42 protein-coding genes and 1 pseudogene are annotated in these 57,671 nt (G+C 71.7%); 26 read left to right on the top strand and 17 right to left on the bottom strand.

The features are described from left to right. Window positions 1-283 precede the first annotated feature (283 nt). From ACZ4IF_RS08600 to ACZ4IF_RS08615, 4 genes are all read left to right on the top strand, one after another. Window positions 284-556: a hypothetical protein gene (locus tag ACZ4IF_RS08600; RefSeq protein ID WP_028801797.1), complete on the top strand. Its 273-nt coding sequence runs from the start codon at window positions 284-286 to the stop codon at window positions 554-556. Then, complete coding sequence (locus ACZ4IF_RS08605; protein ID WP_467560806.1) at window positions 553-1,302, top strand: collagen-like domain-containing protein; 750 nt, start codon at window positions 553-555, stop codon at window positions 1,300-1,302. The genes ACZ4IF_RS08600 and ACZ4IF_RS08605 overlap by 4 nt, the downstream gene beginning before the upstream one ends. Window positions 1,303-1,426: 124 nt before the next feature. After that, window positions 1,427-3,316: an exo-alpha-sialidase gene (locus ACZ4IF_RS08610; RefSeq protein WP_467560808.1), complete on the top strand. Its 1,890-nt coding sequence runs from the start codon at window positions 1,427-1,429 to the stop codon at window positions 3,314-3,316. A gap of 10 nt (window positions 3,317-3,326) precedes the next feature. After that, on the top strand, window positions 3,327-4,565 hold the full coding sequence (locus tag ACZ4IF_RS08615) for a DUF4185 domain-containing protein (protein WP_467560810.1): 1,239 nt from the start codon (window positions 3,327-3,329) through the stop codon (window positions 4,563-4,565). Here ACZ4IF_RS08615 and ACZ4IF_RS08620 read toward each other — a convergent pair. Beyond that, on the bottom strand, window positions 4,498-5,538 hold the full coding sequence (locus ACZ4IF_RS08620) for a bile acid:sodium symporter family protein (RefSeq protein WP_467560812.1): 1,041 nt from the start codon (window positions 5,536-5,538) through the stop codon (window positions 4,498-4,500). The genes ACZ4IF_RS08615 and ACZ4IF_RS08620 overlap by 68 nt on opposite strands. A 145-nt stretch (window positions 5,539-5,683) precedes the next feature. On the opposite strand from ACZ4IF_RS08620, the gene ACZ4IF_RS08625 reads away from it, so the two are divergent. Continuing rightward, on the top strand, window positions 5,684-6,556 hold the full coding sequence (locus ACZ4IF_RS08625) for a LysR substrate-binding domain-containing protein (protein ID WP_467560814.1): 873 nt from the start codon (window positions 5,684-5,686) through the stop codon (window positions 6,554-6,556). A gap of 19 nt (window positions 6,557-6,575) precedes the next feature. Here ACZ4IF_RS08625 and ACZ4IF_RS08630 read toward each other — a convergent pair whose 3' ends face one another. Beyond that, the gene (locus ACZ4IF_RS08630; RefSeq protein WP_467560815.1) at window positions 6,576-7,556 is read right to left on the bottom strand and encodes an Lrp/AsnC family transcriptional regulator; all 981 of its coding nucleotides are present in this window, start codon (window positions 7,554-7,556) and stop codon (window positions 6,576-6,578) included. A gap of 118 nt (window positions 7,557-7,674) precedes the next feature. Between ACZ4IF_RS08630 and ACZ4IF_RS08635 the strand changes: the two genes are divergently transcribed. The 5 genes from ACZ4IF_RS08635 to ACZ4IF_RS08655 all read left to right on the top strand — a co-directional run bounded on the left by ACZ4IF_RS08635 (window position 7,675) and on the right by ACZ4IF_RS08655 (window position 16,700). Next, window positions 7,675-9,159, top strand: a complete 1,485-nt coding sequence (locus tag ACZ4IF_RS08635; RefSeq protein WP_467560816.1) for an MFS transporter — start codon at window positions 7,675-7,677, stop codon at window positions 9,157-9,159. Window positions 9,160-9,816: 657 nt separating this feature from the next. Next, window positions 9,817-11,643, top strand: a complete 1,827-nt coding sequence (locus ACZ4IF_RS08640; RefSeq protein ID WP_467560817.1) for an AMP-dependent synthetase/ligase — start codon at window positions 9,817-9,819, stop codon at window positions 11,641-11,643. Between the two features lie 251 nt (window positions 11,644-11,894). Further along, window positions 11,895-13,148 carry an ABC transporter substrate-binding protein gene (locus tag ACZ4IF_RS08645; protein WP_467560819.1) on the top strand — a complete coding sequence of 418 codons (1,254 nt, stop codon included), beginning with the start codon at window positions 11,895-11,897 and terminating at the stop codon, window positions 13,146-13,148. A gap of 22 nt (window positions 13,149-13,170) precedes the next feature. Then, window positions 13,171-15,867, top strand: a complete 2,697-nt coding sequence (locus ACZ4IF_RS08650) for an ABC transporter permease subunit (protein WP_467560821.1) — start codon at window positions 13,171-13,173, stop codon at window positions 15,865-15,867. Next, window positions 15,864-16,700, top strand: coding sequence for an ABC transporter ATP-binding protein (locus tag ACZ4IF_RS08655; RefSeq protein WP_467560823.1), 837 nt, complete (start codon window positions 15,864-15,866; stop codon window positions 16,698-16,700). Before ACZ4IF_RS08650 ends, ACZ4IF_RS08655 begins: the two co-directional genes overlap by 4 nt. A gap of 75 nt (window positions 16,701-16,775) precedes the next feature. Here ACZ4IF_RS08655 and ACZ4IF_RS08660 read toward each other — a convergent pair whose 3' ends face one another. Next, window positions 16,776-17,561: a Tat pathway signal sequence domain protein gene (locus ACZ4IF_RS08660; protein WP_467560825.1), complete on the bottom strand. Its 786-nt coding sequence runs from the start codon at window positions 17,559-17,561 to the stop codon at window positions 16,776-16,778. 354 nt (window positions 17,562-17,915) lie between these two features. On the opposite strand from ACZ4IF_RS08660, the gene ACZ4IF_RS08665 reads away from it, so the two are divergent. Next, entirely contained in the window at window positions 17,916-18,707 is a 792-nt protein-coding gene (locus tag ACZ4IF_RS08665) for an aldo/keto reductase (RefSeq protein ID WP_095937699.1), read from the top strand. A gap of 205 nt (window positions 18,708-18,912) precedes the next feature. Then, on the top strand, window positions 18,913-19,608 hold the full coding sequence (locus tag ACZ4IF_RS08670) for a glycoside hydrolase family 75 protein (protein ID WP_467560827.1): 696 nt from the start codon (window positions 18,913-18,915) through the stop codon (window positions 19,606-19,608). Window positions 19,609-19,689: 81 nt separating this feature from the next. Here ACZ4IF_RS08670 and ACZ4IF_RS08675 read toward each other — a convergent pair whose 3' ends face one another. Next, window positions 19,690-20,391 (bottom strand): SDR family oxidoreductase, encoded by a 702-nt coding sequence (locus tag ACZ4IF_RS08675; RefSeq protein WP_467560829.1) that lies wholly within the window; start codon window positions 20,389-20,391, stop codon window positions 19,690-19,692. 532 nt (window positions 20,392-20,923) lie between these two features. On the opposite strand from ACZ4IF_RS08675, the pseudogene ACZ4IF_RS08680 reads away from it, so the two are divergent. Continuing rightward, window positions 20,924-21,214 (top strand): annotated as a pseudogene (locus tag ACZ4IF_RS08680) (glycosyltransferase family 39 protein); the annotation flags it as partial. Between the two features lie 927 nt (window positions 21,215-22,141). Here the strand turns inward: ACZ4IF_RS08680 and ACZ4IF_RS08685 are convergent. The 3 genes from ACZ4IF_RS08685 to ACZ4IF_RS08695 all read right to left on the bottom strand — a co-directional run bounded on the left by ACZ4IF_RS08685 (window position 22,142) and on the right by ACZ4IF_RS08695 (window position 26,515). Beyond that, window positions 22,142-23,050, bottom strand: coding sequence for a class I SAM-dependent methyltransferase (locus ACZ4IF_RS08685; RefSeq protein ID WP_467561126.1), 909 nt, complete (start codon window positions 23,048-23,050; stop codon window positions 22,142-22,144). Between the two features lie 236 nt (window positions 23,051-23,286). Next, window positions 23,287-25,002: a glycoside hydrolase family 6 protein gene (locus ACZ4IF_RS08690; RefSeq protein WP_467560831.1), complete on the bottom strand. Its 1,716-nt coding sequence runs from the start codon at window positions 25,000-25,002 to the stop codon at window positions 23,287-23,289. Between the two features lie 34 nt (window positions 25,003-25,036). Next, window positions 25,037-26,515: a cellulose binding domain-containing protein gene (locus tag ACZ4IF_RS08695; protein ID WP_467560833.1), complete on the bottom strand. Its 1,479-nt coding sequence runs from the start codon at window positions 26,513-26,515 to the stop codon at window positions 25,037-25,039. A 252-nt stretch (window positions 26,516-26,767) separates the two neighbouring features. Here ACZ4IF_RS08695 and ACZ4IF_RS08700 point away from each other — a divergent pair, with 252 nt between their 5' ends. Together ACZ4IF_RS08700 and ACZ4IF_RS08705 are read left to right on the top strand one after the other, a co-directional pair. Further along, on the top strand, window positions 26,768-29,683 hold the full coding sequence (locus tag ACZ4IF_RS08700; protein ID WP_467560835.1) for a glycoside hydrolase family 48 protein: 2,916 nt from the start codon (window positions 26,768-26,770) through the stop codon (window positions 29,681-29,683). Window positions 29,684-29,818: 135 nt separating this feature from the next. Beyond that, window positions 29,819-32,500, top strand: coding sequence for a cellulose binding domain-containing protein (locus ACZ4IF_RS08705; RefSeq protein ID WP_467560837.1), 2,682 nt, complete (start codon window positions 29,819-29,821; stop codon window positions 32,498-32,500). 91 nt (window positions 32,501-32,591) lie between these two features. On the opposite strand, the gene ACZ4IF_RS08710 is transcribed toward ACZ4IF_RS08705, so the two are convergent. Next, window positions 32,592-34,466: a rhamnogalacturonan lyase gene (locus ACZ4IF_RS08710; RefSeq protein WP_467560839.1), complete on the bottom strand. Its 1,875-nt coding sequence runs from the start codon at window positions 34,464-34,466 to the stop codon at window positions 32,592-32,594. Window positions 34,467-34,554: 88 nt separating this feature from the next. Continuing rightward, on the bottom strand, window positions 34,555-35,499 hold the full coding sequence (locus ACZ4IF_RS08715) for a helix-turn-helix transcriptional regulator (protein ID WP_467560841.1): 945 nt from the start codon (window positions 35,497-35,499) through the stop codon (window positions 34,555-34,557). A gap of 198 nt (window positions 35,500-35,697) precedes the next feature. Here ACZ4IF_RS08715 and ACZ4IF_RS08720 point away from each other — a divergent pair, with 198 nt between their 5' ends. After that, the gene (locus ACZ4IF_RS08720) at window positions 35,698-36,150 is read left to right on the top strand and encodes a hypothetical protein (RefSeq protein ID WP_467561128.1); all 453 of its coding nucleotides are present in this window, start codon (window positions 35,698-35,700) and stop codon (window positions 36,148-36,150) included. Continuing rightward, window positions 36,147-36,617 (top strand): hypothetical protein, encoded by a 471-nt coding sequence (locus ACZ4IF_RS08725; protein ID WP_467560843.1) that lies wholly within the window; start codon window positions 36,147-36,149, stop codon window positions 36,615-36,617. The genes ACZ4IF_RS08720 and ACZ4IF_RS08725 overlap by 4 nt, the downstream gene beginning before the upstream one ends. A 4-nt stretch (window positions 36,618-36,621) precedes the next feature. Here ACZ4IF_RS08725 and ACZ4IF_RS08730 read toward each other — a convergent pair whose 3' ends face one another. The 3 genes from ACZ4IF_RS08730 to ACZ4IF_RS08740 form a co-directional block, all read right to left on the bottom strand. Further along, window positions 36,622-37,338 (bottom strand): class I SAM-dependent methyltransferase, encoded by a 717-nt coding sequence (locus ACZ4IF_RS08730; protein ID WP_467560845.1) that lies wholly within the window; start codon window positions 37,336-37,338, stop codon window positions 36,622-36,624. Window positions 37,339-37,343: 5 nt separating this feature from the next. Next, window positions 37,344-37,649 (bottom strand): 4a-hydroxytetrahydrobiopterin dehydratase, encoded by a 306-nt coding sequence (locus ACZ4IF_RS08735; RefSeq protein WP_467560847.1) that lies wholly within the window; start codon window positions 37,647-37,649, stop codon window positions 37,344-37,346. Window positions 37,650-38,274: 625 nt separating this feature from the next. Beyond that, window positions 38,275-39,393 carry an ADP-ribosylglycohydrolase family protein gene (locus tag ACZ4IF_RS08740; RefSeq protein WP_467560849.1) on the bottom strand — a complete coding sequence of 373 codons (1,119 nt, stop codon included), beginning with the start codon at window positions 39,391-39,393 and terminating at the stop codon, window positions 38,275-38,277. A gap of 140 nt (window positions 39,394-39,533) precedes the next feature. Here ACZ4IF_RS08740 and ACZ4IF_RS08745 point away from each other — a divergent pair, with 140 nt between their 5' ends. Beyond that, window positions 39,534-40,406 (top strand): helix-turn-helix domain-containing protein, encoded by an 873-nt coding sequence (locus tag ACZ4IF_RS08745; RefSeq protein WP_467560851.1) that lies wholly within the window; start codon window positions 39,534-39,536, stop codon window positions 40,404-40,406. A gap of 12 nt (window positions 40,407-40,418) precedes the next feature. On the opposite strand, the gene ACZ4IF_RS08750 is transcribed toward ACZ4IF_RS08745, so the two are convergent. Further along, window positions 40,419-40,835, bottom strand: coding sequence for a hypothetical protein (locus tag ACZ4IF_RS08750; protein WP_467560853.1), 417 nt, complete (start codon window positions 40,833-40,835; stop codon window positions 40,419-40,421). 496 nt (window positions 40,836-41,331) lie between these two features. On the opposite strand from ACZ4IF_RS08750, the gene ACZ4IF_RS08755 reads away from it, so the two are divergent. The 8 genes from ACZ4IF_RS08755 to narI all read left to right on the top strand — a co-directional run bounded on the left by ACZ4IF_RS08755 (window position 41,332) and on the right by narI (window position 51,863). Then, the gene (locus ACZ4IF_RS08755) at window positions 41,332-42,945 is read left to right on the top strand and encodes a choice-of-anchor P family protein (protein ID WP_467560855.1); all 1,614 of its coding nucleotides are present in this window, start codon (window positions 41,332-41,334) and stop codon (window positions 42,943-42,945) included. Then, on the top strand, window positions 42,938-43,276 hold the full coding sequence (locus tag ACZ4IF_RS08760) for a hypothetical protein (protein WP_467560857.1): 339 nt from the start codon (window positions 42,938-42,940) through the stop codon (window positions 43,274-43,276). The genes ACZ4IF_RS08755 and ACZ4IF_RS08760 overlap by 8 nt, the downstream gene beginning before the upstream one ends. A 135-nt stretch (window positions 43,277-43,411) precedes the next feature. Continuing rightward, on the top strand, window positions 43,412-44,275 hold the full coding sequence (locus ACZ4IF_RS08765) for a helix-turn-helix domain-containing protein (protein WP_467560859.1): 864 nt from the start codon (window positions 43,412-43,414) through the stop codon (window positions 44,273-44,275). 40 nt (window positions 44,276-44,315) lie between these two features. Further along, complete coding sequence (locus tag ACZ4IF_RS08770; protein WP_467560861.1) at window positions 44,316-45,128, top strand: SAM-dependent methyltransferase; 813 nt, start codon at window positions 44,316-44,318, stop codon at window positions 45,126-45,128. Window positions 45,129-45,206: 78 nt separating this feature from the next. After that, window positions 45,207-48,905 (top strand): nitrate reductase subunit alpha, encoded by a 3,699-nt coding sequence (locus ACZ4IF_RS08775; RefSeq protein ID WP_467560863.1) that lies wholly within the window; start codon window positions 45,207-45,209, stop codon window positions 48,903-48,905. Then, window positions 48,905-50,497: a nitrate reductase subunit beta gene (gene narH, locus ACZ4IF_RS08780; protein WP_359495271.1), complete on the top strand. Its 1,593-nt coding sequence runs from the start codon at window positions 48,905-48,907 to the stop codon at window positions 50,495-50,497. The genes ACZ4IF_RS08775 and narH overlap by 1 nt, the downstream gene beginning before the upstream one ends. Next, a complete protein-coding gene (gene narJ / locus ACZ4IF_RS08785; protein WP_467560866.1) occupies window positions 50,494-51,144 on the top strand; it encodes a nitrate reductase molybdenum cofactor assembly chaperone in 651 nt (216 codons plus the stop codon). The genes narH and narJ overlap by 4 nt, the downstream gene beginning before the upstream one ends. After that, window positions 51,141-51,863: a respiratory nitrate reductase subunit gamma gene (gene narI / locus ACZ4IF_RS08790; RefSeq protein ID WP_467560868.1), complete on the top strand. Its 723-nt coding sequence runs from the start codon at window positions 51,141-51,143 to the stop codon at window positions 51,861-51,863. Before narJ ends, narI begins: the two co-directional genes overlap by 4 nt. A gap of 61 nt (window positions 51,864-51,924) precedes the next feature. Here the strand turns inward: narI and dnaK are convergent, their stop codons facing one another. The 4 genes from dnaK to ACZ4IF_RS08810 all read right to left on the bottom strand — a co-directional run bounded on the left by dnaK (window position 51,925) and on the right by ACZ4IF_RS08810 (window position 57,553). Further along, a complete protein-coding gene (gene dnaK, locus ACZ4IF_RS08795) occupies window positions 51,925-53,799 on the bottom strand; it encodes a molecular chaperone DnaK (RefSeq protein ID WP_467560870.1) in 1,875 nt (624 codons plus the stop codon). A 197-nt stretch (window positions 53,800-53,996) separates the two neighbouring features. Continuing rightward, complete coding sequence (locus tag ACZ4IF_RS08800; RefSeq protein ID WP_359495259.1) at window positions 53,997-54,422, bottom strand: OsmC family protein; 426 nt, start codon at window positions 54,420-54,422, stop codon at window positions 53,997-53,999. Between the two features lie 267 nt (window positions 54,423-54,689). After that, window positions 54,690-56,426 carry a vWA domain-containing protein gene (locus ACZ4IF_RS08805; RefSeq protein ID WP_467561130.1) on the bottom strand — a complete coding sequence of 579 codons (1,737 nt, stop codon included), beginning with the start codon at window positions 56,424-56,426 and terminating at the stop codon, window positions 54,690-54,692. Between the two features lie 65 nt (window positions 56,427-56,491). After that, complete coding sequence (locus ACZ4IF_RS08810; protein ID WP_467560872.1) at window positions 56,492-57,553, bottom strand: ATP-binding protein; 1,062 nt, start codon at window positions 57,551-57,553, stop codon at window positions 56,492-56,494. Between the last annotated feature and the right edge of the window lie 118 nt (window positions 57,554-57,671).

The following is a 57,671-nucleotide window of genomic DNA, read 5'->3' on the forward strand; positions in this document are numbered from 1 at the left end:
CGCGGCGGCGCTCAACCCCTGGCGTGGGGGGGGGGCGGGGGGCCCGCCCCCCCCCCCCCCCCCCCGGGGGGCCCCCGGGGGGGGGCCCCCCCCCCCCCCGGGGGGGGGGGGGGGCCCCCCCCCGCCCCCACGGCGGCACGGACGGCTCCGGTGACGTTCCGTCACCACCCGTCCGAGGTATCGGACTCCGTACGCACATCCTCGTACGCCCGTGCTCGTTACTCCTGGCGAATTCCATCGGGCCCCGTCCGCGCGGCCCGTCGTCCAGGTAGGAGGCGTTTACTTGGATGCCGGCACCACCCTGTTCGGCTCGCTGCTCGCCTGCGCGGGCGCGCTGGGCGCGGCGCTCGTGGCGTATCTGGGAAAACGGGGCGAGAACGCCCTGAGCGGCTACTCCAGCCTGACCGAGCGGCTGCAGTCCGAGCGCGACCGTCTGGAGCGCCAGGTCGCCGAGCGCGACTCGCGCATCGACGAACTGGCCACCCTCCGCGCGGCGGACCAGACGGAGATCGCGCGGCTGCGCCTCGACATCCATCGCCTGGGAGGGGCACCGTGACCCGATTCCAGCAGGTGCTAGCCGTGCGGTGGCGCACCGTCTTCCTCGTCTGCGTCCTGGTCGCGCTGGCCGGCGTCGCGGTGGTCCTCTGGGCACGCATCGACGCCGGGGACCGCAAGGCGGACGCGCTGCGCTCGGAGGCGGACCGGCGCGGCAAGGCACTGTCGACCCTGGCACAGGACGTGCGCGATCTGCGCGCCCAGGTCGAGGCGGGCGGCGGCACGCCCGCGGCGCCGGACCCCGCCGAGGCGATCGACGGCCTGATGGACCGGGTACGTGTGCCCGCCGGAGCGCCCGGCGCGCCCGGCGAGCCAGGCGCCAAGGGCGAGCGGGGCGCGGGCGGGAAGCCGGGCGCCGCCGGGCGGCGCGGCGAGCCCGGCACGCCCGGCGCCGCGGGCACGGACGGCGAGCCGGGCCCCTCGGGCCCGCCCGGCGCGGACGGTTCACCGGGGCCGGCGGGACCGCCCGGCCCGCAGGGCGATCAGGGCTATCAGGGACTGCCCGGCGCCGCTGGGAACTCGGGCACGAAGGGCGACAAGGGCGACAAGGGGGACCGGGGCGAGCTGGGGCCGCCCGGCCCCAAGGGCGACCCCGGACCGGTGTGCCCCGACGGGTACACGCTCCAGGCGCCGGCCGACGACCCGGACGCACTCGTCTGCCGCAGGAGTGCTCCCGAGCCGACTCCGCAGTCGGCGGCCGTACTTCCGCTCGTCCCCCTGCCACGGCGGCGGCGCAAGCGGACGTGAACATGACCGGTGCACGCTTCTTGTGGGGTGCTTGAGGGCCCAAGTAGCGTCTGTGCCGCGAACGTTGGACGTGGGATGTCCAGAGAATCCGGATTGCCCGGACGGATGAAGGGCAGGTCGCACCATGCCGTCACATCTCCGCGCACGCCTCAGATCCACCGTCGGAGCCACCCTCACGGCCGCGCTCACCGCGGCCGCGGTCCTCGCGCTGCCGGCCCCCGCCGACGCCGAACAGACAGCCACGAGAGCCGAGTTCGAACAGCAGGTGCTGTTCAAGGCCTCCCAGGACCCGGGTTACGCCTGTTTCCGCATCCCCGCCGTCGTACGGACGACCGAGGGGACCCTGCTGGCGTTCGCCGAGGGCCGCGTCCTCAACTGCGGTGACGCCGCCGACATAGACATCGTCGTCAAGCGCTCCACCGACGGCGGGCGCACCTGGGGTCCCCTCCAGGTGGTCAACGACGGCGGCGGCGACACCCATGGCAACCCGGCACCCGTCGTGGACCGGGAGACGGGCCGCATCCTCCTCGCCGAGACCTACAACACGGGCCGTGCGGACAGCGCGAGCTGCTCCGTGCCCTGCGACCGCACACCGCACCTCCAGTACAGCGACGACGACGGCCTGACCTGGTCGCCGCCGCGCGACCTGAGCGACGAGATCCTCCCGCCACAGTGGAACTCCTGGTACGCCACCGGCCCCGTGCACGGCATCCAGCTGACGCGCGGAAAGCACGCGGGACGGCTCGTCTTCGGCGTCAACACCGAGACGTGGAACGGAAGTCGGGTCACCGCCAACCACGCTGCCCTCATCACCAGCGACGACGGCGGAGACAACTGGGACGTCGGGGCGACGGACTCGTGGCCGATCGCCGACGACGGCACCTTCCGGCAGAAGCCGTCCGAGATGACCCTCGCCGAACGCGCCGACGGTTCGGTCCTGGTGAGCGGCCGGGAACAGGACGGCACCGACCTCGGCCACCGCACCCAGGCCGTCAGCCGCGACGGCGGCGACAGCTTCGTGGCGCCCTTCCGCGACCTTCCGGACCTCTACGCCCCGCAGGTGCAGTGCTCGTCCCTGCCCGTCGGCAAGCGGCTGCTGCTGGCCTGCCCCGGCGACCCGGACCGCCGTCGCACCATGATGATCCGCTCCTCGTACGACGGCGGGCGCACCTGGGACAGCGTGGACCGCGGCACCGTCGTCACCACCGACTGGTCCGGCTACTCGGACCTGGTGCGCGCCGACGCCGGCACCGTGGGACTGCTGTACGAGGGCGGCGCGGTCGACGCCCGCGACGAGATCCGCTTCGCCCGCTTCACCGAGGCCTGGCTCACCCCGCGGCGCGGCGCGGACCCGACGACGGCCGACCTCGCCCCGCACGCCCGGCGCGCCGCGGTCCTCGGCGGAGCCCAGGAGACCGACGGCGTGTTCGGCAAAGCCCTCGCCTTCGACGGCAGGGACGACGCCGTCCGGCTGCCGTACCAGGACCGGCTGCCGCTCGGGACGAAGGACTTCACCGCCACGCTGTGGTTCCGCTACACCGCCACCACCGGCGAGCAACCGCTGTTGTGGATGGGCGGCATCGGTACGACGCAGCCGCAGGTGTGGCTGCGCGGTGAACCCGCCTCCGACCGGATCACCGGGCTGATCACCACCCGCAACGGCGCGTCGGCCCCCACCACGGCCTCCGTCCGCACGACGAGCGCCCACAACGACGGCCAGTGGCACCTCCTGGCGCTGCGCCGCGGGCAGGGGCAGCTGACGCTGTTCGTCGACGGGACCGCCGTCAGCACGGCGGACGTGCCCGGATCGGTCAGCCGCAACTCGCCGTTCGGTGTGCACATCGGCCAACGGATGGACAGCCGCGCGTACTTCACCGGCGCCATCGACGACGTCCGCGTCCACGACCGGGCGTTGAGCGACGCCGAGCTGGCCGGGCTGCGCACCCACCAGGAAGCCGTGACCCCGGACACCGTCCTGTGGCTGCCCATGGACCATGTGAGCGGAGCCCACTAACGTCCCGTCCGTGCCCGACGACGTACGAGCACGACGGCGGAACGCGACCGGGGCCGGCCTCCTGCTGGCCCTGGTCTGCACGGCCGTGCTGCTCACCGCCCTCCCGGACCGCGACCGGGAGGGCGGCGGCACGTGCGCGCCCCGCACACCGCGGTCCTGGAGCGCGGACGCCGCGCTCACGGGCGAGTTCGCCCGGTACGGGGACGACCCGACGCGCACCGACGACTGGACCGGCGGCGACGGCACCCATTCGGTGCGACTGCCCGACGGGCGGGTGCTGTGGCTCTTCTCGGACACCTACCTCGGCCAGGTGCACGGACCGCCGAACCCCGTCGGCGAGTCGTACGCCTGGCGCGACACGAACACTCCGCTCGTCCGCAACTCCGCCGTCGTGATGTCCCGCGGCGGACGGCTGCGGACGACCCTGCCTGCCCCGGTCTTCCCCGACCCGGCGCCGCAACAGTGGCGCTGGCCGGTCGCCGCCCGTGTGGAGCCCCGCTCCCCCGGCTCCACGGACCAGGTCGTCCGCGTCCTGCTGTGGACCCGCACGGCCGGTCAGGCGCCCTGGATCTACGGCGTGCCGACCGCCACGGAGGTCGCCACGCTCTCGCTGCCGGATCTGCGCCTCGAAGGCATCACCACCGTCCTGGACCAGCGTGCCGTCGCCGACGCGTCCCGGCGGGTGCTGTTCGGCACCTCGGCGGTCGACGCGGGCGAGTGGACGTACGTCTTCGGCGGCGACGACGGGCAGGCCGCCGCACGCCCGGTGTCACGGGCCTACGTCGCGCGGGTGCCGCACGGCCGGCTCGCGGAACCGGGCGCCTGGGAGTACTGGGACGGGTCGGCCTGGACGGTACGCGGACGCCCGGCGCCGGTCCTCGGGGACGGGCGGCGCACAGGGGTGGGCAGCGCGTTCACGGTGCTGCGCGACGGCGGCACGTACGTCCTGTTCACCATGGCGGCCGGCACCGCGGGGCTGACGACGATCACGTCGTACTGGGCGTGTTCGCCGACCGGCCCCTGGCACGGGCCCGTCCGGGGCTTCAGCCCCGCGCTCCCCCGCGGCGACGTGGCCGCGTACAACCCGCAGGTCCATCCGGAGCTGGGCGACGGCGACCGGATCGTGCTCAGCTACGACGTGAACTGGCTGACCTCGGCGGGCGCCACCGCGCAGGCCAACATCAGCCGGAACGTGTCCCTGTACCGACCGCGATTCGTGACGCTCCGGCTGACCGGCGCGGGGGCGTAGCGGCCTCGGGGTCGCGCGCCCGGCGTTTGGCGATCACCGCGCACACCATGAGCTGCATCTGGTGGAAGAGCATCAGCGGGAGCACGGCCAGCGAGGCGTGCGCGCCGAACAGCACACCGGCCATGGGGAGTCCCGAGGCGAGCGACTTCTTCGACCCGGCGAACTGGATCGCGATCCGGTCCTCCCGGCCGAAGCGGAGCGCCTTCGTGCCGTACCAGGTGAGCGTGAGCATCACGGCGAGCAGCACGGCCTCGACGAGCAGCAGTCCCGCCAGCCGCACGGGGCTCACCTGGTGCCAGATCCCCCGCACCATGCCCTCGCTGAACGCGGTGTAGACGACGAGCAGGATCGATCCGCGGTCGACGTATCCGAGCACCTTCTTGTGCCGGGTGATGAAGCCGCCGATCCAGCGGCGCAGCACCTGGCCCGCGAGGAACGGCACCAGCAGTTGCAGCACGATCTTGACGAGCGAGTCGGTGGAGAACCCGCCGCCGCTGTTGCCGAGCAGGGCCGCGGCGAGCAGCGGGGTGATGACGATGCCCGCCAGCGAGGAGAAGGATCCCGCGCAGATCGCGGCGGGCACGTTGCCGCGCGCGATGGAGGTGAACGCGATCGACGACTGGATGGTCGACGGCACCAGAGTGAGGAAGAGCAGTCCCGTGTAGAGGTCGTGCGTCAGGAACACCGGTTCCAGCCCCCGGGCGGCCAGGCCGAGCAGCGGGAAGACGACGAAGGTGCAGGCCAGGACCGTGCCGTGGAGCCGCCAGTGCTTGAACCCCTCCAGCGCCTCACGGGTCGACAGACGCGCCCCGTACAGGAAGAAGAGGAAGGCGATGGCGGCCGTGGACGCGCCCGACGCGACGTCGGCGGCCGTACCCCGCGCGGGGAAGAGGGCCGCGAGGCCCACCGTCCCCAGCAACAGCAGGATGTACGGGTCGATCGGCAGCCGGCTCGGCCACTTCAGGCGTTTCACGGTGCTCCACTGCTCGGTTCTGTACGTAGGTCGTGTCGGTCGCACGAGGTCGGGTCGTGCCCTCTCCATCGTCCTCTCCCGGACCGCGATCGGGAATCCGTCATACCGTTCTGACTGTCATCACGATTCGCGATAACGTGGCCCCGTGTACGACCCCTCGCAGCTGCGTACCTTCCTGGCGGTGGCCCAGACGCTCAGCTTCACGCAGGCCGCCCGCCGGCTCGGGCTGCGGCAGTCCACGGTCAGCCAGCACGTACGCCGCCTGGAGGACGCCGCCGGACGCCAGCTGTTCTCCCGCGACACGCACTCCGTGGAGCTCACGGAGGACGGCGAGGCGATGCTCGGCTTCGCCCGCCGGATCCTGGCCGTGCACGAGCAGGCCACCGCGTTCTTCACCGGGACGCGGCTGCGTGGCAGGCTGCGGTTCGGCGCCTCCGAGGACTTCGTCCTCACCCGGCTCCCGGAGATCCTGGAGGGCTTCCGGTACGACCACCCCGAGGTGGACCTGGAGCTGACGGTCGAACTGTCGGGCACGCTCCACGAGCAGCTCGCCGCGGGCAAGCTCGACCTGGTGCTGGCGAAGCGGCGGCCCGAGGACCCGCGCGGCGAACTCGTCTGGCACGACGGACTGGTGTGGATCGGTGCGGAGCGGCTGCGCCTCGACCCCGACCGGCCCGTCCCCCTGATCGTCTACCCGCCGCCGGGCATCACCCGCGCGCTCGCCCTGGAGGCCCTGGAGCGCCAGGGCCGCCCCTGGCGCATCGCCTGCACCAGCGGCAGCCTCAACGGCCTGATCGCGGCGGCCCGCGCGGGCCTCGGCGTGATGGCGCACTCCCGGGGGCTGATCCCGCCGGGCCTGGTCCGCGTACCGGAACGGGCGGGGCTGCCGGAGCTCGGCGAGGTCGACTTCGTGCTGGTGCACGGGCGGCGGCACACGTCCGCGCAGGGCGCCGCGGACGCGCTGGCGGCGGCGATCCTGGCCGGCGGCGACCGGCTGCACCGCGGGCGGCGTGTGTGACACCGCCGCCGGGCCGCGGTCAGGGCGCCTTCGCGTAGGTGAGTTGCTTGACCCGGCGCAGGAACGGCGTCGTCTCGACGTACTGGACGCCTTCGAGACGGCCGATGCCCTCGCTGAGATAGCCGTAGAGGCCGGCCGTGTCGCGGGTGACGGCGGTGACGACGATGTTGGAGGGGCCCGCGGTCGCGGAGGCGAAGGCGACCTCGTCATGGGTGGCGAGGGCCTCTCCGACGGATTGCAGGGACGCGGGGGCCGCCGTGATCCACAGGCAGGCGGCGAGGGGGTGGCCGAGCAGCTCGGAGTGGTACTCGATGTCGATGTACACGGCGCCGGAGGCGAGCAGTCCGGCCAGGCGGCGTTTGACCGCGGACTCCGAGCGGCCGGTGGCCCGCTGGAGTTCGGGGTAGGTCGCGCGCCCGTCCTGCTCCAGGGCGGCGACCAGCGGCTCGTCCTCAGGGTCGATCACGACGGTGCCGGCCGTGCGGTCGGCCTCGGGCACGTCGCGGCGCAGCGCGGCGATCTGGTCGTCCGTCAGTACGGCGAACTTGCCGAGCCAGCCGTTCGGGCCGCCGAAGAAGCGGTGGAGCAGTTGGTGGGCGCGGATCTCCATGATGCTCGGGGTGCGCGGCAGCTTCCCGAGCAGTAGGTCGTCGTGGTCACCGGGGCTGCGCGGACGCGTCATGCAGACGACCTCGGTGCCGCCCGAGGCGAGCCCGATCCATGCCGTGTCGGGGCGCTTGGCCAGCGCGTCGGCGATGGCGTGCGCGCTGTCGGGGGCGCAGCGCAGCCGCAGCATCCAGTGGTCCTGGCCGAGCCGCTGGGCGTCGCGGACGGCGACGACGCGCAACCCGCCCTCCGCGCACAGCCTGCGGTAGCGCCGTGCGACGGTCTGGTCGGAGACGCCGAGCACCTCGGCGATGCGGCTGAACGGCGCCCGGCCGTTGACCTCCAACGCGGCGAGCAGCCGCAGGTCGAGCTCGTCGCCGGCGTGGGATTCCATCTCCGTGAGACCTTCCTCTGTCGGATTCCGTCGATCCGATGTCCGCGGCGACCGCGATCATCCGTCCGGAGCTCATCGTACGGAGGCATACGCATCCGTGGCACGAGGAGTTGAGGACATGCGTACATGGGGGCCGCTCACGGCGATATGCCTGGGCACGTTCATGTTGCTGCTGGACGTGACGATCGCCGTCGTCGCGCTGCCGGACATGGCGCGGGCGCTGGACGCGTCGCTGAGCGATCTGCAATGGGTGATCGACGGGTACGCGCTCGCGCTCGCCGCACTGTTGCTGGGGGTCGGGGCGGCGGCCGACATCCTCGGAAGGCGCCGTGTGCACGTGGCGGGCGTCGTGCTGTTCGCGGTGGCGTCGCTGCTGTGCGGGCTGGCGCCGGGGCCGGGGATGCTGGTGGCCGCGCGCGGTCTGCAGGGTGTGGGCGCGGCGGCGATGTTCGCGACGACACTGCCGCTGCTCGGCTCCGTCTACCAGGGGCGGCAGCGGTCGGCGGCACTCGGTGTGTGGGGCGCGGTCAGCGGCGGCGCCGCGGCGGTCGGGCCGGTGCTGGGCGGTCTGCTCACCGAGGGGCCCGGCTGGCGCTGGATCTTCTTCGTGAACCTGCCGGTCAGCGTGGCGTCGGTGTGGCTGACGCTGCGCGTGGTGCCGGAGTCGCGCGGTCCGCGCGGGATGCGCATCGACTGGGCGGGCACGGCGGCGTTCGCGTGCTTCGCCGGAGCGACGACGTACGGGGTGGTGCGGGCAGGTTCCGACGGCTGGACGTCGGCGGTCACCACGGGTTCGTTCGCCGTCGCGGCGCTGGCCGCCGTCGGGTTCGTCCTCGTCGAGCGGCGAGTGGCCCACCCGCTGCTCGACCTGTCGCTGCTGCGCAGGCCCTCGTTCGTGGGGGTGATGGCCGGCGCGCTCGCCTTCAACGGGGTGGCGTTCGGGGTCGTCCCGTACCTGTCGATCTGGATGCAGACGGTGCTGGACATGAGTCCGGTGCGCGGCGGGCTCACGCTGCTGCCCATGACGGGCGCGTCCGTGGTGGTCGCGATCCTCGCGGGCAGACTGCTGCACGGGGTTCCGGCCCGGCTGACGATCGGCGGCGGGCTGCTGCTGATCGGCTCCGGCGCGATCTGCCAGGCCGTCCTGGACGCGGGCAGCGGGTGGACGGCACTGGTGCCGGGTCTGGTGCTGGTGGGCACCGGTACCGGCTTCGTCTCCCCCGCGATCGCGGGCGCGGCGCTCGCGGCGGTGCCGCCCGAGCGGGCGGGCATGGCGGGCGGCGCGGTCAACACGGTCCGACAGCTCGGTTACGCCCTCGGTGTCGCGGTCTTTGGCACGGTCCTGACGTCCCGGATGCGGGACACGCTGCCGCACGACGCGGCGCACACGCTCGCGGGCGGCGGCGCGGGAGCCCTGCGCGGCGCGTTCCCCGAGCCCGCGCTGCGGGCGGCCTTCGCCTCCGGACTCGACACGGCGTCGGTGGCCGCAGGAGTGACGGGAATGGCCGCCGGAGCGCTGGTACTGGTGCTGGTGCGGACACCGCGCCCCGTGGCGATCCCGGTCGAGGCACCGGGTGAGATGGTGGCGGCACCGCGCGGGTGACACGGGCGGTGCGGTGACGGCGCCGCGCCGTGTCGCCCGGCCGGGACGGGGGCGGTTTCCGGGGCGGTCGCCTCGGGAACCGCCCCCGTCCGACAGCCGACGACCACCCCTGCCCCACGACGCGCACAGCCCGCAGCCCGCAGCCCGCAGCCCGCAGCCCGCAGCCCGCAGCCCGCACGGCAACGACGGGGTCCGCCCGGACGTACGCGGCAGGAACCGGCCCGGACGCACAGCCGCACGAGCCGATCCGCCTCCGCGCGGCCGCACGACCCGGGCGGCTCCGCTCGCACGCACGTCGGCACGAACAGCCGGTCCAGGGCCGCACTGAAGGAGAGGCAGGTCACACGGGGCGGAGGCATGGATTCCGGATCTTCTGACACGGGATCCGTCGAGGCTTCGCCTCTGCGGAATCGGATGCTCCACATCCGGTTTACAAGACGCCGTCCACCGTAACCGGGTCGTACAGATTCCGTGGAGATTACGGGCCAGAAACTTACGGAACCGTAAGGGATTCTGTCCGGCCCTTCCCCTTGTGAGGGCATTTCCTCGGCTGACCTGTGCATTCGCCGGGCCGCCCGGTGGTTCGAGCCCCCTCCCGCCCGGCGGCCGGGTGGGGTAGCTTTCACGGCGCTGTGCGGAGCGCCACAAGGAGCGGGATTGCGCGAGTTCACCAACCCCCCATTGGCGTCGGCGCCGCCGGTGGGCGGCCTGGCTGACGTCGTCTTCGACCATGCCCAGGAGGACCCTCTCCACGTCGCACTCGGACGCAAGGACGACCAGGGTCAGTGGCGCGACGTCACGTCCGCCGAGTTCCGTGACGAGGTGCTCGCGCTCGCCAAGGGCCTGCTGGCCCACGGCATCCGCTTCGGCGACCGGGTCGCGATCATGTGCCGCACCCGGTACGAGTGGACACTGTTCGACTTCGCGCTGTGGACGATCGGCGCCCAGGTCGTGCCCGTCTACCCCACCTCCTCCGCCGAGCAGGTCTTCTGGATGCTGCACGACGCCCAGGTGTCGGCGATCATGGTGGAGCACGAGGACCACGCGATGACCATCGCCACGGTCGTCGACCGGCTCCCGCAGCTGCACCAGCTCTGGCAGCTCGACGTGGGCGCGGTGCAGGAGCTGTACGAGGCGGGCGCGCACATCGACGACGAGGTGGTCCACCGGCACCGCCGGGCGGTCACGCCGGAGTCGATCGCGACGATCATCTACACCTCGGGCACCACCGGGCGCCCCAAGGGCTGCGTCCTGTCCCACTCGAACTTCATGTTCGAGGCGGACACGGTCATCGAACGCTGGGAGCCCGTCTTCCACTCCAAGCGCGGCGACCAGGCCGCCACCCTGCTGTTCCTGCCGCTCGCGCACGTCTTCGGGCGCATGGTGCAGGTCGCCGCGTTCCGCGGAAAGGTCAAGTTCGGCCACCAGCCGCAGCTGAACGCGGCCGCCCTGCTGCCCGACCTGGCCGCCTTCCGGCCGACGTTCTTCCTCGCCGTCCCGTACATCTTCGAGAAGGTCTTCAACGCCGCCCGCCGCAAGGCCGAGAAGGAAGGCAAGTCGGGGCCGTTCGAGAAGGCCGTCGAGGTCGCCGTGCGCTACGCCGACGCGATGGAGGCGAAGGCGTGGGGCATCGGCCCCGGCCCGTCCGCGAGCCTGCGGATGCAGCACCAGCTCTTCGACAAGCTCGTCTACTCCAAGGTACGGGCCGCGATGGGCGGGCGGGTCAAGCACGCCATGTCGGGCGGTTCCGCCATGGACCGGCGGCTCGGACTGTTCTTCGCGGGCGCCGGCGTGTTCATCTACGAGGGGTACGGGCTCACCGAGTCCACGGCCGCCGCGACGGCCAACCCGCCCGAGCGCACCCGGTTCGGCACCGTCGGGCAGGCGATCCCCGGCACGACGGTGCACATCGCCGACGACGGCGAGATCTGGCTGCACGGCGGCAACGTCTTCCAGGGGTACCTCAACGACCCCAAGGCCACCGACGCCACCCTGCACGACGGCTGGCTCGCCACCGGCGACCTGGGCTCGCTCGACGAGGACGGCTACCTCACCATCACCGGGCGCAAGAAGGAGATCCTGGTGACCTCCGGCGGCAAGAGCGTCTCGCCGGGGATCCTGGAGGAGCGGGTGCGCGACCACCCGCTGGTCGCGCAGTGCATCGTCGTCGGAAACGACAAGCCGTACATCGCCGCGCTGGTCACCCTCGACTCGGAGGCCGTCGAGCACTGGCTCGGGATGCGCGGAAAGCCGCAGTTGTCGCCCGCCGAGCTGGTGCGCGATCCCGACCTGGAGACCGAGGTCCGGCGCGCGGTGGTCGCCGCGAACACACTGGTGTCCCAGGCGGAGTCCATCCGGACGTTCCGGATACTGGCCCACCAGTTCACCGAGGAGCACGGGCTGCTGACGCCGTCGCTGAAGCTGAAGCGGAAGGCGATCGAGAAGGCGTACTCGACCGAGGTCGAGGCTCTGTACCAGGCGTAGACCGGTCGCCCCGGCGGGCGGCGACCCCGTGCCGGCGAGGCCTGGGCCCTTGCGCGCCCGCCCCGCCCCCGCGCCCGCCCCACCCCCGCGCCCGCGCCCGCGCCCGCGCCCGCGCCCGCGCCCGCGCCCAGGAGGGTGCCTGGCGTCCACACTTTCCTTTCTGATGGTTCGTCATTTATCGATGCGTCAGATATTGACGCCCCGTCAGATTCCACCGACACTTTCGGTCATTCTCAGGAGGGGGACCGACCGTGTCGCGACCGATCCGCACCATGACCGCCGCCGTGGCCGCACTGCTGCTCGCCACCGCCTGCAACTCGGCCGCCGGCGGCGGGAGCTCGGACAAGGCGGGCGGCACCGTCCGCGGGGTGACCGCGGACTCCGTCAAGGTCGGCGGGATCGTCTCGATGACGACCGCCACCGGGTACTCGAAGAAGGACACCGATCTCGGGGCCAAGGCCCGCTTCGACCGCGCGAACGCCGAGGGCGGAGTCAACGGCCGCACCATCGACTACCTCGGGGCCGAGGACGACGGGCAGGACCCGGCCAAGAACCTCGCCGCGGCACGCAAACTCGTCCAGCAGGACAAGGTGTTCGCCATCGCCCCCATGAGTTCGACGACCTTCTCCGGAGCGGACTTCCTCCAGAAGGAGAAGGTCCCCACCTTCGGCTGGGGCACCCTGCCCTCCTTCTGCGGGCCGACCTACATCTACGGCTTCGGCGGCTGCATGGTGCCGATGCCCGGCGGCACCATCTCGCAGACCTGGCCGGAGGGGCTCAAGCAGGTCACGGGCGGCGCGCGGGGCAAGTCGGTGGCGATCCTGGCCAACGACAGCGACGCCGGCACCTTCGCCATCCGCACCTACCGGCAGAGTTTCGCGTCGGCCGGCTACGAGGTCACCTTCGCCAAGTCGTCCGTACCCGCCGGAGCCGTGCCTAGCGACTGGTCGGCGTACACGAAGGAGATCCTGCGCAGCAACGGCGGCAAGGCCCCCGACGCGGTGGTGTCCGTGATGCAGACCCCGTACAACATCGGTCTGTTCACGGCTCTCAAACGGACCGGGTACGACGGGGTGCTCACCGATCCGACGGACTACGACCCCTCCCTGCTCGCCAAGAACGCCACGAAGAAGGCGCTCGACGGGGTGCACATCCTGCTGTCCTTCCAGCCGTTCGAACAGGACACCCCGGCGATGGCCCGGTTCAAGGAGGACATCAGGAAGGCGGCGGGCAAGGATGTCCCGCTCAACATGCACATGATGACCGGCTACATGTCGGCCGACCTCTTCCTGGCCATCGCGGAGAAGGCGGGCAGGAACCTGACGGTGGCCTCCTTCCAGAAGGCCGCGAACTCCTTCTCGGACACCGGCACCATGGTCGGCGACCGGGCCGAACCCAGGGGGCGCAAGGAGTCGTTCGGCTGCGGGGCCCTGGTCCAGCTGAAGGAAGGCCGGTACGTCGTATCGGCGCCCTTCAAGTGCTACACACCCATCCCCTTCAAGTAGCCGGCACAGAAGGGGGTTGGGAATGTCGGACCTGCTGGGGTTCGTCCTGAGCGGGCTGGTCTCCGGCGCGCTCTACGCACTGCTGGCCACCGGACTCGTCCTGTCGTACTCGGCTTCGGGGCTGTTCAACTTCGCGCACGGCGCCACCGCGTACCTGTGCGCGCTCACCTTCCACGAACTGCACTCCGGCCTCGGCTGGCCGGCCGTGCCCACGGCCCTGCTGCTGGTGTGTGTCCTCGCCCCCGCACTGGGCTGGGGCCTGGACCGGCTGATGTTCCGCAAGCTGGCCCGGGTCGGCGAGACCGCCCAGATCGTCGCCACCATCGGACTGTTGGTGGCTCTGCCCGCCCTCGGTCTGTGGATCGTCGAACTCCTGGCGGACGCGGGCGTGTCCGTCGCCCCTGCGGAGAACCAGTTCGGGCTTCCCGGAGTCGGCCCCAGCCCCGCGAAGTCCTGGCAGCCGGTCGACGGAGTCGGCGTCGACTCCGATCAGTTGATCACCTGGGTGACGACCGCGGTGGTCGCCGTCGGCCTGTGGGTCCTCATGCGGCACACCCCGCTCGGCCTCCGGCTCCGCGCGACGGTGGACAACCGCTCGCTCGTCGAGCTGCGCGGCATGAGCGCCGACCGGTTGTCGTCGGTCGCGTGGATGCTGTCCTCGGCGCTCGCCGGGCTCGCCGGCGTCCTCGCCACCCCTCTTCTCGGCCTGTCCGCCCACGACTTCACCCTCTTCCTCTTCGTCTCGGCGACCGCCGCGGTCCTCGGCCGTTTCGCCTCCGTGCCGCTGGCCTTCGCGGGCGGCCTGGGACTCGGCGTCCTGCAGAACCTGGTCGCCGGATACGCGTCCTTCGCCGACGGCATCACGGGATTCCGTACGGCCGTCCCGTTCCTGATCCTCTTCGCCGGGCTGCTGGTGCTGACCCGCCGGCAGCGGACGGCGGGCACCGCCGCCGTCGACGCGCCGCCCGCCGACTATCTCGCGGGCCGCTCGTGGGCGCGGCGCTGGGGCCCGTGGACCGTCGCCGGGATCCTGCTCGCCGTCTCCTTCTACACGGTCACCACCCCGTTCTGGAGCGGCCTCCTCGCCCAGGGCCTCGCCCTCTCCCTGGTGTTCGTGTCCTTCACTGTGGTGACCGGGCTCGGTGCGATGGTGTCTCTGGCGCAGGCCACGTTCGTGACCGGGGCGGCGCTCGTGGCGGGCCTGCTGATGAGCCACGGCTGGCCGTTCGCGGCGGCCCTCGCCGCGGGGACCTGTGCCGCCGCCGTCCTCGGCGCCCTGGTGGCCCTGCCCGCGCTGCGCCTCGGCGGACGTGCGCTCGCCCTCGCGACGCTGGCGCTGGCCTTCCTCGCCGACCAGGTCCTCTTCCAGACCGGCCTGCTGCGCAACGGCGACACGGGGTGGGCGGTTCCCCGCCCGGTCGTCGGCCCCGTGGACCTCGGCGACGACCGGGCGATGGGTGTGGCGATGACCGTGCTCGTCGCCCTGGCCGTCGCCGGGCTCAGCGCGCTGCGGCACTCGCCGTCGGGGCGCGCGATGCTGGCCGTGCGCTCGGCGCCCGCGGCGGCCATGGCCTCGGGCGTGTCGGTGATCCGCACCAAGCTCCTGCTGTTCACCCTGTCGGCCGGGATCGCCGGGTTCGGCGGAGTGCTGTACGCGTCGTACAGCACCCGCGTCACGGCGACCGACTTCACCGCGATGACCGGGCTGATCTGGCTCGCGGTCGTCGTGGCGGCGGGCGTCCGGCGCCCCCAGTTCGCCGTCGTCGCCGGGCTCGTCTACGTCGTCGTACCGCATCTGCTGGCGGACCACGTCACCGAGTCGGCCCAGCTGCCGGTGGTCCTGTTCGGTCTGGCGGGTCTGGCGCTCGCCAACGACCCGGACGGGTACGCGGCGGCCGTGTCCACCCGTCTCCACCGCAGGCGCACGGCGAAGGCGCCGCCCGCCCCGGCCGCGCCCGCCTCTCCCCCGTCGCCCGGCGCCGTGCTCGAACTGCGCGACGTACGGGCCGGATACGACGGCGCCGCCGTCCTGCACGGCGTCGACCTCGCGGTGCGCCCCGGCGAGATCCTCGTCCTGCTCGGCCCCAACGGCGCCGGGAAGAGCACCACGTGCGGCGTAGCAGCCGGACTGCTGACACCGTTCACCGGCCGGGTGTACGTGGCCGGGGTCGACGTGACACGGGAACGGGCCCTCGGACGGTCGCGGGCCGGGGTGCTGCTGGCGCCCGAGGGACGCGGGATCTTCCCGTCGCTCACGGTCGAGGAGAACCTCACGCTGCACCTGACGGCGAAGGAGGCCCGCGAGGCCGTGTACACGCGCTTCCCCGCCCTCGCCGCGCGCCGCGGTGTCGGTGCCGGTTCCCTCTCCGGCGGTGAGCAGCAACTGCTCGCCCTCGCACCGCTGCTGCAGAATCCGCCGCGGGTGCTGGTCGCGGACGAGCCCTCGCTGGGACTCGCACCGCGCCTGGTCGCCGAGGTGTTCCGGCTGCTGACCGAACTGAAGGAGCGGGGCACCGCTGTCCTGCTGGTCGAGGAGAAGGCCACCGAGGTCCTCGACGTCGCCGACACGGTCGCCCATCTGAGCCAGGGGCGGGTGACCTGGTGCGGTCCGCGCGACCAGGTGCGGGCCGACCGGCTCACCGAGGCCTACCTCGGGACCGCCGCACCGGGGGCCGGCAGGACGCCCCGGCCCGACGCCGAGGAGGTGCCCCGGTCATGAACGCCCCGGTGCTCGAAGCGGTCGGCGTCGGTGTCCGTTACGGCGGTGTCCGCGCGGTCGACGACGTCGGCCTCACCCTGCGGCCCGGCGAGATCTGCGGGCTCATCGGGCCCAACGGCGCCGGGAAGACCACGCTCTTCGACGCGTTGTCCGGGATCCGCCGCCCCGACGCGGGGCGCATCCTGCTCGACGGCGCGGACATCACACGCCGGTCGCCCGTCTGGCGGGCCCGTCACGGCGTGCGCCGGACCTTCCAGCGACAGCAGCTCTTCGGCCGGCTCACCGTGACCGACAATCTCCTGGTGGCGCAGGAGTGGCGCGGCGGGGGCGGCGGTCCGGCGGCCGATCTGCTGGCGGCGCCGACGCGCCGCAGACACGAGAAGGACCGCCGGGAGCGTGCGGCGGCCGTCCTGCACGAGTGCGGGCTCGACGACGTCGGCGCGGTGTACGCGGGCACTCTCCCGGTGGGCCGGGCCCGGATGGTCGAGCTGGCGCGTGCGATCGTGGAGCCGCCCCGGGTGCTGCTGCTGGACGAGCCCACCAGCGGGATGACCGCCGGTGGGGAGGACCAGCCGCCGGACGGCGGGCGTCCGGCGGACGGCACCGCGCGGCCGGTGTCGGACGTGCGGCTTCTAGCGTCGGTGGTCCGCCGGCTCGCGGACGAGGGCGCGGCCGTCCTCCTCGTCGAGCACGACGTCGGCTTCGTCATGGAACTCTGCTCCCGCGTCGTCGTGCTCGACCTCGGGCGAGTGCTCGCCGAGGGTACGGCCGCCGAGGTGCGCGCCGACCCGAAGGTCCGGGACGCATACCTCGGCACCGCGATCACGCACTGACTGCCCGTCACTGAGTGTTCCCCGTGTGCAGATTCCCGGCGGACGGGCGCCTCGCGCGTCCAAGTGGTGCGACTCTCACACCAGTTGGTAGCCACGCAGGTTCGTGAGCAGCAGGTGGCAGTCCTGGAGGGATCCGGAGGTGTCGCCGAGGGAGCGGTAGATGCCCCACTTGGGCCGCACCCGGTCGGCGAGGAAGGTGTCGACGCCCGTCCTCGACGCGTCGACGATCGTGGTCGCGCCGTTCTTGAGGATCCAGCGCACGGAACCCGCCGAGCCGTTGCCGACCTTGATCTGGAAGTCGACGTCGATCCACCGGTTCTGCAGCGGCTCCAGGTCGGTCCGGCCGACGAGGACGTCGGCGACGGCCAGTTTGAGCTCGACGGTCTGCACGCCGTTCACGCGTCGCAGGGACTGGACGACGATGGGCGAGGTCCCGTTGCCGGGCTGCTTCATCTGCATGATGTGGGTGAAGGTGGTCGTCGCCTTGAGCGAGCTCGGGATGTACATCGAGTACGTGACCCGCCAGGTCTGGCCCTCCAGCCACTTGAGGTAGCTGCTGCCGCTCGTGCGCAGTCCGGTGACCTCCTGGCGCTGCCGGTCCGTGGCGGTGTCGCGGTCCACGGTGTGCATGGTGAACCGCCAACTGTCGCCGCTCGTCCGGATGTGCGGCCGGCCCGCCGGGTGCGAGTCGGCGCGGTCGTCCTCGACGGTCTCGAAGGCGCCCAGGCCGTCGGCGCTCGCCGACGGGGACCACTTCAGCTGCCAGGAGGCGGCGTGGGCGGTGCCGGCGGGCAGACCGGCCGCGGCCGCCGCCGTGGTGCCGAGCGCCGCGCCCAGCAGGGCTCTTCTGGATGTGCTCATGACTGACTCACCTCGTCCTGGGTGGGGGGTGTGCGCGTCGGGCCGGGCCCGGCACACGCGAGGGTCGTTCACATGCATGCACGTTGTTCGCTGACATGATCAGCGATGCGTACAGAGTCGCGGGATGACGGGTTCCGGTCAATGGTCCGGACCGAGGGACCCGGTCCCTTTCCGGCCGACCTCCGTCGCCGCGCGGCACCGGCACCCGGCCCCCACCATGGATCCACAGGGAATCCACCGGTCAGGAATGCATCACGGCGCGTGATCGTTGACCATGGGAGTACCACCCGACGACTGAAGGATCGAGAGCTAGTGAGCAAGGTCCCCCCGATCATCCTGAACAACGGCGTCGAGATGCCGCAGCTGGGCTTCGGTGTCTGGCAGGTGCCGGACGACGAGGCGGAGCGGGCTGTCGCCACCGCGCTGGAGGCCGGGTACCGCAGCGTCGACACCGCCGCGATCTACGGCAACGAAGAGGGCACCGGCAAGGCCATCGCCGCCTCCGGCATCCCCCGCAAGGACCTCTTCGTCACCACCAAGCTCTGGAACGGCGATCAGGGGTACGACTCGACGCTGCGCGCCTTCGACACGTCGCTGGAGAAGCTCGGCCTGGAGTACGTGGACCTGTATCTGATCCACTGGCCGCTGCCGTCCCGGGGCACGTACGTCGACACGTACCGGGCCTTCGAGAAGATTCACGCGGACGGCCGCGCGAAGGCCATCGGTGTCTCCAACTTCCTGCCGGAGCACCTGGAGAAGCTGATCGAGGCGACGTCCGTCATCCCGGCGGTCAACCAGATCGAGCTGCACCCGCACCTCCAGCAGCACGCGGCCCGCGAGTACCACGCCGAGCAGGGCATCGCCACCGAGGCCTGGTCCCCGCTCGGTCAGGGCAGGGGCCTCCTGGAGGTCCCGGCCATCGTCGCCATCTCCCAGAAGCACGGCCGCACTCCGGCTCAGATCGTGTTGCGCTGGCACCTCCAGTTGGGCAACATCGTGATCCCGAAGTCCGTGACCCCGGCCCGGATCGAGGAGAACATCGACGTGTTCGACTTCTCCCTGGACGCCGAGGACATCGCCGCGATCAGCGCGCTCAACGAGGACCGCCGCCTGGGCCCCAACCCGGCGACGTTCGACATGGGCTGAGCCGTCCCGGAACACCTGCCGGCCCGGACGCGCACCGTGCGTCCGGGCCGACGTTCTTTCCAACGCCCCGGTTCCCCGGGCCTTTTGAACCCCGGCGGCTTGGACCGGACCAAGTTCCCCGCAGGGGTTGACGCGGTCATGCAAGCGGGTCCACCTTGTACGGCAACCCGGTAAGGAAAGTTTCCTAACAGAAGGGTCCCCCACAGTGCGATCTCGAACACTGACCCTCGCCGCGACCGCGAGCGCCGCGCTCCTGGCCACCGCGGCACTCCCGGCCAGTGCCTCCGGCACCACCACCCCCCGATCGGCGCAGGAGGGTACGGTCAGCGCGGCCGACCTGCTCGCCAAGGTGACGTCCTGCTCGCAGATCTCGAACGGCAAGTACCGGACCGACGAGGAGACCTCGGCCACCGTCCCCGTCTGCGGCAAGAACGGCGCGGTGTTCTGGAAGGCCGACATGGACATCGACTGCGACGGCCAGGTCACCACCAAGTGCAACGGCGACACCGACCCCTGGTTCCAGGACGACACCGCCTTCCACCAGTCCGACGGCAAGCCGCTGCGCGCGGACTCGCTGCCCTACGTGGTGGTGCCCAGCTCCAGCAGCATCTGGAAGTACACGAGCGCGGGCATCAAGGGCGGCGGCGTGGTCGCCGTCATCTACAACAACAAGGTCGAGTACGCGGTCGTCGGCGACACCGGCCCCACGCAGATCATCGGCGAGGCCTCGTACGCCACCGCGAAGGCGCTCGGCATCGACCCGGACCCGGAGACCGGGGGCACCGACTCCGGCGTGACCTACATCCTCTTCAAGAACTCGCAGGTGTCCCCCATAGAAAGTCACAGTGCGGCCGTGTCGCTGGGTGACTCTCTGGCGAAGCAGTTCCTGCAGAACAACTGACCTTCCCTGGATCCGCATTGGGGGGAATCGCATGCCGTGCGCGGCCGGTCGTGCGATTCCCCCTCACGCTCGCGCGGCGGGTCAGACGGGCTGGCCGACCGGTCGTACGACCACGGTGTTCACGTCGACACCGCTCGGCTGCCCCATCGCCCAGACGATCGACTCGGCGAGCTGGTCAGCGGTGAGCAGGTGGCCCGGCGGCAGGCTGCCGTAGGCGTCCCAGAACGGGGTCTCCACGCGGCCGGGCGAGATCAGCGTCACGCCGACGCCGTGTTCGGTGACCTGCCGCCTGGTGTTCTCGGCGAGTCCGGTCACCGCCCACTTGGTCGCGCCGTAGATGTTGCCGGGCGTGAAGACGTGTCCGGCGACGCTGCCGATCAGCACGATCCGGCCCTTGCTCTCCTTCAGCGCCTCGATGGAGGCCCGGATGAGGAGCGCCGGACCCAGCACATTGGTCAGCACCATCTCGGGCCACCCCGCCGGGTCGCCCTCCGCGACGGTGTCGTGCGTGGCGAAACCGGCGTTGGCGACGACGGTGTCGAGCCGCCCGAACTCCTTCAGCGTCGCCTCGACCGCCGCCGTCACGTGCTCGTAGTCGGCCGCGTCGCCCGGAATCGTCAACAGACCCTCGGGGCGCCCGAGTTCCTCGGCGAAGGCGTGCAGCCGCTCCTCGCCGCGGCCGGTGACGGTCACCCGCTGCCCGGCGTCGAGCAGCCGCCGCGCGACCGCGGCGCCGATACCGCTCCCGCCCCCGGTGATGAGCGCGACAGGAGAGTCGGTCATGGTTACCCCCATATGAGTTCGGTGAACGCCGCGAGTTCATCACTTGGAGCACTCTCGAAGTCAAGGCCCCGGAGACCCGGCCGGGCACCGGCGCACGACGACGGACCCGGCGTCCACGCTCTGCGGAGGCCCTGACGCAGGGGGTCCCGTCACGGCACCGCACACCTCAACACGTGCGCCGGAACGGCACATCGGGCAGGTGGGCGCGCCACTCGTCCCGGGTCGGTCCGCCGCCCGCCCGCGCGCACACCGCCGACGCGGCCCGGGCGGGCGCCGACTCGACCGTGCGCGAGCCCAGATGCGGGGTCGCCACACGCAACTCACCGCTGTCCGAGGTGAATCCCAGTGCCAGGACGGGACCGTCGCCGACGGGCAGCTCCGCCCCGCGCAACCGCGGTGACGCCGTCTCCCACAGCCGCACCGAACCCTGCGTGACGAGGCGGTCACGTACGACATGGCGCGGCGCGACCTGCCGGACCTGTGGGCGACGCTCGCCGGCGCCGACGCCGTGCACGGCCTGTACTACCTGGTGATGCACGCGCTGTTCGCGGTGTGCGGCGGACTGGACCCGCTGCTGGTGCTGCGGCTTCCCTCGGTCCTTGCCACCGCGGTGGCGACCGGCGCGGTCGCCGCGCTCGGACGGCGCCTGGCCGGGCCGGGCGCGGGCCTGCTGTCGGGAACCGTGTTCGCCCTGCTGCCGCAGGTCCAGCGGTACGCGCAGGAGGGGCGGTCCTACGCCTTGGTGTGCGCCTTGGTCGTCTGGGCGACCCTTCTGCTGGTGCGGGCGGTGGAGCGGCCGGGCCGCCGGGCCTGGGCGGGCTACGGCGCGGTGCTGCTGACGGCGTGTCTGCTGCACGAGTTCGCCGTGCTGGCGCTGGTGGGACACGCTCCGGTGGTGCCTCGCGCGGTCCGCCGCGGCTGGGCCGTGACGGGCATCGCGGTCGTGGCCGCGGTGGCGCCGCTCGCCGCGCTCAGCGCGGGACAGTCGGCGCAGGTGGCCTGGATCGGACGGCCGGGGGCCGGGGCGATCGCCGGCTTCGCGGGGACGGGTGCCCTGGCCCTGGCCTGTGCGCGAGCGCTCGGGCGTGGCGGCGCGCGCCGCGCCCGGCTGCCCGTGCTCGCGCTGTCGCTCCTCGTGCTGCCCGCCCTGCTCCTGCTGCTGGCGTCCCTGGCCGAACCCCTGTACGTGGACCGGTACGTGCTCTACTGCCAGGCTGGCACCGCGCTCCTGGCCGGTGCCGCCCTGGACCGGCTCGTACGGGCCCGGCGGACTCGCGTGGTGGCGGCGGCCTGCGCGGGCGCCGCCGTGCTCGCGCTGCTTCCCGCGAGCCTGCACCTGCGCACACCGCAGAGCCGCACCGACGACGTCACCGCCGTCGCCCGCGCCCTCGCACGGGCCAGGACGGGCGGCGGCGGTGTGCTGTTCATGCCGGCCCGGCGCCGGGTGTGGTCCCTGCCGGATCCCGATTCGGTGCGCGGGCTGCGCGACCTGGCCCTGGACCGGGGTCCGGTCGCCTCGCACACCCTGTACGGCACGGAGGTGCCCGCCGACGTGATCCGGGCGCGCATGCTGGCGACACCCCGCATCGTGGCCGTCCGCGACCCCGCGGGTCAGCCGCTCGACGCGACCCCGGGCGAGGCCGTCAAGCGGCGGACCCTCGCGGCGCACTTCGTGGAGTGCGGCACACGCCGGGTGCGGGGCGCGCGGATCACGGTGTTCGCCCGCCCCGGCCGGTGCCGAGTCCCACGGTCACGCGGGCTTCACGCCGACGTGGACGGTCATCGCCGTCAGCAGGAACGCGTCGGAGCGGTGGTGCACGCTCGCCTTGTCGTCCGGGTCGACCAGCCGGTCGAGGGTGGCGACGTCGTCGGCGTCCAGGGCCTCGGCGAGGCCGTCGCGGCGCCGGGTGAGGGAGCTGACGACGAAGGCGCGGGCCTCGTCGGAGAGCGGGGCGGGCAGGTCGAGGAGGAACGTGCGGGTCGCCGTGTGGCGCAGACCGGCGGCGGACAGCAGCGCGGGCCAGTCCTCCGGCTCGGTCACCGAGCCGGGCAGGTCGGCCCGCATCCTCGCGAACCACTCCTCCTGCGCCGCGTCGACCCGGGCCTGGAGACCGGGTCGGCCGATGCCGAAGTCGCGCGGCAGGAACCGGCTGGGCAGGCCGCCTTCGAGGAGGGCGAGCACTCCGCCGGGCGCGAGGCCTTCCGCGAACCCGGCGAGAGCGGCGCGCTGGTCGCCCACGTGGTGCAGCGACCTGCTGGCCCATACCAGGTCGGCCGGGTAGTCCAGGAAGCCGAGCCCGTCGGCGAGTTCGGCCTCGACCGTGCTGAACCGGTCGGCGACACCGAGCCGCTCGGCGCGGGCGCGGGCTTCCGTCAGCAGGGATTCGGCGACGTCCACGGCGACCACGCGCGCCGCCGGGAAGGCGTCGGCGAGGAGGCAGGAGATGACGCCGGGGCCGCTGCCCGCGTCCACGACCAGTTCCGCTCCGGGGCGCACCTCCCGCAGCCAGGCCGCGGCCTCGACGTAGGCCGGGGTGTACAACTCGGCCTCCTGCACCAGCAGCGGGAGCATGTCGGCGAAGTCCACGTGGGTGTGGCCGTGCGGGGCGTGCCCGTGCGAGGTGTGGTCGTGCGAGGTGTGGTCGTGGTGCTGTGGCATGGTCGCAGGCCTCTCGTTCGGCATGCCGACAGCGTGCGCCACCGCTCCCGGAAACGGCCAGCCGTATTGCTCGAACGGCAAAATCCCGGTACGCCCGTCCTCCGGTCGTCCGGGGCGGCCCCATGGGTGGCGGCGCGATGCGGCGTCACGTCACGGAGGACCGCCGCGGTGGGTGCGCGATCCACCGGGGCCCGGCCGTTGCGGCCCGGCCCCGGCGGATCATCCGTTCGCCGGGACTACAGCGCCGGGTAGGCGTTCGCCATGAGTTGCTGGAACTGCGCGGAGAACCAGTGCCCGGACAGCGGGGCGTTCGGCAGGGCGCCGGACAGGTTGTTCCCGTTGCGGGCGTTGCCCGTGTACGTCGGGTCGCACATGCGGTCGAAGCCCTTGCCCTCGTCGTTCGAGATCGCCGAGCTGGAGCCGTCGGACTCGCCCGGGGGCTTCATCCACACGTAGGCGTCGATGCCCGTCGCCGGGGCGGCCTGCGGACGCTCGCCGAGGCCCGCGCCGGACTGGTTGCACCAGTTGCCGATGTGGATGCGGCGGTCGTAGCGTCCGCCGTCGACATAGGTGTCCACGCTGGTCGTCGCGCCGGGACCGGTGGGCCGTGCGCTGCCGCCCCAGCCGTTCCTGGAGGTGTCGATCAGCATGCCGATGCCGGAGTTGAAGCCGACCGAGACGAGCTGGTTGCGGAAGGCCTGTGCGTAGGACAGCTCGTCGACGTACCGGTTCCAGTCGACCCACTTGGACTGACGCACGGTGGTGCCGTTCACCGAGTCGTTGACGGTGAAGTTGTTCTCCTTGAGCGCGCTGTAGTTGGCGGTGTTGGTGATGAAGCCGTGCACGTCGTCGACGGTTGCGCCCTCACTGGTCGCCGCCTGCTTGAACAGGGTCGCGGACGGGCCGAAGTTGTCGTCCCAGCCGAGCCAGCCGTGGTGTCCGGCGTCGATGTAGTTGTAGACGTTGGGGATCGCACCGAGCTTGGCCAGGGCGTAACCGACGCCCTTCACGTAGTTCCCGTTGGCCTGCATGGTGTCGCACTGCGGGGTGGCGGTGGCGCGGCTGCCGGTGTTGGTGACGAGGTTGGGCAGCGAGTCGATCTCGATGGTGGTGACGATGCGCAGCGAGGCGTACTTGCTGTCGGAGAGGATCGCCGCGATCGGGTCGATGAACTGCGTCTTGTACTTGTCGATCTCCGTCGGGCCGAGTTCGCCGTTGGACGCGAGGGCCGCGCAGTCACGTCCGGGCAGGTCGTAGACGACGAGCTGGACGACCTCTTCGTTGCTGCCCTTCTGGGCGAGCGCCGCGTCGAGGTGGGCGCGCAGCCCCATGCTGCCGCCCGCGCCGTCGATGGCGGCGATCCGGTCGAGCCAGACACCGGTGGGCTGGTTGGAGATCCGGCTGCCGCCGGGTTCGGCCGCCGCCTTCGCGGACCACTCGGGGTTCACGTACACCTTGGCGCCGGCGTACGGGTTGTCGACCCTGCCGGAGGGGTCCGGTCCGGGGTCGGGGTCGCCGCCGCCTCCGTCGTCGACGTTGCAGGTCACGCCGTCGAGCGTGAAGCCGGTCGGCAGGGCGTTGGTGCCGCTGTAGGAGGCGTTGAAGCCGAAGCTGACCGAACCGCCGCTCGCCAGGGTGCCGTTGTAGCTCTCGTTGGCGGCGGTGACGGCCGTGCCGCTCTGGGTGATCCTGGCGTTCCAGCCGGAGGTCACCTTCTGGTTCCCGGCGTACGACCACTTCACCGACCAGGACGACTTGGCGGCCGAGTTGTTGGTGACGGTGACGGCGGTGGTGAAGCCGGTGTCCCACTGGTTCTGCACCTTGTAGTCCACGGTGCAGGGGACGGCGGCGATGCCGGGTTCGGGGGCGACGGCGGCGGCAGCGGTGCCGGTCGTGGTCGCGCCGCCGAGGAGGACCAGGCTCGCCAGTAACGCTGTTCTGGTGCGACTCATGAGTGCGGGTGTCCTATCCGTTGACGTGTGTGTCTCATCCGTTGAGGGCGCGCAGGTGGTCGCGCAGCCCGATGCCGTACGAGGTGGGGGTTCCGTCGTAGTCGGAGATCAGGGCGGGGCCCGAGGAGCAGTCCCAGGTGTTCCAGGTCCAGCCGAGGTAGGAGAGGTTCCGGTCGTCGAACCACTTCATGACGGTGTCGACGAAGCCGTGGGAGCAGGTGTTCTCGCCGATCTCCCCGGCCACGAGCGGGACCTGGGCCGCCACCGGGGCGAGTGTCGAGTTCCAGCAGCTCTCGCTCGCGCAGGTGTTGAAGTTGTAGACGTGGTAGGCGGCGACCAGATTGCCGGTGGGATCGGACGGCTTGTACGTGAGCCACTGGCTGAGGTCGTTGGAGTACGCGAGACCGCCGGCCAGGACGATGTTCCTGGCGCCGGTGCCGCGGACTGCGTCGACCAGGTCCTGCATCCCGGCGACCTCGTAGGAGATGCCGGGGCAGGTGCCGCCGTCCCGCCAGCAGGTCCACGCCTGGGTGGTCGTGGACGTCGCACGGTCCGGGTAGGGCTCGTTGAACAGGTCGAACGCGACGGCCGGGTCGTCCTTGAAGGTGCCGGCGACCGAGGACCAGAACGACGGGGTGTACTGCGCGTCCGGCATCGGCTTCTGGCAGGTGGCGTGCACGTCGGAACAGCCCGCGGAGTTGCCGGTGTACTGGCCGTAGCTCCAGTGCAGTTCGACGATCGGGGTCATGCCGTGCGCCTCGACCTTGGCCACCAGGTCCTTGACGGCGGCGATGTAGTTGGCTCCGCCGTACTCGGGTTTGATGTTGGACAGGCCGAGCCAGCACTCCTCGTTCAGCGGGATACGGACCGTGTTGGCCTTCCAGTCGGCGATCGCCTTGACGGCGGCATCGTCGACCGGTCCGTCGAAGATGCCGTATCCCTGGACGCACATGAACTCGCCGCCGGAGCGGTTGACTCCGAGCATCCGGCGAGTGGCGCCGCTCGCGTCCACGAGCTTGTTCCCGGACACGTGGAGCTTCGGCGCCTCACCGGTGGGGGGCGGATCGGTGGGCGGTGGGTCGGTGGGGGTCGGCTCGCCGTCCACGTTGCACGCCGTGCCGTTGAGCTTGAATCCGGTCGGTGCCGTGTTGCTCCCGGACCACGAGGCCAGGAAGCCGGCGCTGACGCTCGCGCCGGTGGCCAGCGAGCCGTTCCAGCTCTCATTGGCCGCCGTCACCGAGGTGCCGGACTGGGACCACTCGGCGTTCCAGCCCTGGGTGACCTTCTGGCCCTGGGCGAAGTCGAAGGTGAGACTCCAACTGCTCATCGAGGCCATGTTGTTGGTGATCTTCACGGCGCCCTGAAAGCCGGAGTCCCACTGGTTGGTGACGGAGTACTCCACCGTGCACGCGGGAGTGGCTCCCGAGGCCGTGACCGTCGGCGCGATCGCCGTGCCCACGAGGGCGACGGCGGCGCCGACGAGTAAAAGTCCTGAACGCGGGGGGTGTCGCATGAGCGACTCCTTGCAGCTCGGGCGCGTCGTGACGGACGCGTCGACTGATGGAACCGCTCCCACTGGTGCGGATGAAGTTAGCGCCAAGTGTCAGCGAAGGACAGAGGTGTTGCGTTGTTGATCAATCGAATCATTTCGACTCACCGAGCACCTTGACCGCTCACAGCCCGCTCTCCACTATGGGAGCGCTCCCACTGGTTCAAGGCTTGTTGCTCCTCCCCCATTCTCCGAGCCGCAAGGAGGAACCAGCACATGCTCCCCAGACCGGGACGTCGCACGTCGCGACGTCTGTGGACCGCTGTCGTGGCGGCCCTGGCACTCCCCCTGACGACCCTGGCGACGGGTACAACTCCCGCACACGCAGCAGCGGTTCAGTGCAGCGTCGACTACAAGACGAATGACTGGGGCTCCGGATTCACCGCGGATCTGACGATCACCAACCGCGGCGCGGACGCGATCACCGGCTGGACCCTCAGCTATGCCTACGCGGGCAACCAGACCCTCACCAACGGCTGGAACGGCACCTGGTCCCAGTCCGGCAGGACGGTCACGGTGAAGAACGCGGACTGGAACGGGACGATCGCCGCCGGGGCCGCCGTCACCACCGGCGGCCAGTTCACGTACAGCGGCACCAACACCGCCCCCACGTCCTTCACGGTCAACGGCACCACCTGCGCCGGCGCGCACCAGCCGCCGCTGACCGTGCTGACCAGTCCTACCGCCGGAGCCATGTACTCCCAGGGCGACGCCGTACCGCTGGCCGCGACCGCGGCCGCCGCCGACGGAGCGGCCGTCAGCAAGGTCGAGTTCTACGACGACACCACACTGCTCGGCACCGACACGAGCTCCCCGTACACGCTGTCGGCCAATGGCTTGACCGTGGGCAGTCATTCGCTGATCGCGAAGGCGTACGACAGTCTCGGCGCGTCCGCCGACTCCACGCCGGTCGGCATCACCGTCGCCTCGGGTCCCGCCGTGGTGGCCTCGCCGTCCCAGCTCGGCGTCCAGCAGGGCAGGACGGGCACCTTCGACGTGAAGCTGTCCACCCAGCCGTCGGCGAACGTGACGGTCGCGGTGGCCCGGACGGACGGCAACACCGGCCTGTCGGTCACGGGCGGCTCCTCGCTCACCTTCACACCGTCGAACTGGAACACCGCGCAGAAGGTGACGATCTCCGCCGACGCCTCCGGCACCGGCGCCGCCACCTTCACCGCCTCGGCGACCGGCCACACCAAGGCCACCGTCACCGTGACGGAACTGGCCGCCTCCAAGGCGTACGACGCACGCTTCCTGGACCTCTACGGCAAGATCACCGACCCGGCGAACGGCTACTTCTCCCCCGAGGGCATCCCCTACCACTCGGTGGAGACACTGATCGTCGAGGCACCGGACCAGGGACACGAGACGACGTCGGAGGCATACAGCTATCTGATCTGGCTGCAGGCCATGTACGGGAAGGTCACCGGCGACTGGTCCAAGTTCAACGCCGCGTGGCAGACCATGGAGACGTACATGATCCCCACGCACGCCGACCAGCCGACGAACTCCTTCTACAACGCCTCGAAACCGGCGACGTACGCCCCTGAGCTGGACACCCCGAACGAGTACCCGGCCAAGCTCGACACCGGCGTCTCCGTGGGACCGGACCCGATCGCCTCCGAGCTGAAGAGCGCGTACGGCACGGACGACGTGTACGGCATGCACTGGCTCCAGGACGTCGACAACGTCTACGGCTACGGCGACGAGCCCGGCAAGTGCGAGGCGGGCCCGACGGCGACCGGCCCGTCCTACATCAACACCTTCCAGCGCGGCGCGCAGGAGTCGGTGTGGGAGACGGTGCCGCAGCCGACCTGTGACGCCTTCAAGTACGGCGGCACCAACGGGTACCTGGACCTGTTCACCGGCGACTCCTCGTACGCGAAGCAGTGGAAGTACACCGACGCGCCCGACGCCGACGCGCGCGCGGTGCAGGCCGCGTACTGGGCCGACGTGTGGGCCAAGGCCCAGGGCAAGGGCGACGACGTGTCCACCACCGTCGGCAAGGCCGCGAAGATGGGCGACTATCTGCGCTACGCCATGTACGACAAGTACTTCAAGAAGATCGGCAACTGTGTCGGCCCGTCGACGTGCGCGGCCGGTACCGGCAAGGACGCCTCGCACTACCTGTTGTCCTGGTACTACGCGTGGGGCGGCGCCACCGACACCTCCGCGGGATGGGCCTGGCGGATCGGCTCCAGCCACACGCACGGCGGCTACCAGAACCCGCTGGCGGCCTACGCGCTGAGCTCGAACGCCGACCTGAAGCCCAAGTCGGCCACCGGACAGGCGGACTGGGCCAAGTCGCTCGGCCGGCAGCTGGAGTTCTACCGCTGGCTCCAGTCGGACGAGGGCGCCATCGCGGGCGGCGCGACCAACAGCTGGGCGGGCCGCTACGCGACCCCGCCGACCGGCACACCGACCTTCTACGGCATGTACTACGACCAGCAGCCGGTGTACCACGACCCGCCGTCCAACCAGTGGTTCGGCTTCCAGGCGTGGTCGATGGAGCGGGTCGCCGAGTACTACCAGCAGACGGGGAACGCGAGCGCGAAGACGATCCTCGACAAGTGGGTCTCCTGGGCGCTGTCCAAGACGACCGTCAACCCGGACGGCACCTACCAGATCCCGTCCACGCTCCAATGGTCCGGCGCCCCGGACACCTGGAACGCGTCGAGTCCCGGCGCCAACAGCGGACTTCACGTCACCGTCGCCGACTACACGAACGACGTCGGGGTGGCCGCCGCGTACGCCAAGACCCTCTCGTACTACGCCGCCAGGTCCGGCAACACCCAGGCGAAGACGACGGCGAAGGCGCTCCTCGACGGCATGTGGAGCAACTACCAGGACGGTCTGGGCATTGCCGTCCCGGAGACACGCGCCGACTACAACCGCTTCGACGACGGCGTGTACGTCCCGAGCGGCTTCAGCGGCACGATGCCGAACGGCGACAGGATCAACTCTTCCTCGACCTTCGCCTCGCTCCGGTCCTTCTACAAGAACGACCCGGCCTGGTCGAAGATCGAGAGCTATCTGGCGGGCGGCGCCGCGCCCTCCTTCACGTACCACCGTTTCTGGGCCCAGGCGGACATCGCACTCGCCATGGGCTCGTACGCGGAGCTGCTCGAATAGTCCCCGCTGAGGCTCCGTGTACACGGCCCTGCTCCTGACGGCAGGGCCCCGGCCGGGCGGTCCCTCACCCGCACTGAGGGCCGCCCGGCCTTCGCGCCTTTCCCTCCCCCCGCATTCCCCGGAGAGGACCCCACCGTGCGCAGAACCCGCATCCTGACGGCCGTGCTCGCGCTCGCGGCCGGATTACTGGCCGGCACCCCGCCCGCACTGGCCGCGGACGCCCCGACGGCGGCCGGATCCAGGGACACCGCGCAGACGACGGTCGCCGCGGACACCTACACCTGGAAGAACGCCCGGATCGACGGCGGCGGCTTCGTCCCCGGCATCGTCTTCAACCGCTCCGAGAAGAACCTCGCCTACGCCCGCACCGACATCGGCGGCGCCTACCGCTGGACCGAGTCCACCAAGAGCTGGACGCCGCTGCTCGACTCGGTCGGCTGGGACGAGTGGGGCCACACCGGAGTCGTCAGCCTCGCCTCGGACTCCGTCGACCCGGACAAGGTGTACGCCGCGGTCGGCACATACACCAACAGCTGGGACCCGACGAACGGCGCGGTGCTGCGCTCCTCCGACCGGGGCGCCAGCTGGCAGAAGGCCGACCTGCCGTTCAAGCTGGGCGGCAACATGCCCGGCCGGGGGATGGGCGAGCGGCTGGCCGTCGACCCCAACAGGAACAATGTGCTGTATCTCGGCGCGCCCAGCGGCAAGGGGCTGTGGCGCTCCACGGACTCCGGGGCGAGCTGGTCGCGGGTCACCGCGTTCCCCAACGCCGGCAACTATGTCCAGGACGCCACCGACACCAGCGGCTACGCCTCCGACAACCAGGGGATCGTCTGGGTCACCTTCGACGAGTCGACCGGCACGAAGGGCAGTACGACGCAGACGGTCTACGTGGGCGTCGCCGACAAGGACAACGCGGTCTACCGCTCGACGGACGGCGGCACGACGTGGTCCCGGCTCGCGGGGCAGCCCACCGGCTACCTCGCCCACAAGGGCGTGCTCGACGCGGCGAACGGCTACCTGTATCTGGCCTACAGCGACAAGGGCGGCCCGTACGACGGCGGGAAAGGCCGGTTGTGGCGGTACGCGACCGGCAGCGGGACCTGGACGGACATCAGCCCGGTAGCGGAGGCCGACACCTACTACGGGTTCGGCGGCCTGACCGTCGACCGGCAGCACCCGGGCACCGTGATGGCGACGGCGTACAGCTCCTGGTGGCCGGACAGCCAGATCTTCCGGTCCACCGACAGCGGCGGCACCTGGACGAAGGCCTGGGACTACACGTCGTACCCGAACCGCTCGAACCGCTACACGATGGACGTCTCCTCCGTGCCCTGGCTGACCTTCGGCGCGAATCCCGCACCGCCCGAGCAGACCCCCAAACTCGGCTGGATGACCGAGGCGTTGGAGATCGACCCGTTCGACTCCGCACGGATGATGTACGGAACGGGCGCGACGGTCTACGGCACCGAGAACCTCACCGACTGGGACAGCGGGGGCACGTTCACGGTCGAACCCATGGTCCGGGGACTGGAGGAGACGGCCGTCAACGACCTCGTCTCTCCCCCCTCGGGTGCTCCGCTGCTCAGCGCGCTCGGTGACATCGGCGGATTCCGGCACACGGATCTCACCAAGGTCCCCTCGATGATGTACACCTCGCCGAACCTCACCACCACGACCGGCCTGGACTACGCCGAGACGAACCCGAACACGGTGGTCCGGGTCGGCGACCTCGACTCCGGCCCGCACATCGGCTTCTCGACCGACAACGGTGCCGACTGGTTCGCGGGCACCGACCCTTCGGGCGTCACCGGCGGCGGCACGGTCGCCGCGGCCTCGGACGGCAGCCGCTTCGTGTGGAGCCCGTCCGGCACCGGGGTGCAGTACACCACCGGGTTCGGTACGTCGTGGTCGGCGTCCTCCGGCATCCCGGCCGGGGCACGGGTCGAGTCCGACCGGGCCGACCCGAAGACCTTCTACGGCTTCAAGTCCGGCACGTTCTATGTGAGTTCGGACGGCGGCGCCACCTTCACCGCGTCCCCGGCGAGCGGACTGCCGAGCGGCGACAGCGTGCGCTTCAAGGCGCTGCCCGGCACGAAGGGCGACGTGTGGCTGGCGGGCGGCGCGAGCGACGGGGCGTACGGGCTGTGGCACTCGACGGACGGCGGCGCGACCTTCACCAGGCTGGCCGGAGTGGAGCAGGCCGACACCATCGGCTTCGGCAAGGCCGCCACCGGTGCCTCGTACCGGACGCTCTACACCAGCGCGAAGATCGGCGGTGTCCGCGGGATCTTCCGGTCCACCGACAAGGGCGCGACCTGGACCCGTATCAACGACGACGCCCACCAGTGGGGCTGGACCGGCGCGGCCGTCACCGGCGACCCCCGGGTCTACGGGCGGGTGTACGTGTCGACGAACGGGCGCGGGATCGTCTACGGCGACACCTCCGACACGAGCGGCGGCGACGGTGGCGGTGGCACCGATCCGGCACCGGCGGGTGCCTGTGCGGTGACCTACCAGATCACCAACCAGTGGTCGGGCGGCTTCCAGGCGGACGTGACCCTGACGAACACCGGCACGAGCGCCTGGAACGGCTGGACGCTCGGCTGGACGTTCCCGGACGGCCAGCGCATCACCCAGCTGTGGAACGCGGACCACACCCAGGACGGCACGGCCGTGACCGCGAGGAACGTGAGCTGGAACGCCGCCGTGGCGCCGGGTTCGTCGGTGGGCTTCGGCTTCACGGGCAGCTGGACGGGCTCGAACACGAGACCCACGTCGTTCCGACTCGACGACCGGACCTGCACGGTGACCTGACCGGCCGGGGATCCGGACCCGCCCGGGGCAGCCGCGCGACGGGATCGCGCGGCTGCCCCGGCCCGTTCTCCGCGGGCGCCGCCTCAGCGGATCACGGCGCGTACACCGCCGGCCGTGGCGCCGTCGGCATGCCGTCGCCCAGGAAGAAGCTCGGGTGCGGCGGCTGGTTGTAGGCGGTGTTCTGCCAGGCCAGCGCGGTGCGGTACTGGGTGTCGTGCAGCAAGGTGGTGATCTTCGTGGTCGTCTCGTACGGCGTCGAGTAGATACGCAGCGCCGTGTTGTCGGTCGTCGGCCAGACGACCTCCTCGCGCCAGTCGCCGAACAGGTCTCCGGACAGGGACGGGGTCGCCTTGGTGCCGTTGTTCGAGTGGACACCCGCGCCGGTCAGCAGGCGGGTGTCGGCGGACGTGCCGTACTTGTCGACATGGGTGCCGTCGAGGAGTTCACGGACCGGATCGCCGTCCCACCAGGACAGGAAGTTGACGCTGCCCGGCTTGCGGCTCGCCACCACGGTCCCCTTCGGGTCGCGGACGCCGTCGGCCTTGGAGGACCACGACTCGGCCCCCGCGCTGCCCGCCCAGACGTCCCCCGACACGCCCCTGCCGTTGTCGCCGTCGGCGGCCGTCGACCACAGGACGGCGCCGGTCCTCGCGTCCGCCATCCACGACGACGGCTTGCTGGAGTCCTCGTCGACCTTGAACTCCTCCAGGCCCGCGCGGGACGGGTCGAGATCGCCGACGTGCATCGCGTCGCCGTGGCCGTTCCTCGTCGTCCACAGCCCGGAGCCGTTGTCGTCCACCGCCATCGAGCCGTACACGATCTCGTCCTTGCCGTCGCCGTCGACATCCGCCACGGACAGCTGGTGGTTGCCCTGGCCGTCGTACCCCTTACCGCTGTTGGTCGAGGAGTTGGTGTCGAACGTCCAGCGCCGGGTGAACGCGCCGCCGCGCCAGTCCCAGGCGGCGATGACGGTCCGGGTGTAGTAGCCCCGCGCCATGATCAACGAGGGCCGGCTGCCGTCCAGATAGGCGGTCCCGGCGAGGAACCGGTCGACGCGGTTGCCGTACGAGTCGCCCCAGGACGAGACGGTGCCGCGGGCCGGGACGTAGTCGACGGTGCCCATGGCGGCTCCCGTCAGGCCGTTGAACATGGTCAGGTACTCGGGTCCGGACAGGACGTAGCCGCTGGAGTCGCGGTGGTCCGCGGAGGAGCTGCCGATCACGGTGCCCCGGCCGTCCGTCGTGCCGTCCGCCGTCTTCATGGCGACCTCGGCCGTGCCGTCGCCGTCGTAGTCGTACACCTGGAACTGGGTGTAGTGGGCGCCCGAGCGGATGTTCCTGCCCAGGTCGACGCGCCACAGACGGGTGCCGTCGAGCTTGATGCCGTCGACGATCGTGTTGCCGGTGTAGCCGGACTGGGAGTTGTCCTTGGCGTTCGTCGGCTGCCACTTGAGGACGAAGTCGAGCTGTCCGTCTCCGTCGAGGTCGCCGACGGAGGCGTCGTTGGCCTCGTAGGTGTAGGCGACTCCGTCGGGTGTGGTGCCGCCGGCGGGCGGGGAGAGGGGCACGTCCTTGTAGCCGGTGCGGAACTGGACGGCGTGCACCGAGTCGCCCTGCTCCACGCCGTTCACGATCGCGCGGACCGTGTAGTCGGCCTGCGCGGGCGCCCCGGAGTGGAAGTAGTTCGTGGAGCCCGTGACCGGGGACGGGTTCACCTTCGTGCCGGCCCGGTAGACGTTGAAGGACACGTCGTTCGGGTCGGTGCCCAGCCAGCGCCAGCTGACCAGGTTGCCGCTGTCGGTGTGGACGCTGACGACGCCCCGGTCGAGGGCCTCGACCTGCCGGGCCGTGGCGGCTTCGGCCGATCCGGTACCGAGGGCGGTGAGGCCGGCGGCGACGAGTGCCGCCGCGGCCGCCGTCGCCGAGCCGATCGTGCGTCTGCGGTGCTGCCTGTGCGGATGCTGCACGGTGGGTACCTCCTGGGAGGACAGACGGATTCCGTCCCCTCAGTCGCCGCCGACCGCACGGGAGTTGCCGCTTCTCAGCAAGCGCTCTCTATCCGTATCGGCGCGCCAGCTCCCGCACCGTCGCGGCGATCCGCTCGCGCAGCTCCGGCGGGTCCAGCACCTCGACCGCCGCGCCGAGCCGCAGGAAGTCGTCGTGCGCCTGTTCCACGGACTCGATGGGCACGGTCACCCGCGTCCAGCCGTCCTCGTCCGTACGGCCGTCGGCGGCCACCGCGTCGGCCAGCGGTCCGCTCGGACGGCTTCCGGGAGCCAGCCGGACGACGGCCCGGCCGCTGCGCAGCCGCCGGTGGAAGTCCTGCTGGTAGGAGGTCCAGTACGCGGCCAGGTCGAAGTCCTCGGGACGGGTGAACTCCTCCTGTGTCGAGGCAAGTTCGAGGATCTGGTCGACGCGGTAGGTGCGCGGGCCCGGTCCCGCGACGACGTACCAGCGGCCCGCCTTGAGGACCAGACCGTACGGCTCCAGCCGGCGCTCCACGTCGGTCGGCTCGCGCCAGCGGCGGTACAGGATCCGCAGGACCCGTCCGTTCCACACGGCGTCGGCCACCGCCGGCAGGTACGGGGTGTCGTCGGCGTCCGCGTACCAGCCGGGCGCGTCCAGATGGAAACGGCTGCTGATCCGGTCCGCGTGTCCGCGCAGTTCGTGCGGGAGGGCGGCGCGCACCTTCAGCCGGGCGGCGGCGAGGACCGGGCCGAGGCCGAGTTCGGCGGCCGGTCCGGGGACGCCCGCGAGGAAGAGCGCCTCGGCCTCCCCGGCGGTGAGGCCGGTGAGACGCGTCCGGTAGCCGTCGAGGAGCCGATAGCCGCCCGCGTGGCCCGCGTCTCCGTACAACGGCACGCCGGCCGCGCCCAGCGCCTCGACGTCGCGGTACACGGTCCGCACCGAGACCTCCAGCTCCTCGGCGAGCTGGGCGGCGGTCATCCGGCCGCGGGTCTGGAGCAGGAGGAGGATCGAGACGAGTCGGCCGGCTTTCACTGACACAGGATGTCAGTGGAGCGGGCCTAGCGTCCGGTCATGGCTTCGACGACCTTCTCCGCCTCCCCGGACCCCCGGGAGACCGCCCCGCACCTCGGGGAGACCGCCCCGCACGCCGCGGCGACCGCTCCGGACGCCCGGGGGACCGCCCCTGGCGTACCGGGTGCCTCCTCTGGCTTCCGGGAGAAATTCCTGACCGTGCCGCCGCCCATCGAGGTGGCGGGGCGGCACATCAAGCGTTATCACGTCACCTCGGACCCCGCCGGCATCGCGCCCGAGGTCGAGCGTGCGGCGTACGCGATACTGCCGCGGCTGCTCCCCGAACCGGACGGCACCCCGCCGGCCGGCTTCGTCGTGCTGCACCGCGGCGGCGACGACGGCGCGTATCTCAACGTCTACAGCTGGGTGTGGGACAACGTCCTGCACTTCGGCGGCGCGGCGGCGGGCCAGCCGGTACTGGGCTGCCCCGACCGTGACCCCACGCACTTCGTCGTGCCCGGCCGTCCCTGGATCGGCTGCGTCTGGGAACTGCCGCCGATCGTGCACGAACGCGACGCCTGGGTGCGGCATCTGCTCGCCCCCGACACCCCCGACCTGGAGGCCTACCTGGCCGACTCGCTGCCCGAGGGAACCACGGGAGACCGCTCATGAGCACCCCGCACGACTTCGATTTCCTGCTCGGCGACTGGGACGTCCACAACCGCCGGCTGACCGACTCCCTCGACCCGGACGGCGGCTGGGAGGAGTTCCCCGCCACGAGCCACTGCCGGAGCCTGTTCGACGGGGCCGCCGACATCGACGAGATCGACGTGCCGGACCTCGGCTGGAAGGGGCTCACCCTGCGGCTCTTCGACCCTGAGGCGCGCCGGTGGTCGCTGCACTGGTCCAGCAGCCGCAGCGGCCGGCTCTTCCCTCCGGTGTACGGGCGGTTCGGGCCCGACGGGCGCGGCGAGTTCCTCGGGGACGACACGCACGACGGGAAGGACGTACGGGTGCGCTTCGTGTGGTCGGGGATCTCGGCGACCACCGCCCGGTGGGAGCAGGCCTTCTCGGTGGACGGGGAGCGGACCTGGGTGACCAACTGGGTCATGGAGTTCACCCGGCGCGAGCCGGTGTGACGGCTCAGACCCGGCGGTACGCCCGCAGGGTGAACTCGGGGTCCGGGCGCGGCGAGTCCGGGTCCGGCAGGGCCTCGACGCGGTCGGCGAGTTCGGCACCGCCGGCGGGGTAGATCGCGCCGTCCCGGATGCGGCGGGCCAGCCGGCGGGGGACGCGGCCCTGGCCGTGCCCCGGGAAGCGGGCGGTTCCGCTCGGGTGGAGACCGTGCGCGGCGGCGTACGCCGTGACGAGCGCGGCCCCGTCCGTGGCATGCCCGGTGCGGTAGGGCGCGGCGAGCGCGTCGATGTCGCTGTCCACGTGGTGCGCGGCGTCCTTGTCCACGGTGGTGACGAGGACGCCGCCGGGCCGCAGGACACGTGCGGCCTCGGCCACCACGGCTTCCGCGTCGGCCAGCAGGTGCAGCAGCCAGATGACCGTGAGCGCGTCGAACGAGCCGTCCGCGAAGGGAAGTCGGCGGGAGTCGCCGAGGACTATGGCACCCGGGAGGCGCGCCGCGGCCGTGCGGGCCATGCCCGCGGAGGAGTCGACGCCCGTCACCCGCAGTCCGGGCCGGCCCGCGGCGAGGCGTCGCGTCACGATCCCCGTGCCGCAGGCGACGTCGAGCAGGTTGCGCGCGCCGGCCGGCACCAGCCCGAGGGCCGAACCGGCCGCCGCGGCGGCGCGTGGCTCGCCGCCGCGCGTCGCGTCGTAGTCGTCCGCTTCCCTGTCGTAGTCCAGCACGTGGGTCAGTGTGCCCCGTGCCCCGGTGCGAGGTCCTCCACCCTGCGGGCGAGACGGAAGTCGAGTTCGGTGACCGCGCCGCCGATGCTGTGCGTGTTCACGGTGAGCGAGATCGTGTTGTAGCCGAGGGTGAGGTCGGAGTGATGGTCGAGCTCCTCCTGCACCTGTGCGATGTGCACCACCATCGCGGTGGCCGCGAAGTGCGAGCCGAGCCGGTAGGAGCGGGCGAGGCGGTCGCCGTCCAGCGACCAGCCCGGCAGCTCGGCCAGCCGGTCCTCGATCTCCTTCTGCGACAGCGGCTGGACGGCCATGACCTCGCTCCTCTCGGGGGGAAGGGGCTGCGGGTTCCCGCATTCCTCAGCGTGCCACAGGGGCTCGCGCCCGGCTCCGTGGACATCGGCCGTTGTCGGTCCGCCGGGCCCGGGTCGGCGTCGGTTCCCGGGCTCCGGGGGGGTGTCGGTTCCCGGGCTCCGCAGGACCGGCCTCGGTCCCCGGGCTCGGGAAGGGCCTGCCTTGTTCCCCAGGCTCCGGAAGGGCCGGCCTCGTTCCCCGGGTTCGGAGGGGCCTGCCCTGTTCCCTGGGCTCCGCAAGGGCCGGCCTCGTTCCCGCGCTCCGCAAGGGCCGGCCTCGTTCCCGCGCTCCGCAAGGGCCGCAGGGGCCGGCCCCGCTGCCGCGAACGTCGGAACGGCGGTGAGCTGCCTCGTCCGGGGCCTCCGCCGGCTGAGGCCTCCCCGCGACCGGAGTGCTCCCGGGCAAGAGCTTCCCCCGGCCGGGGCTTCCCGCGCCCGAGGCCTTCCCCGGGACGGGACGCCTGCCAGGGGAGGAGAACCGCGACGGTGCCCGGCACGGGACGCCTGCCGGGGAAGGAATGCCGAGGCGGTGCCCGGCACGGGACGCCTGCCGGAGAACGAATACCGAGGCGGTGCCCGGCACGGCTCAGCGCCGGACGCACTCCGCCGCGAAGTCGTCGGCGGTCGCGGCGATCCATGCCCGTCCCTCGACCCGCTCCAGCCACTGCTGCGGAAGCCCGTGGTCGCCGTGGCGGGCGCCGAGCAGGTTGCCGCAGATGGCGCCGGTGGAGTCGCTGTCACCGGAGTGGTTGACGGACAGCAGCAGTGCGTCGCCCACACGGGGGCGGGCCAGCGCGCAGTACACCGCGATGGCGAGGGCCTCCTCGGCGACCCAGCCCGCGCCGAGCCGCTCCACCTGCTCCGCGTCGGGCTCACCCGCGTCGGCCAGCTCCAGGGCGCGCCGCAGGGCGGCCGACGTCTCCTCGTGGCAGGGGTGCCGGGCGAGCAGCCTGAGCGCCCGCAGGACGGAGCTCTCGACGGACTCCCCCGCGACCAGGTGCACGACCATCGCGGCCAGCGCCCCGGCCGCGTAGTACCCGGTGGGGTGGCCATGGGTCATCTGGGCGCAGCGGGCCGCGAGCCCGAAGGCGACGTCCTCCGTCACGGGGCCGAGCCCGAAGGGCGCCGAGCGCATGACGGCACCGCACCCCTTGGACTGGGGGTTCACCTCGCCCGGCGGCCCGAGCCGCAGAGCGGGGTCGGGGACGTGGTCCTGTTCGAGCCCGGAGAGGCAGGCGTTGCCGGGGGCGCGGCGGGCGTAGAGCCAGGGCTGCGTGGCCAGACCACCGGTGGGGCCTGCGTATCCGCCGGGGCCGTGCCCTCCTGAGCCGGAGAACGCGCTGTCCGCGGGGCCGGGCCGGCGTTGGGTCTCCAGCCACCGCTCGTAGGCCCAGCGCACCAGCCGCGGTGCGCCGCCACCGATGCCCTTGCGGCGCTCGCGTGCGTGCGCCTGCCCGAGCCCCTCGACGGTGAACAGCGTCATCTGTGTGTCGTCGCTGACCCGTCCCACGACTCCGTCGGCGTCGGGTACGAGACCGGTCACGCCCCGGGGACCGTGCGCGGAGCGGATCCCTTCGAGGGAGACGAACTCGATCGGATAACCGAGGGCGTCGCCGATCGCGCCGCCGAGCAGGCAACCGCGCACGCGTGCGCGGTAGACCGCCTCGGTCTGCCAGTCCGGACGCCCGATCCCGGTCACGCTCACTCGCCGTCCTCCGTACCGCTCACTCGCCGTCCTCCGTACCGCTCACTCGCCGTCCTCCGCACCGCTCACGAGCCGTTCCTCGGCCGGCCGCGGTGGCCGCTGCCCGGCCGCCGTCGCCGTTCCTCGACTACCGTCGTCGTATGAGGATTGTCGCGTCCGGAGCCGCCATGCTTCCCAGTGCCCCCGCCGGCAGAGGCGCCGTGCACGGCGCAGGCAAGGAGCGCCGTGCCGAGGAGGGCGTCGGCCCGCTGCTGCGCGGCTGGCGGGAGCAACGGCGGGTGAGCCAGCTGGAGCTCGCGCTGCGCGCGGGATCCTCGGCCCGTCACATCAGCTTCATCGAGACGGGCCGCTCACGTCCCAGCGAGGAGATGGTGCTGCGTCTGGCGGAGCACCTGGACATCCCGGTGCGGGACCGCAACGCGCTGCTCCTCGCAGCCGGCTACGCGCCGTACTACCCGGAGACACCGCTCGACGACCCCTCGATGGACGCCCTGCGCGAGGGCATGGAACGGCTGATCCAGGGCTACGAGCCGTATCCGGCGCTGGTGGTGGACGCCACGTACAACGTCCTCGCCGCGAACCGCGGCATCGCCATGCTCCTGGACGGCGTCCCTGAGCACCTCCTCGAACCCCCGCTGAACGCGATGCGACTCACCCTCCACCCGGAGGGGCTGGCCCCGCGCATCCGCAATCTGCGCGCGTGGCGCGATCATCTGCTCGCCCAGATGGACCGTCAGATCGCCCTGCGCCGCTCGGAATCGCTGCGCGCCCTGTACGAGGAAGTGGCGGCCTACCCGGTCCCGGAGCCGGAGGAGGACGACGAACCCATGGGCCCGGTCCCGTACTTCGCGCTGCCGATGCAGATCGAGCACGAGGGCCGGACCCTGTCGTTCATCTCGTCCATCTCCACCTTCAACACGCCGATGGACGTGACCGTCGCCGAGCTGGCCATCGAGACGTTCCTCCCGGCCGACCCGGCGACGGTCAAGTACCTTCGATCGACTCTGTCCTGAGGCTCACCGGGCTCAGGCTTCGCGGGCCCGCAGTGCCGCGTACTGGAGCGCCGCGAAACCCGCCACCGTGAGCGCCTGCAGCACGCCCCACACGGTGCCCGTGGTGCTCGGCGACAGCCACAGGGCGACAGCCGCGCAACTCAGCAGCGTCCAGGCCAGGTTGGTCTCGATCACGGCACGCACGGCCCACGCGGAGGGCTCGGCCCGCGAAGCGAGCAGACCGACGGCCGCCGCGTACACCGCGAGGACGAGCCCGAGTTCGAGCAGCAGGCCGGACCCGACACCGAGCAGCCTCCCGAGCGGCCCGGAGGCGGCCAGGTAGGCGACCGCGTTGGCGCCGGTGACCAGGGCGTCCAGCACCAGGAACCGGCGCAGCGCGGTGCGCGGCTCGGTCGTGCGGGCCAGGGCTGCGAACTGGGTTGCGGACATGGCGGATCACCCTCCGTCGAGGTCGGATTCCAGCGGGACTCCTGCAGGGATCCCTGCAGTGGGGACGCCTGGCCCCCGGACCGGAGTGCGCCGGCCCGGGAACCAGTACGCCCACCATGCCGGGGGCTCGGGTGGGGGTCGATTACGTCGGAGGTAATCGCCCCTCCGGTCATCACCGGACGAAGCCCCGTCCGGTACACCCTCCGACGGACCCTCCCGCGGCTACGGGCCCGCACGCTCCCTGGGGCCCACCGGGCTCCCCGCACCGGCAACGCGCCGTAGCACAGCAACCCTTTGTCATGCCCCTTACTGGACGGCAGGGTGAGTATCCCGAGGCGGTCCGGTCGTCGCGGGGACGCCGGGCCGTCACCGGGCGGGCCGGTCACAAGGAGGGGATTCCGTGCCGGTTCTTCACGGTCGTCCGCGCACGCCCATGCGCGCCCCGGCATACAGCCGGGGTCGCCGACATCTGTCTACAGCTCTGCTCACCTTGCTCATGGCCCTGTTGGCCGCCCTCGTCGCACCCGCCACCGCGAGCGCCGACCCCGGCGATCCGAATCCGAACATGATCGACTGGACCGTCGTCGACAGCTTCCGGGGCACGGCGGGCAACGACATCCCGTTGCGGGAAGGGCAGAGCGACTGCAAGACGCCCCAGTGCAACCCTCCCGTGGACGGCTTCGGCAGGCGGCACATCCTGGAACACGGTGTGGTGCCCGACCACGAGGACATCCAGGAGACCGTCGGCACCGAGGGGTTCTGCGTCCCCGCTCCGGACAACCGGGTGATCTGCACCAACACGGACGCCAGCCTCGTCGTCGTGTACGTCACCCACAACGACCCGCGCTCGGGTGACGGCAGGCCGTTCGGGATCATCACGGCCTACTACTTCCTGCCCTGCCTCCAGGCTGCCGCCTGCCCCGGTCCGGAGCAGCCCCACAAGGTGGACACGGCCCTCACCTACACCGGTGCCGACAGCGCGGTGAACGGATCACCGGCCCGACTGTCGGCGAAGCTCACCAACGACTTCGGGACGCCGGTAGGCGGCCGTGCCGTGCGATTCGCCCTGGGCACGGGGGCCACGCAGCAGACGTGCACAGGGACCACCACGGCATCGGGCACGGCGACCTGCACCATCGACTCGGTCGACCAGCCGCAGGGAGCGTCGAACGCCGTGCCTGTCGCCGTCACCTTCGGCGGCGACGACGACTACAACCCGTCCGGCACGTCCGCCGAACTGGGCCTGACCTCGCCGACCGAACTCGACTACACCGGCGTGACCCACCTGGCCAACGGAACGTCCGCCCGACTGGCCGCCGAGCTCACCGACTTCCGCGGGGACGCGGTATCCGGGCGCACCGTGCGCTTCGCCCTCGGCACCGGGGACGACGAGCAGACGTGTACGGGGACGACGAGCGACACCGGGACCGCTGTCTGCACCGTCGCGTCGGTGGACCAGCCGCTGACCGACGCCGCCACCGTCCCGCTGCGCGCGTCCTTCGCCGGTGACGCCGGCCATCTCGCCTCCGACACCTCCGCGCAGCTGAAGCTTCAGTACGCGACAGGCCGCGCCTACGGCATGTCGGCACACGTCGACCTCCTCGGCGTACCGCTGCTAAAAATCGATCCGCGGCCCGACACCGGAACCGTCCGCACGGCGGACGCGACCGCGACCGACACCCCGTGCTCGGCCGCGTACACCTCCCCCCTGCTGTCCGCGCAGAAGCTGTGCCCCGACGTCACCACGACGCTCGCCCCCGGCAGGGTCACGGCGGTCTCGACCGTGGCGCAGGCCCGCATCGGACTGCCCGGTGTGCCCCTCATCGAGGTGTCCGGGCTCACCGCGACCTCCAGCGGCCAGTGCGGCAAGGCCACGGGCAGCACCGCACTCACCCTGAAGATCGCGGGAGTTCCGGTTAACGTGTCGGGTGATCCGAATACGGAGATCCCGCTCGTCGGAGGTGGCCGGCTCATCGTGAACGAACAAGTGCCCTCGACCGCCGCCGACTCAGGCGTCAAGGTCAACGGCGTCCACCTCGTCCTTCCGGCCGGCGGCGGTGAGGTCGTCCTGGCCTCGGTGGACAGCGCGATGCACAACTGCGGTGACTGACGACCGCGTCGACCCGGGCGGGCCGCAGGAGTACACGGACGTGTTCCTGCGGTCCGCCCACCGGGCCGTCCAGGACCTGTGCGCGCGACGGGGCGCCGAACTGGAATCGCTCACTTGCGACGTCGTGCCCGGCGCCGCGGGCGATGTGGCCGTCGCCGCCACGGCCGTGCTGCACTTCCGCGGTCGCCGCTGTGTCTTCCGCCGGGGGATCTGGCCGCCGAGCCACCCCGCCGCCACCCGAGCGGCCATCTACGCGTCCGTACTGGAAGAGTGCCTGCTGACGCGGGTGCGCCCCGGACTCGGCGACGACGCGTCGCCGGTCGATCTCTGAGCGTGCGCGCACCGGCGCCCGCACCCCCGAGGTCACAAAGCCCGCTGCCCACCGGTCCGTTGCCCCGGACCCCCTGAGGGTTCTCCGCGAACATGACACACTGCACGCAGACTTCGGCGCGTGGGGAGGCGTGGCGTGAGTGAGCGGCGGGCTGCGCCCACCGTGGGGCAGGTGGTACTGGGGCGGCGGTTGCAGGAGCTTCGGGAGGCCGCCGGGCTGAAGCGCGAGGAGGCGGCCCAGGTGCTGCGGGTCGCCCCGGCGACGGTACGGCGCATGGAGATGGCCGAGGTCGCCCTCAAGATCCCTTACGTGCAGATGCTGCTGGAGACGTACGGGGTGGCCGACGGCGAGGTGAGCACGTTCGTCGCGCTGGCCGAGGAAGCGAACCAGCCGGGCTGGTGGCAGCGTTTCCACGACGTGCTGCCCGACTGGTTCAGCATGCACGTCAGTCTCGAGGGCGCCGCCCGGATGATCCGCTCGTACGAGCCGCACTTCGTTCCCGGTCTGCTGCAGACCGAGGACTACGCGCGCGCCGTGCTGGAGGCCGGGACCGTCGGACAGACCGGCCCCGAGGCCATAGAGCGGCATGTCGCGCTGCGCATGAACCGGCAGAAGCTGCTCACCCGCGAGAACCCGCCGCACCTGTGGGTGATCATGGACGAGACGGCGCTGCGCCGGCCCGTGAGCATCGACGGCGGGGTCATGCGCGACCAGATCGACCGGCTTCTCGTGGCCATGGACGGCGGTCACGTCACGCTCCAGGTCGCCGAGTACGCGAGCGGCCCGCACCCGGGGACGTACACGTCGTTCGCGCTGTTCCGCTTCGCGGAGCCCGAGCTGCCGGACATGGTGTACAGCGAGTACGTCACCGGCGCCCTGTACCTCGACTCGCGCCCGGAGGTGTCGCAGCACCTGGAGGTCCTCGACCTCATGTCCGCCCACGCGGCGTCCGTGCAGCGCACCAGGAGGATCCTCCAGGAGTTCCGCGAGAGTTCCTGAGACGCCGTCGCACCCATCGAGCACCTTGAGGAGCAGCCGCATGACCGAACGTGAAGCCGCGCCCACCCGCGTGGACACCAGCCGGCCCCACCCCGCTCGCGTCTACGACTGGTGGCTGGGCGGCAAGGACAACTACCCGGTGGACGAGGAGCTGGCGCGCAGGATCCTCGCGGCGGACGGCACCGCGGTGCGCGGGGCGCGCGCCAACCGCCGGTTCATGCACCGGGCGACGCGGGCCGCCGCCGACGCGGGGATACGGCAGTTCCTCGACATCGGGACGGGCATCCCCACGGAGCCGAACCTGCACCAGGTGGCCCAGGGGAGCGCGCCGGAGTCGAGGATCGTCTACGCCGACAACGACCCGATCGTGCTGCGTCACGCGCAGGCGCTGCTGCACGGCACCGCCGAGGGTTCCACCGAGTACGTGCACGCCGATGTCCGGGACCCCGAGACGATCATGCGGCTGGCCGGCGAGTCCCTGGACCTCACGCGGCCCGTCGCGCTGTCGCTGGTCGCGCTCACCCACTATCTGGGCGACGCCGGCGAGGACGACGTGTACGGGCTGCTCAAGGGGTATGTCGACGCGCTCGTGCCGGGCAGCTTCCTGGTGCTGTCCCAGGTGACCTCCGACATCAGTCCGGAGGGTGTGACGAAGGCCGCCGAGCTGTTCCGCCGGAGCGGCACGCCCTTCCATCCCCGTTCGCGGGACGAGTTCACCCGGTTCTTCGACGGTCTGGAGCTGGTCGATCCGGGCGTGGTGGCGGTCTCCGAGTGGCGCCCGGAGGAGGAGGACCTGGCGGATCAGGCGGAGGGCCCCGTCCCGGTGTACGCGGGGGTCGCCGTCAAGTCCTGACCCGTACGGGTGCCGTGAACGGGTGCGCTCCCGCGCCCGCCCCTAGGTTCGAGACACGGGGTGAGCAAGGGAGCGCACGTGACGGACACGCGGACACCGCCCACCGAACCGGGCGCGGCGCTGCTGCGTGCCGGACGGTTCTTCCGCCACGGCACAGCGGCACCCGACCTGCACAGCATCGGTCTGACCGGCGGCCGCGAGGCGGACTCCTTCTACCGGGACCGCTGGAGTCACGACAAGGTCGTGCACTCGACGCACGGGGTGAACTGCACCGGCTCCTGCCGCTGGAAGGTGTACGTCAAGGACGGCATCATCACGTGGGAGACCCAGGAGACGGACTATCCGTCGGTGGGGCCCGACCGTCCCGAGTACGAGCCGCGCGGCTGTCCGCGGGGCGCCGCGTTCTCCTGGTACACGTACTCCCCCACCCGGGTCCGTCACCCCTACGTCCGGGGCGTCCTGCTGGAGATGTTCCGGGAGGCGAAGGGGCGGCTGGGCGATCCCGTGCTGGCCTGGGCGGACATCCAGGGCGACCCGGAGCGCCGCCGCCGCTACCAGCGGGCGCGCGGCAAGGGCGGGCTGGTGCGGGCCGGCTGGGACGAGGCGGTCGAGCTGGTCGCCGCGGCGCACGTCCACACGATCAAGACGCACGGCCCGGACCGCATCGCCGGGTTCTCCCCCATCCCCGCGATGTCGATGGTGTCGCACGCGGCCGGGGCACGTTTCATGAGCCTGATCGGCGCGCCGATGCTCTCCTTCTACGACTGGTACGCCGATCTGCCGGTCGCTTCGCCACAGGTCTTCGGCGACCAGACCGACGTGCCGGAGTCGGGCGACTGGTGGGACGCCGCGTACCTGATGATGTGGGGTTCGAACGTCCCGGTGACCCGGACGCCGGACGCCCACTGGATGGCGGAGGCCCGCTACCGCGGCCAGAAGGTGGTGGTGGTCGCGCCGGACTACGCGGACAACGCGAAGTTCGCGGACGAGTGGCTGCACCCCCACCCGGGCACGGACGGCGCGCTCGCCCTCGCGATGGGACATGTCGTCCTCAAGGAGTTCTTCGTCGACCGCCGGACGCCCTTCTTCACCGACTACGTACGGAAGTTCACCGATCTGCCGTTCCTGGTGACGCTGACGGAGAAGGAGGACGGCGCGTACGTCCCCGCGAAGTTCCTGCGCGCCACCGAGGTGGGACGGGCCGGTGAGGGCGCCGAGTGGAAGACGGTGGTGCTGGACTCGGTGACCGGCCGGGCGGTGGTGCCGGGCGGCTCCCTCGGCTTCCGCTGGACGGAGTCCGGCAAGGGCAGGTGGAACCTCGAACTGGGTGACATCGAGCCTGAGTTGACGCTGTACGGGCACGAGGCGGCGGGCGGGGTCGAGGTGCTGCTGCCGCGCTTCGACACCGAGGGCGGCGAGCACGGCCAGGGCCGTGGCGACGTCGTGCGCCGGGGTGTTCCGGCGACGCAGCTGGGCGGGCGCGGGGGTCCGCTGGTGACGACGGTCTTCGATCTCCTGCTCGCGCAGTACGGGGTGGGACGGCCCGGTCTGCCGGGCGACTGGCCGTCCTCGTACGAGGACGCCGGGACGCCGGGTACGCCCGGCTGGCAGGAGGTCCACACGTCCGTCCCGGCGGCCAAGTGCGTGAGGATCGCCCGGGAGTTCGCGCGCACGGCCGAGCGGTCGCGGGGCCGCTGCATGATCCTGATGGGTGCGGGGACCAATCACTGGTTCCACTCCGAGACGATCTACCGGGCGTTCCTCGCGCTGCTCCAGCTCACCGGCTGCCAGGGCCGCAACGGCGGCGGCTGGGCGCATTACGTGGGCCAGGAGAAGTGCCGCCCGGCCACCGGCTGGGCCACGCTCGCGGGGGCCGGGGACTGGAGCCGGCCGCCGCGGCAGATGATCGGCACCGCGTACTGGTTCCTCAACACCGACCAGTGGCGCTACGACCGGTTCGCGGCCGACGTGCTCGCCTCCCCGCTCGGCGAGGGCCGCCTCGCGGGCATGACGGCGGCGGACTGTCTGGCGCTGTCGGCCCGTGTGGGGTGGATGCCGTCGTATCCGACGTTCGACCGCAATCCGCTGGAGCTGGGTGCGGTGTTCGGCGATCCGGTGGCGAACGCGGTGGCCGAACTCCGGTCGGGCACACTGAAGTTCGCCTGCGAGGATCCCGACGCGCCGGAGAACTGGCCGCGCGTGCTCACCCTGTGGCGCGCCAACCTGCTCGGTTCGTCGGCGAAGGGCGCCGAGTACTTCACCCGGCATCTGCTGGGCACGCACTCGTCGCTGCGGGCCGAGGAGGCGGAGCCCGAGGTCCGCCCCCGGGACGTGACCTGGCGGGATGAGGCCCCCGAGGGCAAGCTCGACCTGCTGCTCTCCCTCGACTTCCGGCAGACCTCCTCGACGCTGCTGTCGGACGTGGTCCTGCCCGCGGCGACCTGGTACGAGAAGCACGACCTGTCGACCACCGACATGCATCCCTATGTGCACTCCTTCGCCCCGGCGGTGGACCCGCCGTGGCAGGCCCGCACCGACTTCGAGACGTTCAAGGCGCTGGCCGAGCAGCTGAGCGAACTCGCCGTCGACCATCTCGGCGTGCGCAAGGACCTGGTGGCCACCGCCCTCCAGCACGACACCCCCGGAGAGGTCGCCCAGCCCGGTGGGGTGGTACGCGACTGGAAGCGCGGCGAGTGCGATCCGGTGCCCGGCGAGACCCTGCCGAACCTGGCGGTGGTGGAGCGCGACTACACGGCGATCGGCGCCAAGTTCACGGCGCTCGGTCCGCTGGTGGAGCGGCTGGGGCTGCCCGCGAAGGGCATCGTCCTGCGGCCGGACGAGGAGGTCGAGCGGCTGCGGGAGCTGAACGGCGTGGTGCGCGGCGGCCCCGCCGACGGGCGGCCCGCGCTCGACACGGCGGTGAAGGCGGCGAACACGATCCTCGCGCTGTCCGGGACGACCAACGGGCGCCTGGCCACCCAGGGGTTCCGCACCCTGGAGGCGCGCACGGGGCAGGAGATGGCGCATCTGGCGTCCGAGCACGAGGGCAAGCGGATCACGTACGCGGACACACAGGCCGCGCCGGTGCCGGTGATCACCTCGCCCGAGTGGTCGGGCAGCGAGTCGGGCGGCCGGCGCTACACCGCGTTCACCCTCAACACCGAGCATCTCAAGCCCTGGCACACCCTCACCGGACGTCAGCACCTCTTCCTGGACCACGACTGGATGCACGAACTGGGCGAGGCGCTGCCGGTGTACCGCCCGCCGCTCGACATGCACCGGCTGTTCGGCGAGCCGCGCCTCGGAACGGACGGGCAGGCGGAGGTGACGGTCCGTTATCTGACGCCGCACAACAAGTGGTCCATCCACTCCGAGTACCAGGACAACCTGTTCATGCTGTCGTTGTCGCGGGGCGGCCAGAACATCTGGATGTCCCCCGAGGACGCGGCGGCGATCGGCGTGCGGGACGACGACTGGATCGAGGCGGTGAACCGCAACGGCGTGGTGGTGGCCCGCGCGGTGGTCTCGCACCGGATGCCGGCGGGCACGGTCTACATGCACCACGCGCAGGAGCGCACGGTGAACGTCCCGAAGACGGAGGCCACCGGCAGGCGCGGCGGGATCCACAACTCGCTGACCCGGCTGCTCCTCAAGCCGTCCCATCTCATCGGCGGTTACGCCCAGTTGTCCTGGGCGTTCAACTATCTGGGTCCGACGGGCAACCAGCGCGACGAGGTGACGGTCGTCCGCCGCCGCAGCCAGGAGGTCGAGTACTGATGCGCCCGATGGCCCAGATCGCGATGGTCATGAACCTCGACAAGTGCATCGGCTGCCACACCTGTTCGGTGACCTGCAAGCAGGCGTGGACCAACCGCAGCGGCATGGAGTACGTCTGGTTCAACAACGTCGAGACCAGACCGGGACAGGGCTATCCCCGCCGCTACGAGGACCAGGAGAAGTGGCGCGGCGGCTGGGAGCTCAACCGGCGCGGCGCGCTCAGGCTCAAGGCCGGCGGACGCCTCCACAAGCTCGCGGGAATCTTCTCCAACCCCGAACTCCCGGAGATCAAGGACTACTACGAGCCCTGGACGTACGAATACCGGAACCTCACCGAGGCTCCGCTCGGCGACGACTTCCCGGTGGCGCGGCCCGTCTCGCAGCTGACCGGGAAGCCGATGAAGATCGAGTGGTCCTCGAACTGGGACGACAATCTGGCGGGCGCCCCGGAACTCGCCGAGCGGGACCCGATGGTGCAACGTCTGCGCGAGCAGGCGTCGGAGAAGGTGAAGTTCTCCTTCGAGGAGACCTTCATGTTCTATCTGCCGCGCATCTGCGAGCACTGTCTCAACCCGTCGTGCGTGGCGTCCTGCCCGTCGGGCGCCATGTACAAGCGGACCGAGGACGGCATCGTCCTGGTCGACCAGGACCGCTGCCGGGGCTGGCGCATGTGCGTCACCGGCTGCCCGTACAAGAAGGTGTACTTCAACCACCGGACCGGCAAGGCCGAGAAGTGCACGCTGTGCTATCCGCGGGTGGAGGTCGGGCTGCCGACCGTCTGCTCCGAGACGTGCGTGGGCCGGCTGCGCTACCTCGGGGTGATGCTCTACGACGCCGACCGGGTCACCGCCGCCGCGTCCACCGCGGACGACAAGGCCCTGTACGAAGCACAGTTGGGCGTGTTCCTCGACCCCGAGGATCCCGGCGTGCGCGGTGCCGCCGAGGAGGCAGGTATCCCGCACGACTGGGTGGAGGCGGCCCGGCGCTCCCCCGTGCACGCCCTGATCAGCAAGTACCGGGTGGCGCTGCCGCTGCATCCGGAGTACCGCACGATGCCGATGGTCTGGTACATCCCGCCGCTGTCCCCGGTCGTCGACGCGCTGACCGGGACCGGGCACGACGGGGAGGACCTGGACAACCTGTTCGGTGCGATCGACACCCTGCGCATCCCCCTCGAGTACCTCGCCGAGCTCTTCACCGCGGGCGACGTCGGGCCGGTCCGCGCCTCCCTCGGCAGGCTCGCCGCCATGCGCTCCCACATGCGCGCCCTCAACCTCGGCGACCCGCCCGACGCGTCGATCGCCGCATCGGTCGGCATGAGCGGCACGGAGATCGAGGAGATGTACCGGCTGCTGGCGATCGCCAAGTACGAGGAGCGGTACGTGATTCCGACGGCCGCCGTCGGGGACGCCCGGCGCCTGGAGGAGTCCGCGCTGCCCGACGGATGCAGCCTCGACTACGAGGGCGGGCCCGGCATGGGCGGCGACGGACCCTTCGGCCAGGACTCGGGCCGCAGACGGCTGCCGCTCGTGTCCGTGGAGAACTTCCATCTCCTGCGCCGGCGGCAGACGACGGACCGGGAGGACACATGAAGCCGCACGCCGTGCTCTACCAGGCCGCCGCGTACTGCCTGTCCTACCCGGACGAGACGTTCCGCGAGCGGCTCGGGCTGCTGCGCGCGGCGGCCCCGGAACTCGCGGAATTCCTCGGTCACGCGGCCGCCGAGCCCGCCCAGGACCTCGCCGCTCACTACGTCCAGGTCTTCGACTTCAAGAACCGGCACAGCCTCTACCTGAGCTGGTGGCGCGACGGCGACACCCGTCGGCGCGGCATGTCGCTGGTGCGCTTCAAGCAGGTGTACCGGGAACACGGCATGGAGTTCACCGGTGAGGAGCTGCCGGACTTCCTTCCGGCGGTCCTCGAGTTCTCCGCGCACGCCGGACCGTTCCTGCTGCGCGAGCACCGCGCCGGGCTGGAGCTGCTGCGTCTCGCGCTCACCGACTTCGGCACGCCGTACGCGTCCGTGCTCGAAGCGGTGTGTGCCACGCTCCCCGGTCCCTCCCCCAAGGACCGTGCCGAGGCCCTCGCGCTGGCCCGGTCGGGGCCGCCGCGCGAGGAGGTCGGCCTCGAACCCTTCGGCGGTCTCGAACCGTCCGGCGGTCTCGATCCCTTCGGCGGCCGGACGCCGTCCGGGCCCGCCGCTGCCGAAGACCTCGCCGGCATCGGAGAGAACTCATGAGCACGCTCCTGTGGGGCGCCCTGCCGTACATCGCCTTCGCACTGCTCGTCGCGGGCCTCGTGTGGCGCCACCGCTACGACAAGTTCGGCTGGACCACGCGTTCGTCCCAGGTCTACGAGTCGCGGCTGCTGAACATCGCCTCCCCCGCCTTCCACTACGGGATCCTGTTCGTGCTCGCCGGACATCTGGTGGGGCTGTTCGTCCCGGCGTCCTGGACGCGGTCGCTCGGCGTCAGCGAGCACACGTACCACCTGTTCTCGTTGTACGGGGGCACGGCGGCCGGTGTCCTCACGGTCCTCGGCATCGTGCTGCTGATCTACCGCCGGCGCACCAACTCGCCGGTGTTCCGCGCGACGACCGTCAACGACAAGCTCATGTACGTGGTGCTGCTCGGCGCCATCGTGATGGGCATGATCGCCAAGCTGACGCACACCTCGGGCGACGGCTACGACTACCGCGAGACCATCGCCCCCTGGGCGCGCAGCCTGTTCACACTGCGACCGAGGACGGAGCTGATGGAGGGAGTGCCGGTGCTGTACCAGGTCCACGCGGTCATCGGGATGGCGCTCATCGCGCTCGTCCCGTACACGCGCCTGGTGCACATGTTCAGCGCCCCGGTGCAGTACCTGTTCCGGCCGTACGTCGTGTACCGCTCCCGCGACCCGAGGCAGCTCGGACCGCGGCCCCCACGGCGCGGCTGGGAACGCACGGACGCCTGACCCGCACGGCGCGCGGCCCCGCCCCCGCGCGCGCGTCCAGGCTCGCTCGCCCGGCGGCCCGTCAGGCGGCGCCGCCCTTCGCCTCGCCGTCCCTGGCCTCGTCGACGATCTCCGCGTCCACCACGCCCTCCTCGTCGCCCTGTGCCTGCTCGGTGGGGGGCTCGTCCTGCGCGGGCTGGTTCCGCTGGGCCTGCGCGTACATGGCCTGGCCCATCTGCTGGCTGACGGTGGCCAGCTTCTCGATGCCTTCGCGCAGCACGGCCGTGTCGGTGGAGCCTTCCAGGAGGCTCTTCAGGTCGGCCGCCGCGGCCTGCACCTCCGTCCTGGTGTCCGGCGGAACGCGGTCCTCGTTCTCGCGGAGGAACTTCTCCGTCTGGTAGACGAGCTGCTCGGCCTGGTTGCGGGTCTCCGCCTCCTCCCTGCGCCTGCGGTCGTCCTCGGCGTACTGCTCGGCCTCGCGCATCATGCGGTCGATGTCGTCCTTGGGCAGCGCGGAGCCACCGGTGACGGTCATCTTCTGTTCGCGACCGGTGGCGAGGTCCTTCGCCGAGACGTGCATGATGCCGTTCGCGTCGATGTCGAAGGCGACCTCGATCTGCGGGACCCCGCGCGGCGCGGGCGGCAGCCCGGTGAGGTCGAAGACGCCGAGCTTCTTGTTGTACGCGGCGATCTCCCGCTCGCCCTGGTAGACCTGGATGCCCACCGAGGGCTGGTTGTCCGCGGCAGTCGTGAAGATCTCCGAACGCCTGGTCGGGATCGTCGTGTTCCGCTCGATGAGCTTGGTCATGATGCCGCCCTTGGTCTCGATGCCGAGGGACAGCGGTGTCACGTCGAGCAGCAGCACGTCCTTGACGTCGCCGCGGATCACTCCGGCCTGCAGCGCGGCGCCGACGGCGACGACCTCGTCGGGGTTGACGCCCTTGTGCGGGTCCTTGCCGGTGAGCTCCTTGACCAGGTCGGTGACGGCGGGCATACGGGTGGAGCCGCCGACCAGGATGACGTGGTCGACCGCCGACAGTTTCACGCCCGCGTCCTTGACCGCCTGGTGGAAGGGGGTGCGGCAGCGGTCGAGCAGGTCCGCGGTGAGCTCCTGGAACTGCGCCCGGGTCAGCTTCTCGTCGAGGTGGAGCGGGCCGTCGGCGGTGGCGGTGATGTAGGGCAGGTTGACGGTCGTCTCGGTGGAGCTGGACAGCTCGATCTTGGCCTTCTCGGCGCCCTCGCGCAGCCGCTGGAGCGCCATCTTGTCGTGGCCCAGGTCGATGCCGTGCCCGGCCTTGAAACGCTGGGCGAGGTGTTCCACGATCCGCTGGTCCCAGTCGTCGCCGCCGAGCCGGGTGTCGCCGTTGGTGGCCTTCACCTCGATGACGCCGTCGCCGATCTCCAGGAGCGAGACGTCGAAGGTTCCTCCGCCGAGGTCGAAGACCAGGACGGTCTGCTCCTCGCCCCGGTCCAGCCCGTACGCCAGGGCCGCCGCCGTGGGCTCGTTGATGATGCGCAGGACCTTGAGCCCCGCGATCTCGCCCGCCTCCTTGGTCGCCTGGCGCTGCGCGTCGTCGAAGTAGGCGGGCACCGTGATCACGGCGTCCGTGACGTCCTCGCCGAGATACGCCTCGGCGTCGCGCTTCAGCTTCTGCAGCACCCGCGCGGACAGTTCCTGCGCCCGGTAGCGGGTGCCGTCGACGGAGCCGCTCTCCGGGAAGCGCCAGCTCACGTCGCCCATGTACCGCTTCACGGAGCGTGCCGTGCGCTCCACGTTCGTGACCGCCTGCCGCTTGGCGACCTCGCCGACGAGCACCTCGCCGTTCTTGGCGAAGGCCACCACGGAGGGTGTGGTGCGCGCACCCTCGGCGTTCGCGACCACGGTGGGGTCGCCGCCCTCCAGGACGGCCACCACCGAGTTCGTCGTCCCGAGATCGATCCCGACCGCACGTGTCATGTCCGTCCCCTTCCGCGAACTCTGCCCAATATCCAGCACAAAACTTGAGTGCATGGTTGTCAATGGGACGGATGCCCGCTGCCGGGGGTCGCCGCGACCCGGCAGGACCGCACGGAGCCGCCGCGACGGTACGGCGGCCCGGACACGGCGCTGCCGCGGCCCCCGGAGGGGAACCGCGGCAGCGGTGCGGACGGCTGTCAGGCGAGCTTCGCCGACAGGGTGATCGTCGTGCCGGTCAGCGCCTGACTGACCGGGCAGTTCTTCTTGGCCTCCTCCGCCGCCGCGACGAAGCCGTCGTTGTCGAGGCCGGGCACCGTGCCCTCGACGGTGAGGTGGATGCCGGTGATGCCCTCGCCGGGCTGGAACGTGACGTCGGCGTTGGTGACGAGCTTGGCGGGCGGGTTACCGGCGCCGGCCAGGGCGTGCGACAGCGCCATGGAGAAGCAGCTGGAGTGGGCGGCGGCGATCAGTTCCTCGGGGCTGGTCTTGCCGTTCGCGTCCTGGGCCCGCGACGCCCACGTCACCGGCTGCTGGCCGATGCCGGAGGAGTCGAAGGTGACGACGCCGTTGCCTTCGAGCAGGTTGCCTTCCCACACGGTGTGTGCGGTGCGCGTGGTTGCCACGATGAGTCCTTTCGCGTGTGGTCCCCCTCCCGGGGGCCGTGCCCTCATCCGATCACACCCGGGCCCCGCGCACCCACCGGATACGACGCCGACCTGCCGGACCGTGCAGGTGATTTCTCCGGCGGGGGCGAAGGGCGGCGGTGAGGGGCAGGCCTGTCGGCCCGAGCCGGTCCGGGCCGGTCCGGGCCTGGTCAAGTGCTCGGGGAATCACGGGATTCGGCGGGGGCGTCCCCCCGAGCGGGCACGCCGCGGCCCGTGGCGGACACGTCACCGCACCCGGAAGACCGGCCCGCGCGCGGTGAAGGGGAGCCGTGCGCCCTGCGGGATCAGGTACGCGTGCTCGCGGCGCACCCGCAGCACGTCGCACTCACCGTCCGTGATCACCAGCACGGGTGCGCCCGGCGGGAAGTCGTCGGCTCGGTGCAGCAGGTCGATGCCGGGCTGCAGCACCGTGCCGCCTCGTCCGCGCACGCGGACGCGTCCGGCGATCTCGGTGGCCGGCAGATAGCCCGCGTCGTGCGGCGCGGCGTCGCAGAAGACGACCCGGGCAGCGGGCACGTCACGGGCGTCGGCGTACGAGGCGATCGCGCCCAGGGCCTTGCCGAGCAGCGTGCGGTCCATGGAGCCCGAGGTGTCGAGGACGACGCCGAAGGTGCAGCGGGCGATCTCCTCGGGCGGGAAGTGGCGTCCCGCGCGCGGGATGTCGGGGGTGGACGCCTGGCGGCGGGCCGGACGCGCGTAGCTGCGCACCGGTTCGGGACGGGGCACGAACTCGTCGAACCAGCGGGCCAGTCGGGCGTCCCAGGGCAGCGGGGGGTGGCTGAGCGCGCGGATGTCCTCCACCAGTCCGCCCGGCAGGTAGCCGCGCTCCTGCTGCTGGTGGAGGTCGAGACCCCGGGCGAGTCCCCGGCGGTAGAACTCGTCGAGGTCGACGTAGTCGCGGGGTGCGCCGAGCGGGCCGCCGAGGATGTCGCCCGCGCCCTTGCCGCGCAGGGTGGACAGCCGGCGTGCCCGTCGCAGGTCGCCGGCGATCCGGTCGTAGACCTCCTCGGCGGACAGGTCCTTGAGGTCCGGGTCGTACAGCAGCCCGTCGGGCATCGTGCCGATCTGCATCTCGCACAGCCAGCCGTTGACGACGTAGTCCGCGGCGACGTTGAAGAGGTAGGGGTCGCGGGGGCCGCAGCGGTCACCGTGTCTGAGAGCGGCGTGCAGCATCTCGTGGGCGAGGACGAACCGCCACTCCTCGTCGTCGAACCGACGGAGCGGGTTGATGTAGATCTCGGCGGCCTCCGCGTCGACGGCGGCGACGGAGATGCCGTGGGCGCGGGCGAGTTCGGCGTCGGCGACGAGGGTGATGCCGGCGGCGACCCCGCCGAGCAGCGGGTAGGAGGAGACGAACCAGCTCAGCGCCCGTTCCCAGGGCTGGAGCCGGACCGGTCCGCCGCGCATGGAGGCCCGGCGGCCGCCGGCCATGTCCATGGCCGCGGACACGGTGCGGGTCAGGGCGTGCGCGAAGGCGGTCGGCCAGTCCGGCGGACTGCCGCCGGCCCAGCTGTTCCACGGCACCATCACCTGGTCGGGCTCGCCGCCGGCCGTGCCGCAGTGCTCGTACATGGGCGGGATGCCGTCCCGGCGCCAGCGTGCGGCGAGCTTCTCCTCGTCGCCGTCGGGGTAGGAGGCCGGCAGGTCCTCGGGGGTGAGCCCGATCGGGAACCCGAGCAGGAAGCGGTTGACCACGACACAGCGGGCGGCGAGGGCGCAGCGGTCGGGCTGTTCGCGCTCGCCGGTCGCGGCCGGCACGTGTCCGAAGCCGAGGTGGATGACGGCGTGGGCGACGGCCCAGGCCCAGGCGGCGGGTTCGGCGCGGCGGGTGGGGTGGACGTGCAGGACGCCGTCGGAGTCGACACGCACCAGTCCGTCCCGGGGCGCCCGCGCGCAGCTCTCCTGACGGCAGGTGCTGAATCCGACGGCGGCCAGCGCACGGTTGGCGCGCACCAGCCGCATGCCCTCGGCGAAGGCCTCGGCGGCCGGGTCCGGCTTGTCCTCGGCGTCCTGGGCGTGGCGCCGGCTCACTGCCGCGCCTCGACGAGACGCGGCATGTCCCGGGCCGCCTCCACCAGGAACCACGCGGGCAGGACGGGGTTGCCGTCGGTGTCGCCGGCGATGACGGTCTGGGCGACCTCGACGGAGATCTCGGCGAGCTGGACGAGGAGGGACTTGGCCCGGTAGGCGGTCTGGCGGCCGTTCTCGGAGAGATGCTCCCGGTCGGCGGGCAGTTCCTTGACGAGACGGCCGCGGAAGGACTCGGCGAGGTAGTAGAGCAGGTCGCGGTCCTCGGGACGGTGGGGCCAGCGGGCGTCGCCCTTGACGATCGCCTCGATGCCGAAGCGGCTGCGCACGATCTTGACGTAGCCGCAGAAGGCAACGGCGTGCGCGGGGGTCAGCGTGCCGTGCGCGATCACCTTCAGCGTGGCTTCGTCGAGGGCGGCGCCGAAGGAGTGCAGGGCGTCGGAGAGCATGTGCCAGGAGCGGGGCGTGGAGAAGGGCTCCTCCGTCTTCGGCGGTTTGGACCACAGGTGGTCGGGCCGGTCGGCGAGGTGGTCGAGGACCCAGGGGTGGATGCCGTGGGCGGCGGCCCAGGCGAGCCAGTCCTTCGGCGACGCCTCCAGGTGCACATGGGTGAGGCGGTTGACGAGGGCCGAGGCGATGGGCCGGGCCAGTGCGTTGTCGGTCGCTCGGTTGCCCGCGCCGATCACGATGGAGCCCTTCGGCAGTTCGTAGGTGCCGATGCGGCGGTCCAGGATCAGCGAGTAGAAGGCCTTCTGCACGTCGGGGGTCGCCGCGTTCAGTTCGTCGAGGAACAGGCAGTACGGCTCGTCACGGGCGATCGCCTCGGGCGGGCAGAACACCGAGCGGCCGTCACGGATCTGTGGCACGCCGATGAGGTCCTCGGGGGCCAGCTGGGTACCGAGCAGGCTCACGCACTCCAGACCCAGCGATTCGGCGAACTCCCTTACGAGGGAGGACTTCCCGATGCCGGGCGCGCCCCAGATGAAGACCGGCCGTACGGTCGCGAGACCGAGTAGCAGTTCCGGTATGCGGGCGGGGGTGACGGTGACGGCTGCCTGCACGCGCGGGCTCCTCGGGGTTGTTCGACAGGGGGCCGCAGGTGTGCGGTGTCCGATGCGAACAGTGTGGGCACCGGTGCCCGGCCGTCGCAGCCCATTTTCTCGTGTGCGGGACCGCTCC

The organism is Streptomyces sp. NPDC025784 (assembly GCF_055558435.1).

Bases quoted from the DNA above. Each gene is read 5' to 3' on its own strand.
- ACZ4IF_RS08695 (WP_467560833.1), bottom strand. From the start codon at position 26,515: ATGCGACACCCCCCGCGTTCAGGACTTTTACTCGTCGGCGCCGCCGTC.
- ACZ4IF_RS08630 (WP_467560815.1), bottom strand. From the start codon at position 7,556: ATGGAATCCCACGCCGGCGACGAGCTCGACCTGCGGCTGCTCGCCGCG.
- ACZ4IF_RS08665 (WP_095937699.1), top strand. From the start codon at position 17,916: ATGCCGCAGCTGGGCTTCGGTGTCTGGCAGGTGCCGGACGACGAGGCG.
- ACZ4IF_RS08685 (WP_467561126.1), bottom strand. From the start codon at position 23,050: ATGCCACAGCACCACGACCACACCTCGCACGACCACACCTCGCACGGG.
- dnaK (WP_467560870.1), bottom strand. From the start codon at position 53,799: ATGACACGTGCGGTCGGGATCGATCTCGGGACGACGAACTCGGTGGTG.
- narI (WP_467560868.1), top strand. From the start codon at position 51,141: ATGAGCACGCTCCTGTGGGGCGCCCTGCCGTACATCGCCTTCGCACTG.
- narJ (WP_467560866.1), top strand. From the start codon at position 50,494: ATGAAGCCGCACGCCGTGCTCTACCAGGCCGCCGCGTACTGCCTGTCC.
- ACZ4IF_RS08750 (WP_467560853.1), bottom strand. From the start codon at position 40,835: ATGTCCGCAACCCAGTTCGCAGCCCTGGCCCGCACGACCGAGCCGCGC.
- ACZ4IF_RS08700 (WP_467560835.1), top strand. From the start codon at position 26,768: ATGCTCCCCAGACCGGGACGTCGCACGTCGCGACGTCTGTGGACCGCT.
- ACZ4IF_RS08770 (WP_467560861.1), top strand. From the start codon at position 44,316: ATGACCGAACGTGAAGCCGCGCCCACCCGCGTGGACACCAGCCGGCCC.
- ACZ4IF_RS08725 (WP_467560843.1), top strand. From the start codon at position 36,147: ATGAGCACCCCGCACGACTTCGATTTCCTGCTCGGCGACTGGGACGTC.
- ACZ4IF_RS08805 (WP_467561130.1), bottom strand. From the start codon at position 56,426: ATGCGGCTGGTGCGCGCCAACCGTGCGCTGGCCGCCGTCGGATTCAGC.
- ACZ4IF_RS08650 (WP_467560821.1), top strand. From the start codon at position 13,171: ATGTCGGACCTGCTGGGGTTCGTCCTGAGCGGGCTGGTCTCCGGCGCG.
- ACZ4IF_RS08655 (WP_467560823.1), top strand. From the start codon at position 15,864: ATGAACGCCCCGGTGCTCGAAGCGGTCGGCGTCGGTGTCCGTTACGGC.
- ACZ4IF_RS08660 (WP_467560825.1), bottom strand. From the start codon at position 17,561: ATGAGCACATCCAGAAGAGCCCTGCTGGGCGCGGCGCTCGGCACCACG.
- ACZ4IF_RS08755 (WP_467560855.1), top strand. From the start codon at position 41,332: ATGGCCCTGTTGGCCGCCCTCGTCGCACCCGCCACCGCGAGCGCCGAC.
- ACZ4IF_RS08610 (WP_467560808.1), top strand. From the start codon at position 1,427: ATGCCGTCACATCTCCGCGCACGCCTCAGATCCACCGTCGGAGCCACC.
- ACZ4IF_RS08690 (WP_467560831.1), bottom strand. From the start codon at position 25,002: ATGAGTCGCACCAGAACAGCGTTACTGGCGAGCCTGGTCCTCCTCGGC.
- ACZ4IF_RS08635 (WP_467560816.1), top strand. From the start codon at position 7,675: ATGCGTACATGGGGGCCGCTCACGGCGATATGCCTGGGCACGTTCATG.
- ACZ4IF_RS08675 (WP_467560829.1), bottom strand. From the start codon at position 20,391: ATGACCGACTCTCCTGTCGCGCTCATCACCGGGGGCGGGAGCGGTATC.
- narH (WP_359495271.1), top strand. From the start codon at position 48,905: ATGCGCCCGATGGCCCAGATCGCGATGGTCATGAACCTCGACAAGTGC.
- ACZ4IF_RS08745 (WP_467560851.1), top strand. From the start codon at position 39,534: ATGAGGATTGTCGCGTCCGGAGCCGCCATGCTTCCCAGTGCCCCCGCC.
- ACZ4IF_RS08735 (WP_467560847.1), bottom strand. From the start codon at position 37,649: ATGGCCGTCCAGCCGCTGTCGCAGAAGGAGATCGAGGACCGGCTGGCC.